Here is a 56,880-nt window from a genome sequence, read left to right on the forward strand (position 1 = left end):
TACCTGCCGCGTGCCACCGGCGACCGTCCGCCACGCAGGCTGGCGAGCGGCGGGCTCGGCCGCGTCCAGGAGATGGTGTCCGATCCCGACGGCGACCGGCTCGCGATCGCCTCCCACGACGGCCGTCTGCTGCTGCTCACGGTGACCGATGAGGCGGGTGCGGCGGAGCCGGTGCGGCAGATCCGCGAGATCGGGGAGGTCCGCGAGGCCGCGGAGGACAGGGAGGGTGATGGGGGTACCGAGGGCGCCGTGGTCGACGGGGGCGGGGAGGTCACCGAGCTGATCCGTTCCCTCAACGGGCCCGTCCGCGATCTGGCCTTCTCCCCCGACGGGGCCTGGCTGACCTGGTCGCACCCGGGCATCGGCCGCTCCCTGCGGCAGATCAAACTGGCCCGCATCGCCGGACCGGGCCCCCGCACGGTCGTCGACGTCACCAACGGCCGCTTCGAGGACGAGAACCCCGTCTTCACCCGCGACGGCCGCTACCTCGCCTTCCTCTCCTGGCGCGGCTTCGACCCCGTCTACGACGTGCACACCGGCGACCTCTCCTTCCCGCTCGGCTGCCGCCCCTACCTCGTACCCCTCTCCTCCGCGACCCCTTCCCCCTTCGCCCTGCTGCCCGACGGGCGCCCCGCGGCGGGCGGCCTCGACCCGGCCGACAGCGGCGGCGACGGGACGACGACGGTGGAGACGGAGGGCCTGGAGGCGCGGGTCACGCCCTTCCCCGTCGCCGCGTCCAAGTACTCAGCCCTGCAACCCGTCAGCGGCGGCGGCCTCGTCTGGCTGCGCTGGCCGATCTCCGGCGCGCTCGGCGAGACCTTCGCCAACCCCGCCGACACCTCGGGCCGCCCCACCCTGGAGCACTTCAACATCGCCAAGGCGAAGAAGTCGCAGCTCGTCGAGCACCTGGACTGGTTCGCGCTGAGCGGCGACGGCTCGCGCCTCGTCGTCGTCGACGAGGGCGACCTGTCCGCCGTGCCCGCCACCGAACAGGGCGACGGCGATACGACGGTCTGGATCGACCTGCGCCGCATCCTGCACGAGGTCGACCCGGCCGCCGAGTGGCGCCAGGCGTACGAGGAGGCGGGCCGGATCATCCGCGCCTACTTCTGGGAGCCGCACATGTGCGGCATCGACTGGAACGGGGTGCTCGCGCAGTACCGGCCGCTGGTCGAACGCGTCGCCTCCCCCGACGAGTTCGCGGACCTGCTGCGGGAGGTCCTCGGCGAACTGGGCACCTCCCACGCGTACGTCTCCCCGGCCCGCCGCAACGAGGGCCCGCCCCACTACCAGCGCGCGATGGGTCTGCTCGGCGCCAATCTCGTGCGCAGGGACGACGGCTGGATGGTCAAGCGGATCCTGCCCGGCGACTCCTCCGACTCCAAGGCGCGCTCCCCGCTGGCCGGTGCGGGCATCCGCGAGGGCGCGGTCCTCACGCACGTCGACGGCCGCCCGGTCGATCCGGTGACGGGGCCCTATCCGCTCCTCGCGGCGGCGGGCGGCACGACCGTCGAGCTGACGTTCCGCCACTCGGAGGGCGACGGGCGGGCGCGGCGGGTCGCGATCGTTCCCCTCATCAACGAACGCCCCCTGCGCTACCAGGACTGGGTGGCCAAACGCCGGGAGGTCGTACGGGAGTTGAGCGGCGGAAAGTGCGGCTACCTCCACATCCCCGACATGGGCGGCTCGGGCTGGGCGCAGTTCAACAGGGACCTGCGTCTTGAGGTGTCGCGGCCCGCCCTGATCGTGGACGTGCGCGGCAACGCGGGCGGGCACATCAGCGAGCTGGTGGTGGAGAAGCTCACCCGCAAGATCCTCGGCTGGGACCTCACGCGCAACGCCCAGCCGGTGTCGTACGCCTCGAACGCGCCCCGGGGTCCCGTGGTGGCCCTCGCGGACGAGGCGACGTCGTCGGACGGCGACATGATCACGGCGGCGTTCAAGCTGCTCGGGCTCGGCCCGGTCGTGGGGCAGCGCACCTGGGGCGGGGTGGTCGGCATGACGGGGCGGCACCGGCTCGGGGACGGGACGGTGATCACGGTGCCGATGAACGCGGGCTGGTTCGACGCGTACGGCTGGTCCGTGGAGAACCACGGCGTGCCTCCGGACCTGGAGGTGCTGCGGACGCCGCTGGACTGGGCGGAGGGGCGGCACGCCCAACTCGACGACGCGGTACGGGTGGCGCTCGACCTCCTGGAGCGGAACCCGGCGGCGGCCCCGCCGGGCTACTCCGACGTCCCGGACCGCCGCCGACCGCCGCTGCCGCCGCGCTCGTGACTCCGGGTCCGCGCCGCCCGTAACTCTCCGCGACTGATCGAAATGCGTGGAGTGTCCGCCCGTGTAAATCTGGTCGAGGCCCCAACCCCCCTCACCCACAACGGGAGTGAATCGCATGGGCATCAAGGACCAGTTCCAGGACAAGGCCGAGAACCTCGCCAACAAGGCGAAGGACGCCGCGCGCGACAAGCAGGACCAGACGCGGGACCGCGCCTCGCAGCGCCAGGACGAGGCCCGCGACCGCACCGCGCGGACGCCGGACGAGGCGCAGCGGGCGGCGCAGGAGCAGCAGGACAAGTTCAACCGGGACTACGACGCCTGACGCCGCGCTGCGCTCGAACGGAAGAGGCCCCCTGGCTTCCAGGGGGCCTCTCCCACACGCCGAGCGCATGCCGCCCCGCCCCCGATCTCCCGGCGTTCCCCACCCGCTGCCCGTCCCCGGCGCCAAGCCCCCTGCCCCAACCCCTCGGCACGGAGTTTCGGGTGGGTGGGTGGGAGAGATCCGCCGCGAAGCGGCGGGACAGGGAAGCCCCAGCGCCAGAGCAGGAAAGCACCCCGCCGACGGGGAGCCAGGGCGCCCCCGAGCCCTACGCACCGCCCCCCGTCACGCCCCCGCGCGAGCCCTCTCGTCGGCGGAACCCCCCGCCCCGACCAGCCCGGTCGGCACATCCCCGAGCCGCGCCCCGAACCTCCGCATCTCCCGCTGGCCGACCGCGCCGATGAGCCCCGGCAGATACCCCCGTACCCCCTGCATCCCCCGCAGCCACCACTGCGCGTACACATGGGCGGAACGCCGTTCGATGCCGGCCACCAGCCGGTCCACCGCCGGGCCCAGCGGATACGTCTTGTTGGACGGCCACGGCAGCCGCTGCCGCAACTCCCGCATCACGTCGTCCTGATCCGCACCCCGCACCATGTCCGTGTCCGTCCAGGACAGATAGCCGACGCCGACCTTGACCCCCTTGTAGCCGACCTCGGCCCGCAACGCGTGCGCGTATGCCTCGACGCCCGACTTCGACGCGCAGTACGCCGTCATCATCGGCGCGGGCGCGATCGCCGCGAACGAGGCGATCTGGAGCAGATAACCCCGGCTCTCCATGAGCACGGGCAGGAAGGCCCGGCCGGTCACCGCGCTGCCGATGAGGTTCACCTCGATGACGCGGCGCCACGCCTCGGGGTCGGACTCCACGAAGGGCCCGCCCCCGGCCACCCCCGCGTTCGCGACGACGATGTCGACCTTCCCGAAGCGCTCCTTGACCTCCTGCGCGACCCGCGCCATCGCGGCATGGTCGGTGACGTCCGCGTACCAGTGCCCGGACTCGGTGTGCAGCCGCTCCCCGACCCGCTTCAGCTCGTCCGGCTCCAGCCCGACGAGCGCCACCTTCGCGCCCCGCGCCGACAGCTTGCGCGCGAGCAGCTCGCCCACTCCGCGCGCCGCGCCCGTGACCACCGCGACCTGACCCTCCAGGCTGACCCTGCTCATGCGCCCTCCTCCACCTGTACGTACGTTCCGACGAGTTCCTTGATGCGCGCGGTGACGGCCTCCGGCGCCTCGATGGGCGTCATATGGCCGACCCCGGCCAGCTCGGTGAGGCCCACGCACTCGGGCAGCGCCGCCGCGATCCGCCGCGCGTGCACGACGGGCGTGAGCCGGTCGTCCAGACCGGCGATGACGGCGGTAGGCACCTTCAACGCCCCCACCTCGACGTCCAGTTCGAGCGTGTCGAGCACATGGGACCATCCGTGCCGCACGAGCGTGGGGCAGGCGTGCACGATCCGCGCGCACGCGTCGACCTTCTCCGGGGCCGAACCGGCGCCCATGGTCCCGTACTTGAGGATCCGCTTGGCCAGCGGAGTGACCGGCCCGAGCGGCGCCCGCGAACCGAGCACCGACCGCGTGATCCGCGTCCGCACCCGCCCGGCCCGCAACGGCACGACCAGCGACTCGGCGACCAGGCTCGAACTGCCCGTACTGCACAGCAGTACGGCCGCCGCGTGCTCCCGCACCCGCTCGCGGCCGCCCGCCGCCATGATCGTCATGCCGCCCATGGAGTGCCCCACGAGCACGGCCTTCTCACCCGGCGCGAGCGTCGCCGCGAGGACCGCTTCGAGGTCGTCGGCGAGCGCTCGCGTGCTGTATCCGTCGGCGTCCGCGGGCGGGGCACTGCGCCCGTGCCCCCGCTGGTCGTACGCGATCACCCGGTGCTCGGCGCTGAGCGCACGTATCTGCGCCGCCCAGAACGCCGTCGAACACGTCCACCCGTGGGCGAGCACCACGGCGGGCACCCCGGTGCCCTCGGCAGGCCCGTGCGTCTCCACATGGATACGCGCCCCGTCGGCGGAGACGGCGGTCAGTTCGCGCGCGGCGGCGGGCGGCGCGTAGGGCCCGCTCACCGCGTGGATCAGCCGGCTCACGCCCCGGCCTCCACCTTCGCGCCGCCGGACTCCTTCTCCGTACGCGATACCGGCGTCGCCCCCTCCCACGGGCTCGCGGGACGCAGCACCTCGTACTCGGAGAGGTCCACCCGCCGCGTCGCCGCCCTGAACTCGGTGGTCGTGCCCGGCCAGACCGTCGTGTTGACGCCGTTCTCGTCGAGGTACCAGCTGTTGCAGCCGCCGGTGTTCCACACGGTCCGCTTCATCCGCTCCTGGACCCGGCTGTTCCAGGCGCTCACGGCGGCGGGCCGGGCGGCGAGCGCGGCGCGGCCGCCGAGGACGTCGAGCTGGCGCAGGTAGTCGGCCATGTAGTTCAACTGGGACTCGATCATCAGGATCATGGAGGAGTTCCCGAGGCCGGTGTTCGGGCCGATGATCGTCATCCAGTTGGGGAAACCGGCCGCGGTCGCGCCGCGCAGCGCGTTCATGCCGCCCTTCCAGCTCTCCATGAGGGTCTGCCCCTCGTCGCCCACGACGCGCTCGGCGATCGGCATGTCCGTGACGTGGAACCCGGTGCCGAAGATGATCGCGTCGACCTCGGTCTCCGTACCGTCCGCGGCGATCACCGTGCTGCCCCGCACCTCGGCGAGGCCGCTCGCGACGAGGTCGACGTTGGGCTCGGCGAGCGCCGGATAGTAGGTGTTGGACAGCAGGATGCGCTTGCAGCCGATGCGGTACGTGGGTGTCAGCTTGGCCCGCATGGCCGGGTCCTTGATCGCCCGGTACATGTTCCGCTTGGCGATCCGCTCGACGAGACCGAGTTCGTTCGGCCGCTTGGTGAACGCCTGGACCTGCAACTCCCGTATGCCCCACAGGAGTCCGCGCCGGGCGTGCGTGGTGAACGGCAGCTGCCTGTGCAGCCAGCGCTCGGCGCCGCTGATGGCGCGGTCGGCGCGCGGCATCACCCACGGGGGTGTGCGCTGGAAGAGGGTGAGCCGGCCGACCTCCTTCTGGATCTCGGGCACGATCTGGATCGCGGAGGCGCCGGTGCCGACCATCGCGACGCGCTTGCCGCGCAGGTCGTAGCCGTGGTCCCAGCGGGCGGAGTGGAAGACCTTGCCGGGGAAGGTGTCGATGCCGGATATGTCCGGGGTCTTGGGGTCGGAGAGCGGCCCGGTGGCGGAGACGACGACGTCGGCGGTGAGGGTGCCGTCGCCGGTCTCCATCTCCCAGCGCAGCCGCGCGGCGTCCCACCGCATCAGCTTCACCTCGGTGTTGAGGCGGATGTGCGAGCGCAGCCGGAAGGTGTCGGCGACGCGCTCCAGATACTCCTGTATGTGCTCCTGCCCGGAGAAGGCGCGCGGCCAGTCGGGGTTGGGCGCGAAGGAGAACGAGTACAGGTGCGAGGGCACGTCACAGGCGCAGCCCGGATAGCTGTTGTCCCGCCAGGTGCCGCCCACCGCGGCGGCCCGCTCCAGGACGACGAAGTCGGTGATGCCCTCGCGGCGCAGCCGCACGGCCGCGCCGAGCCCCGCGAACCCGGAACCGACCACCGCCACTCGTACGTGCTCGTGCTCTGCCATTCCGCCGCCTCCCGGAAGTCCGCGAACCGCGCCAGTGAACACTGGCGCAATTGGAGGGTAGGGCAGTTCCGTACTCATGGGTAGGGGGTAGAGCGAGGTCGGCCGACTCGGGCCCCGTCAGGGGCGCGAGGAACTGCGCGAGCAACCACGACGCACCTGCGGTGGGCATGCGGCGGTGGGGCCCCGAAAGGGGCGCGGGGAACGGCGCGAGCAACCAACGACAAGCCGCACGCGCAGCGAAACCCACCCCGGCAGACGCGACCGCGCCCCGGCGGGGGGCGAGCACACAGACCCCCGCACCCCCTGACAAGGCACGGCATAGGCTGAACCCGTGGCAGACGAACGCGACAACAGCCCCGGAGACGTACGCGAATACCGCATGGCGGAACTGGCGGAGGCAGCCGGCATCACCGTACGCACCGTGCGCTTCTACCGTGAGCGCGGACTGATCCCCCCGCCGCGCCGCGAGGGCCGCATCGCCTGGTACGACGACCACCACCTGGCACGCCTTCGCACCATCGCCGCCCTCCTGGAGCGCGGCCACACCCTGAACGGCATCGCCGAACTCGCCGACGCCTTCGAGAAGGGCCGCGACGTCGGTGAACTCCTCGGCCTCGGCCGGCCCACCGAGGAACAGCCGGTCCGCCTCACCCCGGAGGAGCTGGCCGACCACTTCGCGGGCGAGGTCACCCCGGAGAACCTCGTCGCCGCCCTGGACCTCGGCTACCTGGGCACCGACGGCGACGAGCTGGTCCACATCAGCCGCCGCCTGCTGGACGCCTCATCCACCCTGGTGAGCAAGGGAGTTCCGCTCGCCGCGGTCCTGGAGGCGGGCCGGCAGGTGCGCGAACACGCCGACGCGCTCGCGGAGTTGTTCGTCACGGTCATGCGCACGCACGCCTCCGACACCACCGGGGTGGACATCGAACAACTCCGCCCGGTGGCCAAGAGCGTGGTGGAGGCGGAACTGTCCATGGCCCTGGACCGCCGCCTCAACCAGCCCTGACGGCCACCCGCCCCACCCTGACGGCAGCCTCAACCACCCGTGACGGCGACCCCACTCATCGCGGAAGCCACCAACGCGCTTTGTAAATGCCCCCGTTGACCAGCTTGTAGCTGCTCTCGGGCCGGTGGACGCTCACCCGCGTCGTCCACCACGTCTCCCCGAGCCCGCGCTCCGGCACCGTGGACACGACCTGCCCGGTACGCGGATCGTCACCGACGGCCTTCACGGACTTCCGGGAGATCGCATCGGCTCCGGCGTAGTCCCGCAGGAAGACACCCTCGCGCGGCTCGTACTGGAAGACGGCCGCGTTGGTCGTCACCCACAGCCGCCCCGGCCGCCCCGCCACGGGGAAGAGGTCGTGCCCGCCGGGCGTCCGGCCCGGCGTCCCCACCGGCAGCCCCACCGCGGACACCCGCGTCAGCGTGGGCCGCGCGGCCGTGCCGCCCACCCGGTACGTCACCAGCTCGTCGTCGCCGATCGCCCACAGCACCCGGCGCGCCTTGTCCCAGTGCAGCCCGTGCGCGCCCTTGAGGGTCGCCTGCGCGTACCGCTTGGCGCGCGGGCCCTGCGACGCCGCGTACAGCCGCACGAGCGCGCCCGTGCTGCACGCCACGGCCACGTTGCCGTCGGGCAGGATCTCCGCGCTGTGCGGATTGAACAGATCGTCCCCGCCCCCGAGCGCGGTGCCCCAGTACCGCCTGCCCGTCGGATGCTCGACGACGGCCACGAACCCGAACGACGCCGTCGTCAGGACGTACGTACGCCCCCGGTGCAGCCGCACCTTCGCCTCGCACGGGTAGACCCAGCTCTCGTCCGGGCGGAGGTCCTCGTAGCGCGGGTCGCCGAGCGGCGAGAACTGCCACCGCACCACCGACGGGTCGGCGGCCGGGTCCCAGACCCGGCGCCGGGGGTCGAGGACGAGGAGGCGCCTGCTCGCCTGCTCGGTCAGGAGCACGGGCGGCGTCCGGGCGGGACGGCCGCCCCCGCTCGCCCCGTACGCCTCGGCGGCGGGCAGCACCGCCGCGATCCCGGCACCCGCGGCGCCCAGCACCACGGCACGTCTGGAAGGCATGGCCGACACGGAGTACCCCCGGATCCACGGCAGTTGGTCATGTACGCGACCGCAATCTGCCACGCCCGGGAGGCGGGGGACAGCCTTCCGCCGGACTTTGTGGCCGTGTCCCGCCGGGGACCACCCCTCTGGCGGAAGCCTGCCTGCCGTGGACCGCCTTGAGGCGCCTTACAGGTCGTAGACCACCGTGACGGGCGCGTGGTCGCTCCACCGCTCCGCGTGGCTCGCGGCCCGCTCCACGTACGCCTTGACCGCGCGCCCGGCGAGGCCCGGCGTCGCCACGTGGTAGTCGATGCGCCAGCCCGTGTCGTTGTCGAAGGCGCGCCCGCGGTAGGACCACCACGAGTAGGGCCCCTCCACACCGGGGTGCTGCGCCCGCACGACGTCCTCGTACTCCTCGAAGACCTCGCTCATCCAGGCGCGCTCCTCCGGCAGGAACCCGGAGTTCTTCTTGTTGCCCTTCCAGTTCTTGAGGTCGGCCTCCTGGTGGGCGATGTTCCAGTCGCCGCAGACGACGACGTGGCGCCCCTCGGCGGCGGCCCGCTCCTTGAGTTCCTTGAGGTAGGCGAGGAACTCCCCCATGAACCGCAGCTTCTCGTCCTGCCGCTCGGTGCCGACCTCCCCGGAGGGCAGATACAGGCTGGCGACGGTGACGCCCGGCAGATCGGCCTCCACATACCGCCCGCTGCCGTCGAACTCCGTCGACCCGAAGCCGACCCGCACCCGGTCCGGCTCGCGCCGCGTGTAGAGGGAGACACCGGCGCGCCCCTTGGTCGCGGCGGGCGCGTGCACGACATGCCATCCCTCGGGGCCGCGGACCTCGTCCGGCAGCTGCTGGGGCTCGGCGCGCACCTCTTGCAGGCACAGCACATCGGCCGTGGTCCCGCCGAGCCACTCCACGAAGCCCTTCTTGGCGGCGGCACGCAGCCCGTTCACATTCACAGAGGTCACTGTCAGCACAACACTCGCCTTACTCGTCCTTGGCCACTTCCTCCTCGGGCCAGGGACCAGGCTCCCATACGGCGGTGGCGTGACCGGCGCCCGAGGGCGGGGGCCAGGGGCCGCCACCCTCGGAGCGCCGACGTCACCGCGTGGTGCCGGTGTTAGTCCATCTCCAGGTCACCGAAGGCGACGAACGTGGCCACCGGGGCCTCGACCTCCTGCTCCCAGCCGTCGTTCGCGGACGCCGCGGTGGCTCCGGCCAGGGTGGCCGCGGCGGCCAGGGCGAGGGCGGCGAACACGGTACGAATGCGCATGGATTTCTCCTTCATGAGGTTTGTCCCGACGCCCAGAAGGGTTCTCCGATCGCCTCCCGCATACCGCCGGGAGCCCGCCGATCAACTCGAACGCACGGGAACTTCGCCCGTACGGCCGGATCTTCCGCGACCGAGACCGGTCTCCCGCGACGCCCGCCGCCCCGGCACACTGGAACGCGCGTTCCCCACGCACCTCACCAGCAATCGCATAGAAGTACGATGCCACGCATGACTATCCAGAACCAGCACCCCGCCCCACCCGCCGTCCACCTGCGCACGGTCACTTTCGCGCACCCGCACGCGATCGAACTCAACGACCGCGTCCAACGCGAATACGCGGAGCGCTACGGCGACGAGGGCGACGCCACCTTCCTCGACCCGACCATGTTCGAGCCGCCCAGGGGCCTCTACCTCATCGCGTACGACGACAGCGGCACCCCGCTGGCCACCGGCGGCTGGCGCGCGATGGACGACCCCGACAGGGGCTACGACGCCGGCGACGCGGAGCTGAAGCGGATGTACGTCACACCCCAGGCACGCGGCCTCGGCCTGGCCCGCCGCATACTGGCGGCCCTGGAGGACGACGCGAGGGCGGCGGGCCGCGTCCGGATGGTCCTGGAGACGGGCACGAAACAGCCGGAGGCGATAGCGCTCTACACGTCGAGCGGCTACATCCCCGCCCCCACCAAGTTCGGCCACTACCGCTTCACCGACCTGAGCCGCTGCTACGTGAAGGCCCTGTAGCCACTCCCGGTCTCCGCTCCCGGCCTCCGGTCCGGGCCGGGGCAACGCAAAGATCCCGCCCAGTTCGATGAACTGGGCGGGATCTCATGTGCAGTGGACCTGTGGGGATTTGAACCCCAGACCCCCTCGATGCGAACGAGGTGCGCTACCAGACTGCGCCACAGGCCCTTGCAACGAGTGAAACTCTAGCATCCCGATCCGGGTGCTCGGAAATCCGCTCCCTGGCTGGTCAGCCGGGGCGGACCCACGGCGCCTCACTCGTTGGCGGCACGGGGGCGGCCCCCGTCCTCGTACTGGTCGAACAGCGGCGTGCGCCCGCGCTCGCGGGCCCGGCGCGCGGACGCCGCCCGGCGCTTGTCGCTGCGGCCGCCCACGGGGTCCGCGCCCTCGGCGGCGTCGATGTCACCGGCGCCCTCGGCGCTCCGCCGCGGCTCGTCGGCGGCGGGCTCCACCGTGCTGGAGCGCGCCGAGCTCCATGCGTCCGGGGCGCCCAGGTCGACGCTGCCCGTGGCGCGCGGGGCGACCGGGGCGGTGACGTACGTGGGCAGGGGCACCGGGACCGGGTCCCAGCTGTCGCCGCGGCCGGGCCCGCGCTGGCGCTCGCGCTGCTGGTCGACCCACTCGGCGTGGTCGGTCTGCTCGACGAGGGCGCGGCGGTCGGCGGCGAGCGCGGACAGACCGGTCTCCGTCTCGGGCCCGGCGGCGTCCCGCGTCTCGTCGGCGACGGGCTCCGCGCTCGCGGGCCCGCGCCGGGGCTGACGCTCGCGCAGCCGCTGGGCCGCGACCTCGGCCCGCCGCTGGTCCATCACGTAGGTGAAGCGGCGCCGCTCCTGGCCCCGCAGATAGACGATGTACGCGCTCAGCAGCACCGCGGGGCCCGCGGGCGCCCACAGGAACGCGAGACCGCCGACCCCGGCGACGACCGCGCCGGCCGTGAAGGCGAGGAAGAGCAGCATCGTCGTACGGCGGCGCCGCGCGAGGACCTTCACGCGCCGGGCGCGCGCGGCGGCCTCCGCCGATGCGGCGCGCCGCGCGGGCGAGGCCGTGGCGCGGGCGGGCTGCTCACGTTCGGGTTCGGGCTCGGGGCGCGCCTTCTGACGGACCGGAGGCTCGGCCTGACGTGCCGGAGGCTCGGCCCGCGCGGCGGGCGGCTGAGGCCGGTCCTGCTCGGGCTCCGCCTCGTCGACCGGAGGCGCGACGAAGGCCCGGACGTCCACCGAGCCGGTGAAGTCGTCCGGGTCACCGCGCGTCTCGCCGTCCTCGGGCGAGCGGGCTTGCAGGTCCTTGGCGTATCGGCGCTCCATCCCCGCCCGTCCGGACAGCAGCCGGATGGCGGTGCTGAAGCGTTCCGTCGGACGGGCTTCGTTCAGCTCGTCCTGCCTACGGAGCCACATCGGCACCAAGTAGGCGGCCCAGGCCCCGACGATGACTGCGTAGATGAGGCCGCTGCTGCTCACGCTCACACGGTAGAGGGGTTTCGTTGAGGCCATCTGCCAATTGCGTCGGTGTGTCGCACGATCTGGCTGATATCTCGAACTTTTTTTGTGACTGATGCGATCAACAGGCAGCTGGCAGCGGGAAAATTAATGCCCGAGCCGATCAATTTCGAACATGTATTTCATTAGGCCGTGTTCCGAGGTCGCGCCCGGTGCCAGCGGCGCAGCAACCCCTCCGGCACCTCTTCGGCGGTGAGGGCGAAGACGAGATGATCGCGCCAGGCCCCGTCGATGTGGAGATACCGTGGACGCAGCCCCTCCTCGCGGAATCCGAGTTTCTCCACGACCCGGCGGCTCGGCGTGTTCTCGGGGCGAATACAGACCTCGATACGGTGCAGTCCGACCGCGCGGAAGCAGTGGTCCACGGCGAGCGCGACGGCGGTCGGCATGACCCCGCGGCCCGCGACGGACTCGTCGACCCAGTAGCCGACGTGGCCCGAGCACATCGATCCCCAGGTGATGCCCGCCACCGTCAACTGCCCGACGAGGCGGCCCTGGTACTCGATGACGAACGGCAGCATCCGGCCCGCCGCCGCCTCCGCGCGCAGATGGCGGACCATCTGGCGGTAGGTGGGGCGGTGCACGATCGGGCCGCTGGCCGTGGGCGGCGGGATCGTGGCCTCCCAGGGGCGCAGCCAGTCGCGGTTGCGCCGGTTGACCTCACGCCACGCGCGCTGGTCGCGCATCTTTATCGGGCGGAGGGTGACGTCGCCGTCCGTCAGCTCGACGGGCCAGGAAGGGCTGTTCAGCTCGTACCCCCCGCTGGTCCGGGATGGTCGCCGCCGCGCAGCTGGTCGACGGCGTGCCGCAGCAGGGGCTCCAGGACGGCGAGTCCGTCGCGTACGCCTCCCGTGGAACCCGGCAGGTTCACGATGAGGGTGCGGCCCGCGACCCCGGCGAGGCCCCGGGAGAGCACGGCCGTGGGGACCTTGTCGCGGCCGTACGCGCGGATCGCCTCCGCGATGCCGGGCACCTCGTGGTCGATGACGCGGCGGGTGGCCTCCGGGGTGCGGTCGGTGGGCGAGATGCCGGTGCCGCCGGTGGTGAGGATGACGTCGTGGCCCGCCGCCACGCCCGCGTGCAGGGCCTGTTCCACGGGGTCGCCGTCGGGGACGACCTGGGGTCCGTCGACGGCGAAGCCGAGCGCGGTCAGGCCGTCGACGAGCAGGGGGCCGCCGCGGTCGGCGTAGACCCCGGCGGCGGCGCGGTTCGACGCGGTGACGACCAGCGCCCTGTACGAAGATCGGGGGTCGCTCATGCCCCGGCTCCTTCGCGGCTCCAGTCCCCGGATTTGCCGCCCGTCTTCTCCTCGACGCGTACGTCGGTGATGACGGCGCCCTTGTCGACGGCCTTGACCATGTCGATCACCGTGAGGGCCGCGACGCTCACCGCGGTGAGGGCCTCCATCTCGACGCCCGTACGGTCCGTCGTCTTCACCGTGGCGAGGATCTCCACGGCGTCGTCCGCCACGGAGAGGTCGAGCTTCACTCCGGAGACGGCCAGCGGGTGGCAGAGCGGGATCAGGTCAGGGGTGCGCTTGGCGCCCATGATCCCGGCGATCCGGGCGGTGGCCAGTGCGTCGCCCTTGGGCACGCCTTCGCCCCGCAGGAGCTCGATCACCCGCGGCGAGACCAGGACACGGCCGCTGGCGCGGGCGGTGCGCGCGGTCACGTCCTTCGCGGAGACGTCGACCATGCGGGCCGCGCCCGCCTCGTCGATGTGCGTCAGTCGCTGCTGCTCAGGGGATCCGGGGGTGTCCCCCCGGGAAATCGCGGTCATGTGCTGTGGCGCTCCCGGTCCGGGCCCCGCGCGGTGCGGCGCGCGCGGGCCTGTTGTGCGCGACACGGTACCGCGCGGGTGGCGTTCTCAGCCGAGCAGGACCACTTCGACGGCCGTGCCGGGCTCCACCGATGTGGTGTCCTCGGGGACGACGATCAGCGCGTTCGCCTGGGCCAGCGCGGCGATCAGATGCGAGCCGGAACCGCCGACGGGAGCCACGCTGCCCGCCTCGGCGTCGTACCTCCCCCGGAGGAACTGGCGGCGCCCCGCGGGCGAGCGCAGCGCCTCGTCGGCGGCCAGCTCCACGCGCGTGGTGGCCCGGTGGACCTCGGGGAGGCCCATCAGGGTGCGGATCGCGGGACGTACGAAGAGCTCGAAGGAGACGTACGAGGAGACGGGGTTGCCCGGCAGCGCGAGCAGCGGGGTGTGGTCGGGGCCGATGGAGCCAAAGCCCTGCGGCTTGCCCGGCTGCATGGCGAGCTTGCGGAACTCCACGCCGCTGCCCGCCCCGATGCCGGTCTCCTCGTCCGGGTCGCCGATGGAGGTCAGGGCCTCCTTCACGACGTCGTACGCGCCCACGCTGACGCCGCCCGTGGTGACGATGAGGTCGGCGCGGATCAGCTGGTCCTCGATCGTGGAGCGCAGCGTCTCGGCGTCGTCGGCGACCGCGCCCACGCGGTAGGCGATGGCTCCGGCGTCGCGGGCCGCGGAGGTGAGGGCGAAGCTGTTGGAGTCGTAGATCTGGCCGTCCGCCAAGGTCTCGCCGGGCTGGACCAGTTCGCTGCCGGTGGACATGACGACCACGCGCGGGCGCGGGCGCACCTTCACCGTGCCGCGGCCGATCGCGGCGAGCAGGGCGATCTGCGGCGGCCCGAGGACCGTGCCCGCGCTCAGGGCGCGGTCACCGGCCCGCACGTCGCTGCCCCGCGCGCGGACGTGCGCGCGTGCCTCGGCCGGGCGGTGCACGCGGACTTCGCCACAGGCGCCCTCGGGGGCGGCGCTGTGGGCGCGCATCCCGGAGACGGGGCCCTCGCCGAGGCCCCCGTCGGTCCACTCCACGGGGACGACGGCCTCGGCGCCGGGCGGCAGCGGGGCGCCGGTCATGATGCGGGCGGCCTGGCCCGGGCCGACGGTGGGCTGCTCGCCCGCGCCCGCGGCCACGTCCCCGATGACGCGCAGGACGGCGGGGAACTCCTCGCTCGCGCCCGCGACATCGGCGACCCGTACCGCGTACCCGTCCATGGAGCTGTTGTCGAAGGGCGGCAGCGAGACGGGCACCGTGACGTCCTCGACGAGGACACAGCCCTGGGCGTCGAGGAGTTGGAGTTCGATGGGTTCGAGCGGGCGGACGGTCGTGAGGATGTCGTCCAGATGCTCTTCCACCGACCAGAGCGCGTCCTGGCCGGCGGTCGGTGTCGTCGTGCTGCTGCTCAAAGTGCTACATCTCCTCGGTGACGTAACGGCGAAGCCAGGCCTTGAAGTCCGGCCCCAGATCTTCACGTTCGCACGCGAGTCTGACAATGGCACGCAGATAGTCACCCCGGTCGCCGGTGTCATAGCGGCGGCCCTTGAAGACGACGCCGTGCACCGGGCCGCCCACCTTCTCGTCCGCGGCGAGCTGCTGGAGGGCGTCGGTGAGCTGGATCTCGCCGCCGCGCCCGGGCTCGGTCGTGCGCAGCACGCCGAAGATGTGGGGGTCCAGGACATAGCGGCCGATGATCGCGTAGTTGCTGGGGGCGTCGGCGGTGTCGGGCTTCTCGACCAGGTCGGTGACCTTGACGACGTCGCCGTCCTCGGTGGCCTCGACGGCGGCGCAGCCATAGAGGTGGATCTGCTCCGGGGCCACCTCCATGAGGGCGATGACGCTGCCGCCGTGCCGCTCCTGGACCTCGATCATGCGGGCGAGGAGGGGGTCGCGCGGGTCGATGAGGTCGTCGCCGAGGAGGACGGCGAACGGCTCGTGGCCGACGTGCGGAGCCGCGCACAGGACGGCGTGACCGAGCCCCCTGGGGTCGCCCTGGCGGACGTAGTGCATCGTCGCGAGGTCGCTGGACTCCTGGACCTTGGCGAGGCGCGCCTCGTCGCCCTTCTTCAGGAGGGCCGACTCCAGTTCGTAGTTGCGGTCGAAGTGGTCCTCCAGCGGGCGCTTGTTGCGGCCCGTGATCATGAGGACGTCGTCGAGACCCGCGGACGCGGCCTCCTCGACCACGTACTGGATCGCCGGCTTGTCGACGACCGGCAGCATCTCCTTGGGGGTCGCCTTGGTGGCCGGCAGGAAGCGGGTGCCGAGCCCTGCCGCCGGAATGACCGCCTTGGTGATCCGGGGGTGGGGGGCGTGAGACTCAGTCATGCGGCCACCATATCCGGTACGTATGTGCGGAATCTGCGTATCCGGATAATTCATTGGCATATGCGCCGACCAGGAAGGATTTGTGAATACCCCATGAGCGGAACCGAGGCCGAGGGCCAGCCAACCAAGCGCGAGTTGCGGCGAGGCCTCCTCGCGGTGAGAAGCGGGTTGACTGCGGATGACGCGCGGAAGGCGTCGGCGGCCCTCGCCGAGCACGCGCTGGAGCTCACGGAACTGGCCGGCGCGCGGACGGTCGCGGCGTACGTCTCGGTGGGGAGCGAGCCCGGCACGCGCGTACTGCTCGATGCCCTCCACGCGCGCGGGACGCGCGTTTTGCTGCCCGTACTGCTCCCCGACAACGACCTGGACTGGGCGGCCTACGAAGGCCGGGGCTCCCTCGTCCGCGTGCGGCACCAGGGGAAGATCGAGCTGCTCGAACCCTCCGGAGCGCGGCTCGGCCCGCAGGCCGTCCTGGAGGCGGACGCCGTGCTGCTGCCGGGGCTCGCGGTGGACGAGCGCGGGGCCCGGCTCGGGCGTGGCGGCGGGTCGTACGACCGGGTCCTCGCCCGCCTTGAGCGCTCGGGCGCCGATCCCGCGCTCGTGGTGCTTCTGTACGACCGTGAAGTGGTCGCGCACATCCCCGCGGAGGCGCACGACCACCCCGTGCACGCCGTCGTGACGCCGTCGGGGGTGCGCCGCTTCCGCTGAACCCCGGATGACCCCCCGGAACGCCGAAAGGGCCCTCCACGCGTGCGTGGAGGGCCCTTTCGGGATCTGCCGGTCCCGGTCCCGGTCAGGGACGCAGGACCAGCTTGTCGCTCGTGCCCTTCTCGACCACCTTGTCCGTGTAGGCCCACGGGAGGAGTTCGCCCTTGGCCCACTTGTCCGTCTGGTCGGTGTAGTGCGCGTTGTACGCGTGCCCCGAGGCACCGGTGAGGTTGATCCACTTGGACTTGTCGAAGTCCTTGAGGTTCACCACCATGCGCATCGACGGCACCCAGATCACGCCGTAACCGCCCGCCGCGTTCCAGCCGGTGGCGTTGACCGCCGCCTCGCCGCCGCCGAGGTTCCAGGGGCCGCGGTTGAGCACGTACTGCAGCCAGCCGGGGCCCTCGGTGCCGAGCGTCTGGTTCTTCAGCTGGAGGCGGTGCAGACGGCCCCAGCTCCAGGTGTCGGCGTCCTTGCCGAGCTTGGCCGTCAGGTCCCAGCGCGCGTCCTCAAGAGCCCGCTTGAACAGCTGGTCGCGGTTCTTGGTCGCCTTGTCCGTACGGGTCGCGGGCGCCTTCCACCAGTCGTTGGTCTCGTCGTCGAGGATCTTGCGGACCACTTCGTAGTAGCGGTCGCCGCCGTCGGGCTGCGCCGAGTCCGCGTCGCGCTGACCGCACTCGCGCACCTTCTTGCCCTCGTCGGCGGGGCCGGTGTTGCCGGCCGGCTCGACGTTCAGGCACTGGCCCTTGACGCGCAGCTCCTTGGGGAGCTTGTTGCCGAAGGCGAGCTTGAGGATGTTGCGCCAGACCGAGTTGAAGTACGCGGCGGCCGCCGAGTCGGCGTCCTGGGTGTAGTCCCAGCCCTCCAGGAGCTTCTGCGCCTCGCGTACGTACTTGTCCTTGACGTCGATCTTCAGCAGCTTGGGCACCAGCAGCTTGGCGATCTCACTGCTGTTGTCCATCTGCATGAGGCGCATGTCCTCGGTGGAGACCTTGCCGCCGTTCTTGATCTTCGACTGGATGAGGTCGTCGATCCGCTGGCTGCGCGCGCCGTAGCCCCAGTCCGAGGTGAGCTTGTACGGGTACTTGGCCTTGTCGCTGTCGTCGATCACGGCCTGGTTGGCGGTGACGATGTAGCCGCGCTTGGGGTCGTACTCGTAGGGCAGCGCGTCCTGCGGGATGTAACCCGTCCAGCGGTACGCGGGGTCCCAGCCGGGCGCCGGGAGCGAGCCGTCGCCCTTGCCGCGGGTCGGGATCCTGCCGGGCGCCTGGTAGCCGATGTGGCCCTTGGTGTCGGCGTAGATCAGGTTCTGCGAGGGCACTTCAAAAGAAGCGGCCGCCTTGCGGAACTGCGTGAAGTTCTCCGCCTTGTTCAGCTCGAAGACGGCGTCCATGGACTTGCCGGGGGTCAGCGCGGTCCAGCGCAGCGCCACTCCGTAGCCGTCGCCCCGGTCGGGGGCGGCGGTGTCGACGTGGGCCTTCTTGCCGACCTTGACCAGTTCGTCGTTGCGGTCGGAGATCAGCGGGCCGTTGTTGGTCTCGCGGACCGTGATCTTCTTCTCCTTGCCGCCCGCGACCTTGATGGTCTCCACGCGCGAGGTGAAGGGCAGCACCTTGCCGTCGTACTGGTAGCCGTCCCCGGTGAACTTCTCCAGGTAGAGGTCCGTGACGTCGGCGCCGAGGTTCGTCATGCCCCAGGCGATGTCCTTGTTGTGGCCGATGACCACGCCCGGCATGCCGGAGAAGGTGTAGCCCGAGACGTCGTACCCGCACTTGTCGGAGACCGACCGGCAGTGCAGGCCCATCTGGTACCAGACGGAGGGCAGCCGCGGTGCCAGGTGCGGGTCGTTCGCGAGGAGGGGCTTGCCGGTGATCGTGTGCTCGCCGGAGACGACCCAGGAGTTCGAGCCGATGCCGTTGCCGCTCGGGCCGAGGATCGCGGGGACCTCGTCAAGGGCGTCGGATACCCCTGAGAGCTGCGACTGGAGGCCGCCCGGGGCCTGGGCGCCACCGGCGAGGCCGGAGCCCGCTGCGCCGCCCGTACCGCCGGTGCCTGTCGCGCCGCCGGTGCCTGTCGCGCTCCCCGTGCCGGGCGTGCCGCCCGTGCCGGTCTGCGAGCCGGTGGCGGTGCCCTTGGCGTCGTACTCCTTGGTGACGCTGTCGAAGGCGCCCTCCCGCACGACGGGCTTGTTCCGCTTGAAGGGGTACTCCGGGTACAGGTCCTTGATCTGCGAGGGGCCGAGGCGGCTCGTCATCAAGGACCGGTCGATCTCGTCCTCCATGTTGCCGCGCAGGTCCCAGGCCATCGCCTTGAGCCAGGCCACGGAGTCGACGGGCGTCCACTTCTGCGGCTTGTAGTCATTGGTGAAGCCGAGCGCCGCGTACTCGACGGAGATGTCCTTGCCGTCCTTGCCCGCGAGGTAGGCATTGACTCCCTTGGCGTACGCCTGGAGGTACTTCTTCGTCTCCGGGGAGAGCTTGGAGTCGTACTCCTTCTTCGCGACCCGGTGCCAGCCGAGCGTGCGCAGGAACTCATCGGTCTTGACCTGGCCCTTGCCGAACATCTCGGAGAGCCGCCCGGAGGTCATGTGACGGCGGACGTCCATCTCCCAGAAGCGGTCCTGCGCCTGGACGTAGCCCTGCGCCATGAAGAGGTCGGCGTCGGAATCGGCGTAGATCTGCGGGATTCCGTTTCCGTCGCGCTTCACGTCGACGGGACCCGAGAGACCATCGAGCTTGATGGTTCCCTTGGTCTGCGGGAAGGAGGCGCGCACGGTGCTGATGCTCCAGTACGCGCCGAAGCCGATGCCTCCGACGATGGCCAGGACCAGGACGATCACGACGAGTCGGGCTCGGCGCCCCTTCTTCTTGCCGGACTTATGACCGGAAGAGGCGGTGGTGTTGGAGGGCATCGCTGTCCTTGCTGTCCTTACGCGAGCGGCAGGGCGGGCTGTGCTGTCGAGTGGGCGGCTCTGGGAGCGCTGGAGCAACCATAGGCGCAGGGCGTTGCGGCTCCGGACGCGGAGTCAGGAACCGGACCCCCGAAGATCGTATGCGCGTTCGAAGACATCAAGAAGGCGTTAACAATTAGGTAAGGTAACGAAGTACTTGGCTCGCAAGAAGTACTTGTGTGCGCGCGGCGGAAGGAACGGCCCCTGACTGTCCACCACCTCAACCAGCTCCTGCTCGTCTGCTCGCTCGTTCTGCTCGTCGCGGTGGCGGCGGTCCGCATCTCGTCGCGCAGCGGGCTCCCCAGCCTGCTCCTGTACCTCGGCATCGGTGTCGTCATGGGCCAGGACGGCATCGGCGACGTCCACTTCGACAACGCCGAGCTGACGCAGGTCATCGGCTACGCCGCCCTGGTCGTGATCCTCGCCGAGGGCGGCCTCGGGACGAAGTGGAAAGAGATCAAGCCCGCCCTGCCGACGGCCGCCGTGCTGTCGACCGTGGGCGTCGCGGTGAGCGTGGGCGTCACGGCGGCGGCCGCGCACTATCTGGTGGGCCTCGAATGGCGGCCCGCCCTGATCATCGGCGCGGTGGTCTCCTCCACGGACGCGGCGGCGGTCTTCTCGGTGCTGCGGAAGGTGCCGCTCCCCTCACGCATCACGGGCATCCTGGAAGCGGAGTCGGGGTTCAACGACGCCCCTGTGGTGATCCTCGTCGTGGCGTTCTCCACGGCGGGCCCCGTGGACGACTGGTACGTACTGATCGGCAAGATCGCCCTGGAGCTGGCGATCGGCGCGGCGATCGGCATCACGGTGGGCTGGCTCGGCGCCTTCGGCCTGCGGCACGTGGCCCTGCCCGCCTCCGGCCTCTACCCCATCGCCGTCATGGCCATCGCCGTCGCCGCCTACGCGGCGGGCGCCATGGCGCACGGCAGCGGCTTCCTCGCCGTCTATCTCGCCTCGATGGTCCTCGGCAACGCCAGGCTGCCGCACTGGCCCGCCACCCGCGGTTTCGCCGAAGGGCTCGGCTGGCTCGCCCAGATCGGCATGTTCGTCCTGCTCGGCCTGCTGGTGACCCCGCACGACCTGCTCGCCGACGCCTGGCCCGCGCTCGTCATCGGCCTGGTCCTGACGATGGTGGCGCGCCCGCTGGAGGTCGTGCTGAGCCTGCTGCCGTTCCGCATGCCCTGGCAGGAGAAGGTGCTGCTCTCCTGGGCCGGCCTGCGCGGCGCCGTGCCCATCATCCTGGCCACCATCCCGATGGTGAGCGGCGTCGAGGACAGCCAGCGGATCTTCAACATCGTCTTCGTGCTCGTCGTCGTCTACACCCTCATCCAGGGCCCCACGCTGCCCTGGCTGGCCAGGAAACTGCGGATCGGGGGCTCCCCGGAAGCCGCCGACCTGGGCATCGAGTCGGCGCCGCTGGAGCGGCTCCAGGGGCACCTGCTGTCGGTGGGCATCCCCGAGGGCTCGCGGATGCACGGCGTGGAGGTATCCGAACTGCGGCTGCCCGCCGGGTCGGCGGTCACGCTGATCGTGCGGGGAGGCGAATCGTTCGTGCCGCTGCCGACGACGGTGCTGCGGCGCGGCGACGAGCTGCTGGTGGTGGCGACCGACCCGGTGCGGGACGCGGCCGAGAAGCGGCTGCGCGCGGTCGGGCACGGCGGAAAGCTCGCGAGTTGGCTGGGAACCGACGGAGAAAAACACCAATCGTAGGTGGCGGACGTCTCATCCGCTGCAATCACAGGGGCCAATGGGACCTGTGCCTGTACGATAAAGGGACCAGATCGAACCAACTCTGCCTGAAGCAGAGCTGGCGCGACCGTATGGCGGCCGTGGCGCCCTCGCAGTGGGCCCCGGCATCTACCGCAGTTCCGCGCAAGAGGACAGCTCTCGGCGCCGTCGCCCTACAAGGGCGGCCGCGCTACCAGGCGGCAGAAAGGCACGGGCCGTGGCATCCACGGTCACCGAATCCCGCCCGGGTTACGGACAGCTCCTGCGCACCCCTCGCGCCTGGACGTTCCTGCTCCCCGGCTTCGCGGCGCGACAGCCGTTCGCGATGCTGACCATCTCCATCGTCCTGCTGGTGCAGCACACCACCGGCTCGTACGGTGCCGCGGGCGCCGTCTCGGCCGCCACCGGCGTCTCCATGGCGCTGTTCGCCCCCTTCAGCGGCAAGCTCGCCGACCGGTTCGGGCAGCGTGCCGTGCTGGTGCCCGGCGTGCTCGTCCACTCCGCCTCGGTCATCGCCCTGACCGTCCTCGCGCTCTCCGACGCCCCCCTGTGGGCGCTCTTCGTGGCGGCCGTGCCCGCGGGCGCCTCGACGCCGCAGATCGGCCCCATGGTGCGGGCCCGCTGGGGCGTCAAGCTCCAGGACTCGCCGCTCGCCACCACCGCGGCCGCCTTCGAGTCGGTCACCGACGAGCTGACGTTCGTCCTCGGCCCGCTCCTGGCGACCGCGCTGTGCACCGGCATCGACCCCTCCGCGGGCCTGCTCACCGAGGCCGGGCTCACCCTGGTCGGCGGCCTGCTGTTCGCCGCGCAGAAGAGCACCCAGCCGAAGCCGTCCTCGCAGCACGAGGAGGGCCACGCGCGCGTGGAGCACGTCTCGGCGCTGCGGATCCCCGGAGTGCGCGTCCTGATCGTGACGTTCCTCGGGATCGGCGCCGTCTTCGGCGGCATGCAGGTCTCGCTGGCCGCCTTCACCGAGTCGATCGGCGAGCCCGGCCTGAACGGCGTCCTGTACGGCACGTTCGCCGCGGGCAACATGCTCTCCGGCCTCGTCTGCGGCGCCCTCGCCTGGAAGGTCTCCCCGCAGCGGCGCCTGCTCGTCGCGTACGCGGCGCTCACGCTGATGGCCTCCGGCCTGTGGGCCGCGCACTCCGCGCTGCTGCTCGCCGGGATCGGCCTGCTCGTCGGTGTCTGCATCGCGCCCGCACTGATCACCGGCTACACGCTGGTGGACAAGCTGGTCCCGCCGACCGGCCGCACCGAGGCCTTCACCTGGCTCACCGGCGCCGTCGCGCTCGGCCAGGCGGCGGCCGTCACGGTCGCCGGACAGCTGGAGGACCGCCTCTGGGACGGGGCCGGATTCCTGGTCCCGCTGGGCGGTACGGCACTGGCCCTAGTGGTCCTCGTGACGCTGCGCTCGCGCCTCGTCCCCAAGGCCTCGGGCCGCACGGTGGCACGTGGCGTCGGTCACCGCGTGCCGGTCGCAGTGGACTGATCTCGCGGAATACGTCACTATGGATCGTCGTTAGCACTCATCGAGTGAGAGTGCCAGGAGGAAGCAAGTGCCGACGTACCAGTACCAGTGCACCGAGTGCGGCGAGGGCCTCGAGGCGGTGCAGAAGTTCACGGACGACGCCCTGACCGTGTGCCCGAGCTGCGACGGACGCCTCAAGAAGGTGTTCTCGGCGGTCGGCATCGTCTTCAAGGGCTCCGGCTTCTACCGCAACGACAGCCGCGGCTCGTCGTCGAGCAGCACGCCGTCGACCTCGACGCCGTCCAAGTCGACGTCCACGTCCGCGTCCGACGCGAAGTCCTCTTCGTCGGCGGCTGCCACGTCGTCGTCTTCGTCGGCCGGTTCGACGTCCTCCGGCTCTTCGTCGGCGTCTTCCAGCTCGGCCGCGTAGGCAGCTCGGCTCGCGTAGGGCTGGCTTCCAGCTCGGCCGCGTAGGGCTTTCTGGTTTTTTCTCCGGGACCTCGCCGTTCATCGACGGCGGGGTCCCCGGCGTGTCGGGGGGCGGATACCGTGCGGCCCATGGTGAACACGGCGAACGCGACGCGGGCCGAGATCGGCGTGATCGGCGGCTCCGGCCTCTACTCCTTCCTCGACCGCGTGACCGAGGTCCAGGTCGACACCCCCTATGGAGCCCCGAGTGACTCCCTCTTCCTCGGCGAGGTCGCGGGGCGGCGGGTCGCCTTCCTGCCACGGCACGGCCGAGGCCACCACCTGCCGCCGCACCGCATCAACTACCGCGCCAACCTGTGGGCCTTGCGCTCGGTCGGCGTACGGCAGGTGCTCGGCCCGTGCGCGGTGGGCGGGCTGCGGGCCGAGTACGGGCCCGGGACGCTGCTCGTGCCCGATCAGCTGGTGGACCGCACGAAGGCGCGTACGCAGACGTACTTCGACGGGGTGCCGCTGCCGGACGGCAGCGTTCCCCACGTCGTGCACGTGTCGCTCGCCGACCCGTACTGCCCGGCGGGGCGGGCCACCGTGCTGAAGGCCGCGCGCGACCGTGACTGGGAGCCGGTGGACGGCGGGACGCTCGTCGTGGTCGAGGGGCCGCGCTTCTCGACCCGGGCGGAGTCGCTCTGGCACGCCGCCCAGGGCTGGTCGGTGGTGGGCATGACCGGGCATCCCGAGGCGGCGCTCGCACGGGAACTGGAGCTCTGCTACACGTCGTTGACGCTGGTCACCGACTTGGACGCGGGAGCGGAGACCGGCGAGGGCGTCTCACACGAGGAGGTGCTCCAGGTGTTCGCCGCGAATGTGGACCGGCTGCGGGGCGTGCTGTTCGACGCGATCGCCGGGCTGCCGGTGGCGGCGGACGGGGAGCGGGAGTGTCTGTGCGCGGGGGCGCTGGGTGGGATGGATCCGGGGATTCGGCTGCCGTGACGGAACTTCCCCTTCGGGTGAGGGAGTTGTCCACAACCGGCGGGTAGTCCACGGGCCTCAGCGGGAATCGGCGCGGGCCTGCATCGTGGGAGCGCAAGCCAAGCTCCTCGCATCGCAGGCGGTGGTTGTCGTGACCCAAGTCCCTTCCCAGGCCCGGCCGTCGGACGGCTGCCCTGTCCCCCACTTCTCCCCCGTGCGGGTGCGCGGCGGGCATCCACGGCTGCGCCGGCTGCTGCGGCACCGACGGCGGGCCCTGGCCGTGGGGCTCGCGATGACCGCCGCCACCCTCGCGGCCTCGGCCCCGGGGGACGCGGACCGGCCGCGGGGGCCCGCGGGGGCGGCCGAGCGCTCGCGGGAGCGGGAGGCCTCGGAGACGGTGACCGCGCCGGTGCGGATCGCGGACGCGGCGGCCGTGGGGTTGCTGCGCCCCGGCGACCGGGTCGACGTGGTCGCCGCCGAGGCATCACCCGGCAGTGGTGCAAAGCCGCGTGTGGTGGCGACCGGGGCCCGCGTGTCCGAGGTGCCCGAGCAGGCCGAAGGGCCTGCCGAAAGCGGGGCGTTGGTGGTGCTCTCGGTGCCGCGCGACACGGCGGCGCGGCTCGCCGGGGCCGGGGCGAGCGCCCGGCTGGCGGTGACCTTGCGATGAGCGCGACCGTTCACGATCGCACTGGCACCCGGTCACGTCGCTCGTCCGTGAGAGCGAATTGGACAGGCCGGTCACGGTCTGACGTAGGTTGCGAAGTCGTTTGTTCCGCAACCCGCACATGCAACGAAAGGCCTCGTGGTGAGCGAGAAGAAGGAACCGGGCGTCTGGGAGGGCTTCAAGGCCTTCCTGATGCGCGGCAATGTGGTCGACCTGGCGGTCGCGGTGGTCATCGGCGCCGCGTTCACGAACATCGTGAACTCGGTCGTGAAGGGTGTCATCAACCCGCTGGTCGGCGCCTTCGGCACGAAGGATCTCGACCACTACAGCTCGTGCCTGAAGTCCCCTTGCGAGGTGAAGGCGGGCGAGGTCGTCAAGGGCATCCCGATCATGTGGGGTTCCGTGCTCAGCGCGGTCCTCAGCTTCGTGATCACGGCGGCCGTCGTGTACTTCCTGATGGTGCTGCCGATGGCCAAGTACCTCGCGAAGGTCACCGCCCGGCGGGCCGCGAAGGAGGGGGCGAAGGAGGTCATGGAGGTCTCCGAGCTGGAGGTCCTCAAGGAGATCCGCGACGCCCTGGTGGCGCAGCGCGGCTCCGGGCAGAGCGCGCCGGGACAGGAAGGTCCGGGCCCGGAAGGCCAGGGGCAGGGCGGCCCTGGGCGGAGCGAGCGCTAGCGCGGGTTCAGAGGTGGTGGGGCGGCTTCTCGTCGAGGAACCGCGCGAGGTCGGCGGCGCTGTCGCCGCCGGACTCGGCCCGCTCACCCCACCCTCGGTCCGTATCGTCCGAAGACTGCTGCGACAGCGGATCGTCGAAGATCAGCGCGTGCTTCGGCTTCTTCGGCTCCTCCGGATCGCGCGATTCGGGGGCGGGGGCGGTACTCATGCTTCCAGGGTACGTCGCTGCGGCCCGACGCCCGCCGTCACACGGCCTTGAGGCCCTGAGCAGCGAAGATCTCCTTGGCGTCGGCTATCTGCGCCGGGCTCGGCGAGGGAGTGGCGCGCAGCGTGAAGTCCTTGCCGAGCGCGTCCCACTTCGCCTCGCCCAGCTTGTGGAAGGGCAGCACGTCCACGCGCGGGACGTTGCCGAGCGAGGCGGCGAAGCGGGCGACGCCCTCGATGTTCGCCGGGTCGTCGGTGAGGCCGGGGACGAGGACGAAGCGCACCCAGACCTCCTTACCGAGGGCGGCCAGGCGGCGGGCGAAGTCGAGGGTGGGCTCCAGGGGGCGGCCCGTGACCTTCTCGTAGGTCTCGGGGTGCCAGGACTTGATGTCGAGCAGGACCAGGTCGACGTCCCGGAGCAGGGCGTCGGTGGCGCGGGCGCCGAGGTGGCCGGAGGTGTCGAGGGCGGTGTGCAGGCCCAGCTCGTGCTTGAGCCGGTGCAGCAGTTCGCCGGTGAAGACGGGCTGCAGGAGGGGTTCGCCGCCGCTGACGGTGGCTCCTCCCCCGGCCGCGGAGATGAACGTCGTGTACTTGGCCGCCTCCGCGATCACGTCGTCGGCCGTGGTCCGCTTGCCGTCCCGCATCCGCCAGGTGTCGGGGTTGTGGCAGTACAGACAGGTCAGGGGGCACCCGGAGAGGAACGTGACGAAGCGGCTGCCGGGGCCGTCGAGGCCAGTGGACAGGTCCCAGGAGTGGACCGAGCCGGTCACGGGGCGATGGGTCGCGGCCGCGGCGGGGGTGGCCGCGTCCTCGTCGGCCACCCGGGGGCGTATGGGGATGTCAGTACCGAGCAGGGTTGCCATGGCGTAACTCCCGGACTGCCGGAGGCGGGCTCAGAGGGAGCCGTGGAAGGTGCGGTTGATCACGTCGAGCTGCTGGTCGCGGGTGAGCCGGATGAAGTTGACCGCGTATCCGGAGACCCGGATGGTCAGCTGCGGATAGTTCTCCGGGTGCTCCATGGCGTCTTCCAGGGTCGCCTTGTCCAGCACGTTGACGTTCATGTGGAAGCCGCCACTGGCCGTGTAGCCGTCCAGGACGCCGGCGAGGTTCGCGACCCGCTCCTCGGGGGTGCGGCCGAGCGCGTCCGGGGTGATGGTGTTGGTCAGCGAGATGCCGTCCTCGGCGTCGTCGTAGGGCAGCTTGGCGACGGACATCGCCGAGGCGATGTAGCCGTGTTCGTCGCGGCCGTTCATCGGGTTGGCGCCCGGCGCGAAGGGGGTACCCGCGCGGCGGCCATCGGGGGTGTTGCCGGTCTTCTTGCCGTAGACGACGTTCGAGGTGATGGTCAGCACCGACTGGGTGTGGACCGCGTCCCGGTAGGTGGGGTGCTTGCGGATCTTCTCCATGAAGTCGTGCACGATGCGCCGGGCGATCTCGTCGGCGCGGTCGTCGTTGTTGCCGTAGGCGGGGTAGTCGCCCTCGATCTCGTAGTCGACGGCGAGGCCGCTCTCGTCGCGGATGACCTTGACCTTGGCGTGCTTGATGGCCGACAGGGAGTCGGCGGCGACCGAGAGACCCGCGATCCCGCACGCCATGGTGCGCAGGATCTCCTGGTCGTGCAGCGCCATCTCGAGGCGTTCGTAGGCGTACTTGTCGTGCATGTAGTGGATGACGTTGAGCGCGTGTACGTACGTCTTGGCGAGCCAGTCGAGCATCGCGTCGTAGCTCCGCGCGACGGTCTCGTAGTCCAGGTACTCGTCCTCGATGGGCGTGAAGCCCTGGACGACGGTCTTGCCGGACTTCTCGTCGCGTCCGCCGTTGATGGCGTAGAGGAGTGCCTTGGCGACGTTCACGCGGGCGCCGAAGAACTGCATCTGCTTGCCCATGGCCATCGCCGAGACGCAGCAGGCGATCGCGGTGTCGTCGCCGTACTTGGGCCGCATCAGCTCGTCCGACTCGAACTGGATGGCCGAAGTGTCGATGGCGACCCGGGCGGCGAACTCCTTGAAGCCCTCGGGCAGTTCCCGCGACCAGAAGACCGTGAGGTTCGGCTCGGGGGCGGGGCCGAGGTTGTAGAGGGTCTGGAGGGCGCGGAACGTGGTGCGGGAGACCAGCGGGCGGCCGTCCTCCCCGATCCCGGCCATGGACCAGGTGACCCATGTCGGGTCTCCGGAGAATCCCTCGTTGTACTCGGGGGTGCGCAGGAAGCGGACGATGCGGAGCTTGATGACGAAGTCGTCGATGAACTCCTGGGCGTCGGTCTCGGTGATGCGGCCGGCCTCGATGTCGCGCTGGAGGTAGATGTCGAGGAAGTTGTCGATGCGGCCGATCGACATGGCCGCGCCGTTCTGCTCCTTCACGGCGGCGAGGTAGGCGAAGTACAGCCACTGGATGGCCTCGCGGCCCGTGGTGGCGGGCAGGGAGATGTCGTAGCCGTAGGACATCGCCATGGCCTTCAGTTCCTTGAGGGCCTTGATCTGCTCGGAGATCTCCTCGCGTCCGCGGATGACGTCCTCGGTGGCCCACTCTTCGCCGAGGGCGGCCTTGTCGGCCTCCTTCGCGGCGATCAGGCGGTCGACGCCGTAGAGGGCGACGCGGCGGTAGTCGCCGATGATGCGGCCGCGGCCGTAGGCGTCGGGCAGGCCCGTGATGATGCCGGAGGAGCGGCAGGCGCGGATCTCGGGGGTGTAGGCGTCGAAGACCCCTTCGTTGTGGGTCTTGCGCAGGTGCGTGTAGATGTCCCTGATCTCGGGGTCGGCCTCGTGCCCGTAGGCGTTGAGGGCGCCTTCGACCATCCGCCAGCCGCCGTTGGGCATGATGGCGCGCTTGAGCGGGGCGTCGGTCTGGAGGCCGACGATCAGGTCCCGGTGGTCGGCGGCGGTGCCGTCGATGTAGCCGGGCTTGAAGGCGTCGATGCGGGAGGGGGTCTTCACGTCGACGTCGTGGATGCCGCGCTCGATCTCCGTGGGGAACATGGAGAGGAGCTTCTGCCAGACCTGGGTGGTGCGTTCGGTCGCGCCCGCCAGGAAGGAGGCGTCCCCCTCGTAGGGGGTGTAGTTCTGCTGCACGAAGTCGCGGACGTCGACGGTGTCCCGCCACAGGCCGCCCTTGAAGCCGTCCCAGGCCTTGCCGTCCCAGGCCTTTCCGCCCCAGGCCTCGGCGTTCACGGTTGCTTCCGCAGGAGTGGCAGTCATGACCCGCACCTTCCGTCTCGCTTCTTCGCTCTGTCCCCATTCCACTCCTGTCCGATCGATCAGTGGCCCCGCAATGGTCCTCAGTTCGGGGCCGAACGTCCTGACCCGGCAGAGGGCCGGGCCGGGTGGTCACCCACCCGGCCCGGCCCGACATCACTGCTCACGCCGCCCGGGGCGTCAGCTCGGCGACTCGGCGCCCTTGCGGGCGTAGAACCACCAGGCGACCGCGACGCAGCTGACGTAGAAGGCGACGAAGCCCCACATCGCACTGGTCACCGCGAAGTTGGCGAACATCGCCGGGATGAAGAAGAAGCCGTACGCCGCGATGGCGGAGGTGAAGCCGGTGACCGCGCCCGCCTCCATCTCCGACTGCTTCAGCGCCTTCGCGTACTCGGGCGTGCCCTCCGTGAGGCCCTTCAGGTGCTGGTTGCGGAAGATCACCGGGATCTGGCGGAACGTGGAGCCGTTGCCGATGCCGGAGAAGAAGAACGCGCACAGGAAGCAGGCGAAGAAGCCCCAGAAGTTGCCGTTGCCGCCGCCGGAGGGCAGGAAGTTGATGACGCCGATGATCGACAGCGCCATGCCGACGAAGGAGATGATGGTGACCCTCGCCCCACCGATCTTGTCGGCGATCCAGCCGCCGGCCCAGCGCGCGAGCGCGCCGACGGCCGGGCCCATCCAGGCGTACGTGGCCGCGGAGTAGGCCGCGTCGATCGGGGTGAACGTGGTCTTGATGAGCATCGGCAGGGCCGCGGCGAAGCCGATGAAGGAGCCGAAGGTGCCGACGTAGAGCCAGGTCATCAGCCAGTTGTGCTTGCGCCTGAAGATGATCTTCTGCTGGCTGAAGGGGGTGGAGGCGACCTTGAGGTCGTTCTGGCCGAACCACGCGACGGCGGCCAGGATCACCAGGACGGGCACCCACAGGAACGCGGCGTTCTGCAGCCAGACCGGTGTGCCGTCCGCCTTGTGCTGGGCGGAGCCGACCGCGATGACCGAGCTGGTGATGACGATCGGGGTGACCAGCTGGACGACGGAGACGCCGAGGTTGCCGAGGCCGCCGTTGATGCCGGTCGCGTTGCCCTTGTCCCGCTTGGGGAAGAAGAAGCCGATGTTGGCCAGCGAGGAGGCGAAGTTGGCGCCGCCGACGCCGCACAGGGCCGCGATGGCGATCATCACGCCGTACGAGGTGTCGGGGTTCTGGACCGCGATGCCGAGCCAGATCAGCGGGATGACCAGGACGACCGTGGAGAGCGCGGTGAAGCGGCGCTGGCCGATCATCGGGCCGAGGAAGGTGTAGAGGATCCGGGCCGTGCCGCCGGTGAGGCCGGGGACCGCCGTCAGCCAGAAGAGCTGGGAGGTGGAGAAGGTGAAGCCGACGTCGGCGAGGTTGGTCGCGGTGACCGACCACACCTGCCAGACCACGAAGGCGACCAGGAGGGCGGGGACGGCGATCCACAGGTTGCGGGCGGCGACCTTCTTTCCGGTGGACTTCCAGAAGAGTTCGTTCTCCGGTTCCCAGTCGGTGATGGTCCGGCCGGGGCGGTACTGCGCGGGGGCGTAGGACGTGCCCGCGGGCGTGGTCCGCGTCTCTTGGGCGGCAGGCGATCTCATGTTGGTTCCCGGTTCGCTCAGGGTCCCGACCTTGCCACGGGGCCTGACCCTTCCAAGGTCGTCTTCCGGGCGCTTCGGCGGCAGGGTCGTAGGGCATGCGAGGGCCGGCCCAAAGGCATGAACATCAAGGGGACTTCGGACCCCGTGCGCCGCCCGGGTGGCCCTCCTGCCGCGCCGGGCGGCGCAGCCCGGTTCGGCGTACGCCTTCTGCTGTGGTGGAGGCATGACGTCCACTTCTGGCCCTTCCGACTCGACCGGTGCCGGTTCTTCCGGCGCTCCCGGCCCTTCCAGCGCTCCCGGCCCTTCCGGCTCACCGGCCTTCGCCAAGCCCCTGCGCCCCCTCCTCGCCCGCGGGCGAGACGAAGAGCACCGCGCCGCGACGCCGCTCGAACTCTTCTTCGATCTCTGTTTCGTCGTGGCGGTGGCGCAGGCCGGTGCCGAGCTGGTGCACTCCGTCGCCGAGGCGCACGCGGGCGAGGGCATCCTGTACTACGCGATGGTCTTCCTCGCGCTGTTCTGGGCCTGGGTCAACTTCTCGTGGTTCGCTTCGGCGTACGACAACGACGACGTGCTGTACCGCGTGGTCACGCTGATCCAGATCGCCGGTGTCCTCGTCTTCGCCGCCGGGGTCTCCAAGGCCTTCCAGGACCACGACTTCCTGCTGCTCTGGCTCGGCTACCTGATCATGCGGATCGCGCTCTCCTCGCAGTGGCTACGGGTGGCCAAAGCGGCGAGGGGCGCCGAGCGCACCACCGCCCTGCGGTACGCGGCCGGTGTGGTGATCTGTCAGATCGGCTGGTCGGGACTGCTGTTCCTGCCGGAGGACGCCCGGCCCTGGCTCTTCCTCGTGATGGCGATCGCCGAGATGTGCGTGCCGTTGATCGCGGAGCGGGCGTACACGACGGCCTGGCACCCGCATCACATCTCGGAGCGGTACGGCCTGTTCACGATCATCGTGCTCGGCGAGACGATCGCGGCGGCGACGGTCGCGGTGAAGTCGGGCACCGAGGAGAACGACGCCCTCGACGAACTCCTGCCCATCGCCGCGGGCGGGCTGCTCATCGTCTTCGCCGCCTGGTGGATCTACTTCGTCGTGCCCGCTCATGGTCGGCTGCGCGGCAACCGCCAGGCATTCCTGTGGGGTTACGGCCACTACGTGATCCTCGGCTCGGCCGCGGCGATCGGTGCCGGGATCGAGGTAGCGGTCGAGGAGGCCGTCGGCAAGGCGCACATCTCGACCCTGGCCGCGTCGGCCGCGGTGACGGTGCCGACGGCCCTGTATCTGCTCACCGTCTGGGCGCTGCACTCCCGGTACTTCAAGGTGGGCATCGCGCAGCAGATGGTGCTGCCGGTGAGTGCGTTGGCGACGCTGGCGAGTACGTTCGCGGGGCGCTGGGCGGTGCTCGTGGCGGGCATCGTGGCGGTGGTGACGGTCGCGACGGGGGTGACGCTCACGGCCCGGATGAACCGCGCCGCCCGGTCCGCATAAGGCGCCGCGCACGGTGCGAAGGGCCGCCGCGCGCGGTACACACGGCCGCCGCGCGTGGTACGCATCGTCGTATGACTACTGACTCCCTGACCGATGTGGCGGGACTGCGCGTCGGGCACGCCACCCGGCGCGGCGACGGACAACTGACGGGAACGACGGTCGTGTTGGCACCCGAGGGCGGGGCTGTCGCCGCCGTGGACGTGCGCGGCGGCGGGCCCGGTACCCGGGAGACCGACGCCCTCGACCCGCGCAATCTGGTGCAGCGCGTCGAGGCCGTCGTCCTCACCGGTGGCAGCGCGTACGGCCTGGACGCCGCGTCCGGGGTGGTCGCGTGGCTGGAGGAGCGGGGCCGCGGGGTGCGGGTCGGCGCCGATCCCTCCCACGTCGTGCCCGTGGTCCCGGCCGCCTGCGTCTTCGACCTGGGGCGCGGCGGTGACTTCAAGGCCCGCCCCGACGCGGCGACCGGCAGGGCCGCAGTGGAGGCGGCCGCCCGTACCGAACCGTTCGCGCCGGTGGAGGAGGGCAACGTCGGGGCGGGGACCGGCGCGGTGGTCGGCAGGCTCAAGGGCGGCATCGGCAGCGCGAGCGTCCGGCTCGACTCGGGCATCACGGTCGCGGCGCTGGTCGTGGCGAACGCCTCGGGTTCGGGGTTCGACCCGGCGACGGGCGCGCTGTACGGGGAGTACTTCGCGGGGCGGCGCGTCGGCTACCCCGCGCCGGAGGTCCACGAGGAGGCCACGCGCCGCCTCGCCGACGCCGTGGCCGAGAGTGGGCCGCCGCCCCTGAACACCACCCTCGCCGTCGTCGCCACCGACGCCGACCTGACCAAGGCCCAGGCGCAGAAGCTCGCCGGGACCTCGCACGACGGCATGGCGCGTGCCGTGCGCCCGGTCCATCTTCTCAACGACGGCGACACGGTCTTCGCCCTCGCCACCGGGGAGCGCCCGCTGGACGCCGGGAGCCCGCTCGCGCTCAACGAGATCCTCGCCGCGGGCGCGGACATGGTGACGGCCGCGATCGTGCGGGCGCTGCTGGCCGCGGAGTCCGTCCGGACGCCTGGCGGCACGTTCCCGGCGTACCTCGACCTCTACGGAAAGGGACGCCACCAGAGCCCGTAAATGTGCCCGCGCTCACACCCCGCGGAGGGAACTACTCCGCGTGTGGGGCCGCTCTTTAGTCGTACTGGATCAGAACACGTACTTGGAGCAGCTCGTGACAAGGTCAGTCATAGTCAACCCCCGGCGCCGTGCCCTGCTGGCAGCCACCGCGCTCGCTGCCGTGGGCGCGCTGACCCTCACGGCCTGCGGCGGAGACGCGGACGCCGACAACGACAAGAAGGGTGCGAGCGCCGCCGCCAAGGGCGCCGACATCACCATCTCCTCCAAGGACGGCGCCACCGACGCCTCGATCAACGCCACCGGCGTCAAGGTCAAGCACGGCAAGCTGACCAGCGTGAAGATGACGTCGGTGACGTCCGGCGCCGCCGTCGAGGGCACCATCTCCGCCGACGGCACCACCTGGAAGCCCAAGGCCCAGCTGGAGCGCGGCACCAAGTACAAGGTGACCGCCAACGCCAAGGACGCCAAGGGCAACGCGGCGACGGAGAACGCGACGTTCACCACCGTCTCCTCCGCCAACAGCTTCATCGGCAGCTACACCCCGGACGGCGGCGCCAAGGTCGGCGTCGGCATGCCGGTCTCCTTCAACTTCGACAAGGCGATCACGGAGAAGAAGGACGTCCAGTCGCACATCACGGTGACGTCCAGCAGCGGCCAGAAGGTCGTCGGCCACTGGTTCGGCAACCAGCGCCTGGACTTCAGGCCCGAGGAGTACTGGAAGGCCGGCTCCAAGGTCACCATGAAGATCAACCTGGACGGCGTGAAGGGTGGCAACGGCATCACGGGCGTGCAGCACAAGACGGTCACCTTCACCGTCGGCCGCGCGCAGGTCTCCACCGTCGACGTCAAGACCAAGAAGATGACGGTCGAGCGGGACGGCAAGGTCATCAAGACCATCCCGATCTCCGCGGGCAGCCCGTCGAACCCGACGTACAACGGCAAGATGGTGATCTCGGAGAAGTTCACCCAGACCCGGATGAACGGCGACACGGTCGGCTTCGGCGGGGAGTACGACATCAAGGACGTGCCGCACGCCATGCGCCTGTCCACGTCGGGCACCTTCATCCACGGCAACTACTGGGGCTCGCCGTCCATCTTCGGCAGCGCCAACACCAGCCACGGCTGTGTCGGCCTCCAGGACGCGCGCGGCGCGGGCGACCCGAACACCATGGGCGCCTGGTTCTTCAACAACTCCCTGATCGGTGACGTCGTGACGGTCACCGGCTCCCCCGACAAGACGATCGCCCCGGACAACGGCCTCAACGGCTGGAACATGTCCTGGAGCGAGTGGACGGCGGGCAGCGCGACCTGACGCACCCCTCCGGGGTGCGTCTCCCGCCTCCCGGCGCGCACCTCGCGCGCCCCTCAACTGAGCGAGCCACGTGGGAACTTCCCTCGTGGCTCGCGCGTTTTCCCGTTCCCGGGCACGATGTCCGACCCAGGGGCTACGGTATGCACTCACCAGGTGACATGCAGCAACGCCGGGAGAAGCCTTGAGCGTTCCGTACGAAACGGCGTACGAGCCACCCGAGTCGCCCGAGCCACACTCTCCGGAGGAGCATCTCGAGCGACTCCTCGGCCGTGCCCTGAACTCCTTCGACCTGCCGGACGAGGTCATACGCCGCCTCGAATCGGCCCTCGCGCACGACAGTTCCCTGCACTCCGCGCACCACAGCGCGGGCCTGCACCGCGAGACGTACAGACACACCTGGCTGCTCGCCGACGCCTCCGTGCTCACCCTCTGGGAGCTGGTCCACAACACCGCGCAGGGCAGCACCCCGACGTATGAGATCTACGCCGACGAGGAGGAGGCGGGCGTCGCCACCTCGCGGCTGCCGCTGCCGCCCGATCCGCCGCCGTGCGGCCGGCCCGTCGCGCTCCAGCTGCCCGCCGACCCCGGGCCCCGGCACGTGTACGCGCCGGACAACTCCGCGGACCACGCGCGCCGCCTGCTGCGCCGCGCGGAGAACGTCGAGGACCGGCCCGGGGAGGACATCGCGCGGCTGCTGCGGGCGGCGTTCGCGCACCAGATAACGCAGGCGTTCGGCCGTCCCGGTCTGAGCGGCGAGGCGCGCGTGAGCTTCTCGCTCTACGAGCACGCGTTCCTGCTCTTCGACGGCGGCGAGATCAGCCTGTGGGAGGTCGAGCACACGCTCACCCCCGACCGCCGCCACATGTGCGAGGTGTACGCCACCGAGGCGGCGGCCCGCGCCGCGATGGAGCGCAGGGCCAGGAACGCGGCAGCGGGCTAGGAGCGTGGCAGTCGGCTAGGAGCGCCGGTCTCCGTACTGACGTACGAGACCGGCGAAGGCCGCCCGCTCGTCCGCGGTGAGTTCCACGGTCTCCGCGCGCGGCGGGCCCTGCTGGCCCGGCAGCACGGAGAGCGCCTGGGACGCGCGCCACACCTCCGCGCCCGGGCGCTCCCTGCGCATCACCCGCACCAGGCCGACGGCCCAGACCACGGTCGCCACGGCCAGCGCGGCCACGCCTATCTGCTGAACGATCGAGACATCCCGGAACATGCGGCCCAGTAGACAACAAGTCCCGGGACTTCCGACAGGGGGGTTATGGGGCTTAGGTCCTGAAGTGACGCAAGTCGCATACGCCCTGGTGTGCACCGGCGCTTCAGAGTCAGCTCAGAGCCTTTCCCACCTCGTAGATGGTGGGCCGGTCCTCTGGCGCTTGACTGAGCATCGCGTCGATCAGCTCGCCCAGCTCACCGGGCGCCCTCACAGGCCGACGCCGACCGTTCGCCACGGCCTCTCTCTGTACCGAGCGAGGAGCATCATCCGGGTACTCCATCGCCCGCCAGCCCGTGGCGGAGATGAGCAGCGAGGCACCGAGCGCGTACACATCGGCTTCTTGGGTCGGCTCGGCTTCCCCTGTCGCCAGCACACTGCGTGAAATCTCGGGCGCTTCGTAGTGGACCAAGCAGCCGCGGAAGGGGAAGTCGTACCCCTCGGGCAACTGCCTTCCCCGAGCCAGTGCAAGGTCGATGAGGTGAGTCTGTTCCGGTCCGATGATGAAGTGAGCAGGCTGGACATCACCGTGGGCCCAGCCCTTGGCATGGAGGCCGGCCAGCGCCTCCGCGCAACCGAGTGCCACGCTGCGATGCGGTTGCAAGGAGGAGTCTGATCCACGGCATGGTTCCCACAGCCGGTACAGATCGGGCCCTTCATGCCACGGCTGGAAGTTCCATGTTCCGTGCTCCCACTCGCCGTATGCGAAGTTCTCGTATCCCAGGCGATACATCACGGCCCCTTCCCGCGCGGGCGCGAGCGCGGTCCAGGGCTGGGCGGGCCAGTCGGCCGTGGCCTCGATCGGGCGGCCGACCTTCACGGCGTAACGGCCCCGGTGACTCTCCACCTCCCAGACCATGGAGCCCCGGCGATCCGCCACCAGGCGTTGAGTTGTCGGCATGAGTGCGTCGAGCACCACGATCGGGAGTTCAGGGGATGACCCGGACAACGTCTCTTCTCCTTCCAAGCAGGCGCGGCTGGCCACGAGTTGAGGCCAGCCGCGACCCTGCTGCCGTGAGCTACGCCTGACCGTACGGTCGGCCGCAGTCCGAGTCGCACTGAGCGAGGTTTGTGCCGTCCACGGTCCACAGGTCATCGAAGACCATGAACCCGTCGGCCTTCATGGCACGTGCCGAAGCAGCGACCCTTTCCGCGTCACGGCCTCCGCCTCCCGGCTTGGGGTTGTGGTGCAGGAAGCGGCCCGCGTATCGCTGGCACAGGTCGGCGTACTCCTTCGTGTGCAGGATGAGCGCGTGCAGGCCGAAGTCCACGTCGTCCGACGGAACCATAGGGATCGTGGCGTTGGCCGCAGTGACCAGGAAGGCCACCGCCTGATCCGCGATCTTCCTGGCACGCTCGGGTGACTGCCCGTTGTGAACAGCCACAAAGTGGGCGAGGCTTTCGAACAGCTCCTCGCCAGCCACCGCGCGGCCGGACCTCAGCTCGTTCGCCGTTGCTGTCATGCGAATCTCCTCGTGTGTGGCGTGCTTGGATGGCCGCCCCGAACGGGCGGGGGGGGAGCCCGGGTGCTGCACCCGTTCGGGGCGGCCGGTCTACTGGCTCATGCTGAGAGTCATGCCGATCGCCAGGCCGCACGAGCCACTGATCATGACGATGAACAGGACTCCCGCGTACCGACCGATGGCGCGGATCACGGCTTTACCCGGCCAACGCCGGTTCTGACGGCCAGGCGCGTGCTCAACTCTTCGCGCGCGCTCAGCATTGCCACGTTGTCCGGCATGGCATCCCACTCCGTGCCGCCGCCGATCGGTCGTATCTGCACACGGCCGCCGACCTTCCCCATGACGACGCCGACACGTCCTTTGGCGTTGTCCTTCGCTAGTTCACCGATCCCCGGTCTGGTCTGCTGGTTGCTCGCCATGGAAGGAAGCATCGCGAGGAAGAGGCAGCGGTTATAAGGCCAGGCTGATTACCCAACTTGGGTAGCATCGCGGCTAGTAGAGAACGAGTAACGTTGCGTAGCCCTCGCAGTGTGGGAGCTTGCCCGATGCCCGACGCCGACCGGCCGCAGGAACTGCCCGCACGGTTGCTTACCGATCCCGAGATGATCGATGCGTGTCGGGTGCGTGACTTCGCCCGAGTCTTTCGGCTGATCAAGACCAAAGCGGGCATCTACCCTTCAATGATCGCCAGACGGTGCGACCTCACGCCTAGCCGCGTCGGCGAAGTCATCGCAGGTCGACGGCAGTTGTTGCACATGGACGTCGTCGAGCGCATCGCAGACGGCTTGCGTATCCCTGGGCACATGCTCGGCCTCACCCGCCGGGACTGGGAAACGCCTCAGGCTCTAGCGACCACTGAGAGAACGTTGCCCCAAACACCCGAGCAGGGGATGTCAGATGCCACGTCGCTGCCGGGTGCCGATGTGGACAGCATCTTGGCCTTGGCCACCCGCACGAGCCTCAATGCGGGGACGCTCGCAGCCTTCCGCTCCTCCATCGAGGACTACTGGCGACGGGACGATCAGCACGGCGGAGAGGCACTGCGGCCGGCCATCGTCGGACAACTCCGCTATGTCGTCGGCCTTCTGAAGGAGACCCGCAGCCCGTCGATCCAGAACGGCTTGTACGGCATCGCAGCCGAGCTGGCTCGCCTCACCGGATGGACCCACTTCGACGCGCGCCAGTACGACCAGGCCCGCCTGTACTTCGCGGAAGCCCTCCAACTGGCCAAGAAAATCGATGACCGTCAGTTCATGGCCAACGTCTTGGCGTGCATGAGCTTGCAGGGCACGTACCAGGACAAGCCCGCCGACTCCTTGGCCCTCGTGGCAGCCGCCCAGGACCAAGCCCGCTCAGCGCTCGACACCACCCCGCGCGTCCTCTCCATGCTGTCGATGCGGGAAGCCTTCGCTCACGCGACCCTCGGCAACCGAGACTCCACGCACCGGGCAATCGGGGAGGCGCACCACCGTTTCGAGGAGATCCGCGCGAGCGACCCGGACCCGTCATGGGTGACGTACTTCGATGAGACGAAGCTGATCGTGGACACGGGCATCGCGCACGGACGACTGGGCGAGGCCGCAACCGCTGAACCCCTTATCGAGGACGCCCTGCGGCGTGAGGCCCACACCAATCAACGCGGTCGGGCGTTCCACTCGTTCTGGCTCGCTCGTACACAGCTCGACCAAGGCAAGCTCGACCAGGCGTGTCACACCGCCACGCAAGCGCTGGAGCCCGCCTCTGCGGTTGCCTCAGAGCGAGTGACGAGCCACCTCAGGGAGTTCTACGACCAGTTGGCCCCGCACAGGAAGGAGCCCGTAGCCCTCGCTTTCGAGTCGCGGCTACGGGAACTTCTCCCACCGGTCAGCGGACCCCCTCATCCATGAGCAGGTACAGCAGGCCGACGAGCGAGCCACTGCTTCGGACCTCACGGCGGTCGATCATCCCCCGCACCTCTGAGAGAGGGATCCACTCGATGCGGTCCGACTCGTTCTTCTCGGTGGGCGGCCCGTCGTAGACGGCTCCATCCACACGGAATACGTGGTGCTGTGAGTCGGTGATCCCGTTGGCTGGCTCGGCGTAGATCAGGGGCTTGATGGGGCCCGGGCGCCAGCCCGTTTCTTCCAGGACTTCGCGGGCTGCGGCTTCTTCGGGGGTCTCGCCCTCTTCGACCAGGCCCATGGGCAACTCCCAGGCCCAGGAATCCGTGATGAAGCGGTGCCGCCACATCATGAGAACCTCTTGGCGGTCATTCACCACAGCTGCCACGGCCAGGTGGCGGAGGCGAACGACGTGGTACTCCCACCTGCGCCCGTCAGGCTGCTGGACATCGACCAGACAGAGATTCACCCACTTGTTGGTGTAGACCTGCCGCTCCCCGTGGGTCTTCCACTCCATACCTGCCGCCCCTCTCGATCGGACTCCAGGATCTCAGACCGGTAGAGGCGCGGACGCAAGTTCGGCTCACCTCGCGTCAGTTTGACGAGATGTACCTGCCGGGTAGGGCCCCGGCAAGGAGATGGAGCGGCACCGAGAGACGACGACTTGCTCTGGCTGCACTCAACGGGCGGGCGGAGCGACGTGGGCGCTCAGCGCAAAACGCTCGGCTGGGAAACCCCAGCCGAGGCCAGTGCGTGTGGGCCATCTGCGAGCCGGGATCGGTATGACGCCGAAGATGGGTTCGGAGTGATCCGAGGCTTGGGCCACCAGGTCGGCGAGGTGGCGTTGGTCCCCGACGGAGCCAAGCTCACCACATAGAGCGCTTGACGCTGATGAGCCCGTTCGGCAAGTTCGGACGCCTGTCAGTGTCCTCACCCTTGCCGTACACGGGCCACGACATTTTCGGGGCGTCGCAAGTTCCTTCATTGACCCAGAACATGTGCTCGGACCAGTTCAGGACTGAGCGTGAGACCCGCGTCCCGGCGACGTTGCCGGGGATAGTGACACACTGACCTGGCTTCAAATCCTTGGCTCTGACGTAGGCCATGCGTCCTTGGTAGTCCTTGACGTCGTAGAAGCAGATTGCGTCACCGAGACAGAGTGGTTCTGCAGCGCGGGCACTCGCCGAAGACGGCAGGACGGCGCTCGTGAGCAGTGCCGCCGCGCTCACAGCCAAGACGGCTTTCGCCCGCCGAGCACGCATTCCACGCTTCATGAGACAAGGCATACAACCTCCTTGTTGGGCGTTTTGACCCTTCAAGAAGAGGTTGCCCATTCATCAGCACATTCTGATCATCCATATGGGGGGTACTGGGGTGCCCGGTCGTGCCTGCGGAGGGCAGGCATGATCACACGGACGTCAGTCACAGCTCGCCCAGCCTGCGGCTGGCTCGCGATACCCGAGACCATCCGGTGGTCCCCGTGGCCCCGCTGGCGATGACGATGAAGATCCGCGCGGTTGTCGTGATCCGGACCCCCACCGCCACACCGATCACCGTGCACTGCGCGTGATCACACCGCGCGTCACTGCATCAACAGGATTGCGGCGAAACTCGTGCCAGGTAACTCGCCGACACCCACCCCCTGAGGGAGAGGATGGCGCGGTACCCGTTGGTGGTTTCGAGCGTTGCATACACGGTCTGCCCAGGCCGCAGCGTTCCGACAACCATGGCGGTACTCGAGGGACTTTTCCGGATCTTGACGTGGGCGGTCGCGCGGAAGCAAGCCGACGGCGCGACCTCGTTGGCCTGCCCCGCCGTCGGTGTTGCCGTCTGCACTCCGCTCGGTGACGTGACGCCCGCGGTCGCGGCCGGCGCGGCCACCCCTGCCATCGTGAGCACGCTGAGGAAAACCAGCCCTAGCCGACCAACTGTGTGTGTGCGCTTCACATCACTCCTTCCCATATGACCCCTGGCTGCTATCTGCAGCTTTGCCCCCATCCCCGTACCGTCCTACGACCAAGCCGGTCACCACCCGAATGAGTGCGCATGTCGACCGATCGGCGCTTTCGTGGTCTGCGGAGCGTCCACCGAGGTCGGCCTGCGCCGGGGCCCGACCAGGTTGCTGCACCTCAGGCGCGCGTTCCCGTGGGAAGGAGCCGGGGTACGCGAGTGCAGTAGTTGGTGTACTCCTGGCCGAACACGTCGCGCAGGAGTTGTTCCTCAGCGCGGATCTTGACGCTCAGTGTGACCGCAGCCAGGGCAAACAGGGCCAGTGCCCAGCTCTGCTGGGAGATCAGCGCGGTGCACAGGATCATCGCGAGCGCTCCGGTGTAGATCGGGTGCCGTGTCACGGCGTAGGGCCCTTCGGTGCGCAGGACGTGGTCGTTGCGTGTTGCGGGCATGGCTGTCCACATCGTGCCCAGGCTGATCCGTGACCAGACGGTGAACGCAGTGCAGAGCGGAAGGGAGCCGGCGGCTGCCGTGGCGAGCCATTCGAGGCCGGCAGGCAGTGCGGGCCACCGCTCGAGCGGGTACAGGACGGTGACGGTCATCCAGGTGAGCGCCACCACGACGAGGGGCAGTTTCCCGATGGGCGGCCGTGAACTGGTCTGTCTCCGCGGTGCCCGCCGGGTGGCGTGCACCGCGCCGACGGTCCAGCACAGTGTGAACAGACCCCAGCACGTCGCCGCGATCGACCAACGCCATGCTTCCGTCATGCTCGCTCCTTGCCGTTGAGGTGCTGGCCGCCGACTCAGGACCCCGGGAAGAGGAGTGGGCGCCGCTGAGGGTCCTGGGCCGGTGCGGCTGCGTTCCCAGATGCCGGATGGAGGCCGGCTCCCGGCTCCCGCACCGCTCCACCCGTCAAGGGAGCCGGCCCCCCAACGGGCCCGCACCTCAACGATTACCAATGGCCAGCCCCTGGACTCCGCCGACCCATTTCCGCACAGGTTGCAGCACGTGTGTCGCCCGACCAACGAGCCAGAAAATGCTGGGTCACGGCGCCGCACGAGCGATGAACCGACATGCCAGGGAAGTGCAAGGAACAGGACAAGTCACCACCGGCCCCCGTGAGCATGCCGATGCGTCAGGCGGCTGGCCGTTCCCCCACAAGCGCTCACCTGTCAGTACACGCCACTTTCCCTGCTGAGCATGCCGTGACCTGCCGAAAGGCGCGGTCGTTGGGTCGACGGTGATCCGGAGTCGGGCTGTCAACGCCCAGGCGTTCATCGGCATCACCGCAGATTCAGCGGCGCGACACCTGCCGCACACGTAGCCCCTCACTCACCACTATCGAAAGGCCGATCTATGGTCATCCTCCCCATCCTCAGCGCCTTGGCCCTCGCCATGCTCGGCGGCGTAACGCTCGGCCTGCTCTAACCCCCCATTTCAGAGGGCGTACCCGCCTCGTCCGTAACTGCAAGGCCAGCTGGTCGGCGGGCTGCGTTGTCGGAGGGCGAAGTCACGGCCTCACCGTAAGCAGCCGGGCCCGCCCCTACCGCAGGAGCGGGCCCGGCGCGCCTGCTCCGTCAGCGGCACTTCATGACGATCCCGGACGCGACGTCCTCGGACAGGCACAACGTGGCGAAGTGGAGGGCGCTGCCTGCGGATTTCCCTCCGTGGCAGACCGTCTACGGGTTCTTCGCGCGATGGAACCCGGCCGGGGTGGTGACCTTCATCCGCGACCAGCTGCGGCGCCACATCCGCACCGGCAAGGGCCGCTGGCCGTTCCCGGTGACGCTGATCGTCGACTCGCAGTCCGTGAAGGCGGCTTCCACCGTCGGCCGGGACAGCCGCGGCTACGACGCGGGCAAGAAGATCAATGGACGCAAGAGACACCTCGTGGTCGACACCCTGGGCCTGCCCGTGATGATCACGGTGACGGCGGTGTCCGCGATGAGATCATTGCCCGAGACCTCCTGTGGCGCCTGCGGCTCCCCCAGCCGCAGATCACCCAGGTCTGGGCGGACTCCGCCTACGCCCGCGACCTGCTGCCCTCCTGGACCGCAGGCCACCTCTGGATGACCTTGCGGCCCGTGCTGCGCCCCAAGGGCACTCGTGGTTTCGTCGTCCTGCCCCGGCGCTGGAAAGTCGAGCGCTCCCTCGGCTGGATCATGAACGCCCGCCGCAACGCGCGGGACTATGAGCGACTTCCCCAACACGCCGAAGCCCATCTGAACTGGGCATTCATCCGGCCCTGGATCAGGCCGCCGCCGAAACGCGCTCCCTCTCGGCGGGTGCCGCCTGCGTGTCCGAAGGTGCCGTCCCGCGGGCGCTCTTGAGTGCGACCACCGCGGCCGTGGAGACGCAGACACCCGCGGCGATCGCGACGAGGTAGAGCAGCGGCTGCCCGATCAGCGGGACCACGAAGACGCCGCCGTGCGGGGCGCGCAGGGTGCAGCCGAACGCCATGGAGAGGGCGCCGGTGACCGCGCCGCCCGCCATCGACGCGGGGATCACGCGCAGCGGGTCGGCGGCGGCGAAGGGAATCGCGCCCTCGGTGATGAAGGAGGCGCCCAGGAACCAGGCCGCCTTGCCGTTCTCCCGCTCGGTCTTGGTGAAGAGCGTGCCGCGCACGGTCGTGGCGAGGGCCATGGCGAGCGGCGGGACCATACCGGCCGCCATCACCGCGGCCATGACCTTCAGGCTGCCGTCGGTCGGGTGGGCGAGACCGCCGACCGCGAAGGCGTACGCGACCTTGTTCAGCGGGCCGCCGAGGTCGAAGCACATCATCAGGCCGAGGATGACGCCGAGGATGATGGCGTTGGCGCCGGAGAGGCCCTCCAGCCAGTCGGTCAGCGCGCTCTGCAGGGACGCGATGGGTTTGCCGACGACGAGGAACATCAGGAAGCCGACCACCGCCGAGGAGATCAGCGGGATCACCACCACCGGCATGATGCCGCGCAGCACGGCCGGGATGCGGACCCGCTGGACGCCGAGGACGACGGCGCCCGCGATCAGTCCGGCGGCGAGACCGCCGAGGAAGCCCGCGTTGATGGTGACGGCGACCGAACCGCCGACGAAGCCGGGCACCAGACCCGGCCTGTCGGCCATGCCGTACGCGATGTAGCCGGCGAGGACGGGGACCAGGAAGGCGAAGGCGAGCCCGCCGATCTGGAAGAGCAGCGCGGCCCAGCTGGTGTGGTCCGTCCAGATGAAGTGCTCGGCGACGGACGGCGCCTTGTCGATCTTCCAGCCGCCGATGGCGAAGCCGAGGGCGATGAGGAGGCCGCCCGCGGCGACGAAGGGGACCATGTAACTGACGCCGGACATCAGCCACTTGCGGAGCTTGGTGGCGTAGCCGTCGCCACTGTCCCCCGCGCTGTCGACGGGAGCCGCCTTGTCTGATCTGTCCGCAGTCCCCGCCTCCGGGGTGGTCTCGCCGCGGGCAGCCTTTTCGCGGACCTCCGCGAGGAGTTCCGCGGGGCGGTTGATGGCCGCCTTGACGCCTACGTCGACCGTGGGCTTGCCCGCGAAGCGGGGCTTGTCCCGCACGGGGACGTCGTGGGCGAACAGGACGCCGTCCGCCGCGGCGATGACCGCAGGGTCGAGCCGGGTGAAGCCGGCCGAACCCTGCGTCTCCACGGCGATCTCGACGCCTGCCTCGCGGGCGGCGGCTTCCAGGGACTCCGCTGCCATGTAGGTGTGGGCTATGCCTGTGGGGCAGGAGGTCACCGCCACTATGCGGAACGGCTCCGCCGGGGGTGCGTCGTCTTGTGGCCGCGGGCCGGTGGGCTCTTCTTCCGCGCTTCGCACGGGCGTCTCCCCCGTCCCCGGGCCGTCGCCCCGGATCAAGCCCGTGGCCGATTCCGCGTCCGTCGTCGCCCTCAACGCGGCCGTGAACTCCGCGTCCATCAACTGCCGTGCCAGCGACGACAGGATGCTCAGATGGGCGTCGTCCGCGCCCGCCGGGGCCGCGATCAGGAAGATCAGGTCCGCCGGGCCGTCCGGCGCGCCGAAGTCGATGCCGCGTGCCGAGCGGCCGAAGGCCAGGGTCGGCTCGGTGACGTGCGCGCTGCGGCAGTGCGGGATGCCGATGCCGCCGTCCAGGCCCGTCGGCATCTGCGCCTCGCGGGCCGCGACGTCGGCGAGGAACCCGTCCAGGTCGGTCACGCGCCCCAGGGCCACCATGCGCTGGGCGAGGGAGCGGGCCGCGGCTTCCTTCGTTTCTGCGGACAGGTCGAGATGGAGGTCGACCAGATCCGCGGTGATCATGTCGGTCATCGCGGGCTCCTTGGCTTCGTTCGGGGGGCGTGGGGGCCGGGGGCGTGGGGGGCTTGAGTGCGGAGGGCCCTGGGGCGGTTCATGAGGCGGGTTCGGTCAGTACGCGGTCCAGCGGGACGTCGGCCGTCACGGTGACCGCGTCCGGGCGCAGGTCGGAGGGGGACGGCATCACGCTGCCCGGCAGTTGGACCGCCGCGGCGCCATGTGCCACGGCCGAGGCGAGGGCGCGCGCCCCCGTGCCGCCCGCGATCAGGAAACCGGCCAGGGAGGAGTCGCCGGCGCCGACGTTGCTGCGTACGACGTCGACAGGGGCGCTCGCGAAGTGCTCGCCCGAGGCGTCGACCAGGAGCTGGCCGTCCGCGCCGAGGCTGGCGAGCACGGCGTGCGCGCCCAGCTCCCGCAGCTCCCGCGCCGCCTTGACCGCGTCGCCGACGGTGGCGAGGGGGCGGCCGATGGCACCGGCGAGTTCCTCGGCGTTGGGCTTGACGACGTCGGGGCGTTCGGCGAGGGCGGCGAGCAGGGCGGGGCCCGAGGTGTCCAGGGCGATACGGGCGCCCGCGGCGTGGGCGCGGGCCACCAACTCGGCGTACCAGGAAGGGGCGAGGCCGCGCGGGAGGCTGCCGCAGCAGGCGATCCAGTCGGCGCCGGCGGACCTCTCGCCGACAGCCGAGAGCAGGGATTCCCGCTCGGCACCGGAGAGTTCGGGGCCCGGCGCGTTGATTTTCGTCAGTGTGCCGTCCGGCTCCGCGACCGCGATGTTGGAACGGGTCTGCCCGGCCACCGGCACCCGCGCCACCTCGATGCCCTGCTCATCCAGGAGCTGGGCGACGAGCGCGCCGGGGGCGCCGCCGAGCGGCAGCACGGCGAGCGTCCGTACGCCCGCCGCCGCCACGGCCCGCGAGACGTTGACGCCCTTGCCGCCCGGGTCCATGCGGTCGCCGGTGGCGCGGATGACCTCGCCGCGGTCGAGGGCGGGGACCTCGTACGTACGGTCGAGGGAGGGGTTGGGCGTGACGGTGAGGATCATGCGCGTACTACTTCCGTGCCCGCGCGCTCGATGGCGGCGGCTTCTTCGGGGGCCAGGCCGGTGTCCGTGATCAGCAGGTCCACGTCGGTGAGGTCACCGAAGCGGGCGAAGTGCTCCTGGCCGTGCTTGGCGGAGTCGGCGAGCAGCACGACCCGGCGGGCGGCGGCGACGGCCGCGCGCTTCACGGCGGCCTCGGCGAGGTCGGGGGTGGTGAGCCCGGCCTCGGCCGAGAAGCCGTTGGCGGCGAGGAAGAGGACGTCGGCGCGGATCTCTCCGTACGCGCGCAGTGCCCAGGCGTCGACGGCCGCGCGCGTACGCCGCCGGACGCGGCCGCCGATGAGGTGGAGCTGGATGCCGGGGTGGTCCGCAAGGCGGGCGGCCGTCGGCAGGCTGTGCGTGACGACGGTGAGCGCCGACTCCAGCGGGAGGGCCGCCGCGAGGCGCGCGACGGTCGAACCGGCGTCCAGGACCACGCTGCCCTCGGCGGGCAGCTCGGCGAGCGCGGCGCGGGCGATGCGGTCCTTCTCGTCGGCGGCGGTGCCTTCGCGCTCGGCGAGGTCCGGCTCGAAGTCGAGGCGTCCGGCGGGGATGGCCCCGCCGTGCACGCGGCGTACGAGTCCGGCGCGGTCCAGGGCCTTCAGGTCGCGGCGGATGGTCTCCGCGGTGACCTTGAACTCCTCGGCCAGCGACAGCACGTCTACGCGGCCGCTGGCGCGGGTGAGTCTCAGGACCTCTTGCTGGCGCTCCGGTGCGTACATGTCTGTTTACCTTCGCCTTGTGCCCGAGCTTGTTGTTTCTCTGGGAGAGTACGGGTGCATTTGGCGAAAGTAAACAGGTTCGGGCATGGAGTGGGCATGAACGGGCTTCCCGGCCCGGGGGGGAGGGCTTATCTGCGGGCTCGTTGCGGCTGGGCGCGCAGTTCCCCGCGCCCCTGACGGGGCGCCCCCCGCGCCGGGTCGCTCAGGGGATCAATGCGGGCTCGCGCTCCGGGGCTTCCGCCTTCGGCGCGAGGGCCTCGTCGTCGCCCGCTCCACCCTCCACGTGCTGCCTCGGCCTCTTCGGCAGGGCGAACATGATCAGGAAGATGGCCACGAGTACGCCCGCCACCCACCACAGCGCGTTCTGGAAACCGGCCACGTACTCCGCGGGGAGCCGGCTCGGCGCGACGTGTTCGTCGATCACTCCGAAGAAGACCACCGAGACCAGGCCGAGGCCGAGCGCGGTGCCCATCTGCTGCACGGTGTTGATGAGCCCGGACGCCGAACCGGCGTGTTCCCTCGGGACGTCCGAGAGGATCGCGTCCGTCAGCGGCGCCACGATCAGGCCCATGCCCACGCCCATCACCACCAGCGGAAGCGCCATCTGCCAGGGCTCGATGCCGGCGCCGTACCGGTCCGCCTCCCAGATGTAGACCAGCAGGCCCGCGGCCATGGTCAGGGCGCCCGTCTGAAGCACCTTGCGCCCGAAGCGGGGCACCAGCTTCTGCACCGACATGCCGGCCGCCACCGAGACGGCGATCGAGAACGGCACCCCGGTCAGGCCCGCACGCAGCGGCGACCAGCCGAGGCCGTACTGCATGTACAGGGTCCAGACGAGGAAGAAGACACCCACCACGAGGCCGAAGACGGTCTGCACGGCGATGCCCGCGGCGAAGCTCTTCACCTTGAACAGCGACAGCTCCACGAGCGGCGAGCCGTCCTTCGCGGTCTTCCACTTCTCGTACGCGACGAAGGCGCCGAAGACGACGAGCGAACCGGCCATCATGACGTGGCCCCACACGGGCCAGCCCAGCTCACGGCCGCGGGTGAGGGGGTAGACCAGCATCAGCATCCCGGCCGTGACCAGGGCGACGCCGACGAGGTCGAGCTTGAGGGCCCTCGGGGCCTTGGACTCGGTGATGAACTTCCGGCCGAGGACGATCCCGGCGACGCCGACCGGCAGGTTGATGAGGAAGATCGGCCGCCACTCCAGGCCGAAGAGGTTCCACTCGGTGAGCAGCGCGCCCAGCAGCGGTCCGGAGACCGCGCCGAGGCCGACGACCATGCCGAAGAGCCCGAAGACCTTGCCGCGCTCGTGGGCGGGGAAGGTGGCGTGCACGATCGAGAGCACCTGCGGGACCATCAGCGCGGCGGTGCCGCCCTGGAGGATGCGCGAGGCGACCAGCATCTCCGGGTTGGCGGCGAACCCGCAGAGCGCGGAGGCGACGGTGAAGCCGGTCATCCCTATCAGGAAGAGCCGCTTGCGGCCGTGGATGTCACCGAGCCGCCCGCCCGTGATGAGCCCGGCGGCGAAGGCGAGCGCGTAACCCGCGGTGATCCACTGGATCTGGCTGTACGTGGCGCCGGAGTCCTGCTGGATCGACGGGATCGCGATGTTGACGATCGTGACGTCGACCAAATCCATGAAGGCGGCGGTCATCACGATGGCCAGGGCGAACCATCGTCGCCGGTCCGTTTCCGGCCTGGCTTTGCGGAGGGTGGTGGTGGAAGAACTCATGCCGGAAGGTTAGGAGCCATATAGGTCATAAGAGTTCCTATTTACCGCGCATGCTGAGTCTCATGAAGACGACAGAGACGGCGGCGACGAGAAAGACGACGGAAACGATGGCAAGGGTGGCGCGCGCGTGACGGGGGCCACGGGCGCCCAGACCCCCATCCGGCTGCTGCAACTGCTCTCGCTCCTCCAGACGCCCCGCGAGTGGCCCGGCAGCGAACTCTCCGAGCGGCTCGGGGTGAGCCGGCGGACCGTGCGGCGCGATGTGGACCGGCTGCGGGACCTGGGCTACCCGGTGCAGGCGTCGCAGGGCGCCCTCGGCGGCTACCGCCTGGTCGCCGGGAAGGCCATGCCGCCGCTCGTCCTCGACGACGAGGAGGCCGTGGCGATCGCGGTCGGGCTGCGGGCCGGTGCGGGGCACGCGGTGGAGGGCGTGGAGGAGGCGTCGGTGCGGGCGCTCGCCAAATTGGAGCAGGTCCTGCCGGCCAGGCTGCGCCACCGGGTCTCCGCGTTGCAGACCGCGACGATGCCGCTGACCAGCGGGGACGGGGCGAGCATCGCGCCGGAGACGCTGACCGTGATGGCGTCGGCCGCGGCGGGGCACGAGCGGCTGCGGTTCTCCTACCGCGCGGGGGACGGCACACGGACGCGGCGGCTGACCGAGCCGTACCGCCTGGTGTCGACGGGGCGGCGGTGGTACCTCGTGGCGTACGACATCGACCGCGAGGACTGGCGGACCTTCCGCGTCGACCGGGTGGCCGAGCCGTTCGCCACCGGGGCGCGGTTCGCGCCGCGGGAGCTGCCGAAGGGGGACGCGGCCGAGTTCATCCGGCAGTCGGTGTGGCGGGGGCAGGAGTCGTACGAGATCGACGTGACGTTCGCGGCGCCGGCCGAGTTCGTCGTGGCGCGGCTGCCTTCGGCGCTCGGCACCGTCGAGCCGGTGGACGCCGACCACTGCCGCCTGCGCGGCACGGCGACGGACTCCATCGAATGGCTGGCGGTCCGCCTGGCCCTGACGGACTGCGACTTCACGGCCCACGGCCCGCCGGAGCTGGTGACCTGCCTCAGAGAACTGGCCCAACGCCTGACCCGATCGACGGGAGACGCCGACTAACGAGCACACGGGGCGCCGCCCGCCCCCGGGGCAACGCCAGAAGGGCACCCACCCGGGGCTACGCGGGGCAGCACGCGGTACTGACCCCCGGCGTAACGGGGCAACGCGGCGCACCCACCCCGGGGCAACGCAGGACAGCGCGGGGCACCCATCCCCCCCACCCAACGCGGAACAGCGCGACGCACCGCGCCCACCCCGCCGCAACGCGAGACAGCGCGGGGTAACGGGCGGGTGGGTGGGAAAACACCGCGCGGAGCGCGAAGAAAGCCCCCGAGCCCGGGAAACCCCGCCCAAGGCCGGCCGCCTAGGCCACCGCGTCGAACCCCGTATCCCGAGCCAACTTCTTCAGCTCCAGCAACGCATGCTTCTCGATCTGCCGGATCCGCTCGCGGGTGAGGCCATGCTCCTTGCCGACCTCCGTCAGCGTCCGCTCGCGGCCGTCGTCGATGCCGTACCGCATCTTGATGATGGACGCCGTGCGCTGGTCGAGGCGGCCCAGCAGGCCGTCGAGCTCCTCGCTGCGCAGCAGCGACAGGACGGACTGCTCGGGCGAGACGGCGGAGGTGTCCTCCAGGAGGTCACCGAACTGGGTGTCGCCCTGGTCGTCCACGCCCATGTTCAGCGAGACGGGGTCGCGGGCCCAGTCCAGGACGTCGATGACGCGCTCGGGCGTCGAGGACAGCTCAGCGGCGACCTCCGCGGGCTCCGGATCGCGGCCGTGCTCGCGGTTGAACTCGCGCTGCACGCGGCGGATCCGGCCCAGCTCCTCCACCAGGTGGACGGGGAGGCGGATGGTGCGGGACTGGTCGGCTATCGAGCGCGTGATGGCCTGGCGGATCCACCACGTGGCGTACGTGGAGAACTTGAAACCCTTGGCGTAGTCGAACTTCTCGACCGCGCGCACCAGGCCCGCGTTCCCCTCCTGGATCAGGTCGAGCAGCGGCAGGCCGCTGCGCGGATAGCGGCGGGCGACCGCGACCACGAGCCGGAGGTTCGAGCGGATGAAGACGTCCTTGGCCCGCTCGCCGTCGGCGACGAGGGCTTCCAGCTCCTCGCGGTCGGCGGTGACCTTGCTGTCCTCGACCTCGGCGTCCAGGATCTTGCGGGCGTACACACCCGCTTCGATGATCTGGGACAGCTCCACTTCCTTGGCGGCGTCGAGCAGCGGCGTACGCGCGATCTCGTCGAGGTACATGCCGACCAGGTCGCGGTCGGCGATCTCCCCGCCTACGGCGCGAACACTGCGTGCCGCGTCGGTCCCACCGGAGGCGGACTTACGACGGGCGACGGCACGGGTTGCCATGCGTGCTCCCTTGCGATGTGGATTCCTGGTCGGCCCTTTGTGGGGCCTCTGTGGCGGATGGCACACCCTCGAGTGCCCTGCATCCGATGGAAACAACGACTGGAATCCGGACAGAATTCCCAAGCCGCGCATCTTTTTTCCTGACGGTGCAGTACCCTGTGCCGCCACGTGGGGAGGCCAGCCAGTGACAGGCGGTACTGAGGTGCAGGTCAGGCCGGGGGTCGAGACGGATCTCGAAGCCCTCACCGACCTCTACAACCACTACGTCCGTGAGACAGCCATCACCTTCGACACCCTCACCTTCCTGCCGGAAGAGCGACGCCCTTGGCTGCTCTCCCACCCCAAAGACGGCCCCTACCGCCTCTTGGTTGCCCAGGAACGGGATTCCGACACCTGCCCGGGCCGGCTGCTCGGGTACGCCACCAGTAGCCCTTTCCGCGCGCGGCCCGCCTACTCCACCTCGGTGGAGGTCAGTGTGTACTGCGCGCCGGACGCCGCCGGGCGCGGCATCGGCACGCTGCTCTACAAGGCGCTCCTCGACGCCCTGGAGGGCGAGGACCTGCACCGCGCCTACGCCGGGATCGCCCAGCCGAACGAGGCCTCGGTCCGGCTCCACGAGCGCTTCGGCTTCCGGCACGTGGGGACGTACGAGGAAGTGGGCAGGAAGTTCGGGCGGTACTGGGACGTCGCCTGGTACGAGCGCGCCCTCGGCCCGCGGACCTAGGGCGCGGGGCCCCCGGCCTAGGGCGCGCGACCGTTACGGACGAGTCGATCAGGGGCCTACGGTCCCGGCATGACCGACACCACAGGCATTCTGGACGAGGCACTGACGCGGCTGCACGGCTACGGGCCCGAGCGCCAGGGACGCCTCACCAATCACGCGCCCATGGCCGTCGAGGCGCTCGCCGCGCGCGGGCAGTCGGGGGCGGTGCACCGATGGCTCGATCTCTACGCCCCGAAGCTGGAGGAGTTTCCCGCCTCCGCCGCCCCGCTCACCGGTGCGGGCACCGAGGCCGATGCCGAGCGGCGGGCCGCGCTCGGCGATCCGCGCCGGGCCGGGGACTGGATCGCGTACTTTCTCCGGGAAATCGAGGCACGCCCCTGGCGGGAGGTGCTCGCCGCGTGGTGGCCGGTGCTGCTGCCCGGGATGTACGGGGGTTCGACGCACCCGGTGATCCGGGTGGGCCACGCCGTGCGCGCCCTGGAGCAGGACGAGGCCAGCGCGCCCCGCCTCGCCGAACTCGCGCACGGCCTCGGCTACTGGGCCGCCCGGCACCGCCCCCTCACCGGCCTCGCCACGCTGCCGGGCGCCGAGAGCGCGGCAGGCGCCGAGAGCGCGGCGAGCGCGCTGGAGGCGGTGGTGCCCATCGAGGACCGGGCGGAGGGCGGCTTTCCCGCGCGGCTCGCGCGCGTGCGGGCGCTGCCGGCGTGGGCGGCGTCCGTGGACGGCCCCGAGGAGGCGCGGCGCAGGCTGACCGAGCTGGTGCGGGCGGCCACGCATCGGTATGCCACGCATGGCCATGGCGACGAGATCATGCTCGTGCACGCGGCGACGGCGCCGAACGCGGTGCTGCGGGCTCTGGCCGTGCTGCCCTCGCGAGTTGTGGGTGCCTAGCCTTCGCGCCGCGTGGACCGCGTCGGCGGCGGTGACGGCCATGTACGCGGCTTCCTCGCCGGTGGCGTATGAGGTGCGGGGGGCCTTCTCGGCGGGGGAGGTTGTTGAGCTGGCGCTCGCTCACGGGGATGAGCATGTGATCAAGCTGGCCGATACGGCCTTGGATGTGGGCGATGAGGGGGCTCTGGCTGCGGCCGTGCGTGCGGTTGAACTCAACGAGCCGCTCCGCTGAATCCGCAGGTTAGTTGTGGCTGGTCGCGCAGTTCCCCGCGCCCCTTCGGGGCGCCTCCTCGGGGCGCCTCCACTGGCCGTGCGCTTCGTTAAAGGTTCAAGGAAGCGGCTCGTACAGTAGGTACATGGATACGGCACCCACCCCCTCCCGGAACGGCGAACCTCGCTGGCTGGACAGCGACGAGCAGCGCGTCTGGCGGGCCTACCTCCAGGCGACCACGCTCCTCGACGACTACCTCGACCGCCAGCTCCAGCGCGACGCGGGCATGCCGCACATGTACTACGGGCTCCTGGTCCAGCTCTCCGACGCCCCACGGCGGCGCCTTCGGATGACCGAGCTGGCCAAGACCGTGAAGATCACCCGCTCCCGGCTCTCGCACGCGATCGCGCGCCTGGAGAAGAGCGGCTGGGTGCGCCGCGAGGAGTGCCCCTCGGACAAGCGCGGCCAGCTCGCGATCCTCACCGACGAGGGGTTCGAGGTGCTTCGCAGGACCGCGCCCGGCCACGTCACCGCCGTACGCCAGGCGCTCTTCGACCGGCTCACCCCCGAACAGCAGAAGTCCCTCGGCGAGATCATGACGATCGTCGCCGAGGGACTTCAGCCGCAGGAGGCCGGTGCCGACCTCCCCTGGCTCCGCTAGGAAACCGTGCCGGACGGGAAGGAAACTGTGCCGGACGGGGTCAGTGGGCCATCACCGGGATCTTGACCTCGCCCTCGGTGCCCTCCGAGTCCGCGTCGCCGGAGGCCCCGGGGCCGCCCTGGTGGCCGGTGTTGATGAACGTCGCCGCGATCAGCGCGGCGAGCGCCAGGATGCCGACCGCCCACCAGATGGCGCTGGTGTAGCCCTCGACCATGGCCTGCGCCTGGACGAGCTTCAGGTTGCCGCCCTCGGCCACGTGGTCCACGAGGTACGCGGAGGTCGCGGAGGCGGCGATGGTGTTCAGGAGGGCCGTGCCGATGGCGCCGCCGACCTGCTGCGAGGTGTTGACCATCGCGGAGGCGACACCGGCGTCACGGGCCTCGACGCCGTGCGTGGACAGCGACATGGCGGGCATGAACGCCGTACCCATGCCGAGGCCCAGCATCAGCTGCGCGGGCAGGATCAGACCGGCGTACGAGGTGCCGATCTCCAGCTGGGTCAGGAGCAGCATGCCGAGCGCGGCGAGCAGGAAGCCCGGGGCCATCAGCAGCCGCGGCGGGACGCGGGTCATCAGGCGGGCGCCGAGCTGCGTGGAGCCCACGATCATGCCGACGATCATCGGCAGGAAGGCGAAGCCGGTCTTGACCGGCGAGTAGCCCTTGACGATCTGCAGGTAGTACGTGAGGAACAGGAACAGGCCGAACATCGCGATGATGGCGAGGCCCAGCGAGAGGTAGACGCCACCGCGGTTGCGCTCGGTCAGGACGCGCAGCGGGAGCAGCGGCGACTTGACCTTGGCCTCGGTGAGGACGAACGCGGCGAGCAGCACGACCGAGGCGACGAAGGCGCCGATGGTCACGGAGTCCGACCAGCCCTCGGACTCGGCGCGGGTGAAGCCGTAGACGAGCGTGACCAGGCCGAGAGTGGAGAGGACCACGCCGGGGATGTCGAGCGGCGAGCGGTTGCGGGTGCCGGCCGGCTCACGGATGACGAAGTAGGCGCCCAGGGCGGCGATCACCGCGAAGGGGATGTTGACGAAGAACGTCCAGCGCCAGTTCAGGTACTCGGTGAGGAAGCCGCCGAGGATCAGGCCGACGGCGCCGCCGCCACCGGCGATCGCGCCGTAGATGCCGAAGGCCTTGGCGCGCTCCTTGGCGTCGGTGAACATCACCGCGAGCAGGGAGAGCGCGGCGGGCGCGAGCAGTGCGCCGAAGACGCCCTGGAGTGCGCGGGCGCCGAGCATCATGGCCTCGCCGGTCGCGGCGCCGCCGAGGGCGGAGGCCACGGCGAAGCCGATGAGGCCGGTCACGAAGGTGCGCTTGCGGCCCCACAGGTCGGCGATGCGGCCGCCGAAGAGCAGCAGGCCGCCGAAGGCGAGCGCGTAGGCCGTGATGACCCACTGGCGGTTGCCGTCGGATATGCCGAGGTCCTCCTGGGCGGAGGGCAGCGCGATGTTCACGATGGTCGCGTCGAGGACGACCATCAGCTGGGCGAGGGCGATGAAGACGAGGGCTTTCCAGCGCCTCGGATCTGCTTCTGACATGGAAGTGGCCACCTAGCGGTACGGAAGATGCGAAACGTGAACAAGTGAATGCGTACGTGTGTAAGGGGTGGGGTCAGCGCTGCCGGAGGTCTTCCAGAGTCGCCGCCTCCCCCGGAAGTTCGGAGCGTGCGGGCGCCATCAGGCCGTCGAGGAACAGCTGCAGATGGCGGTGGACGAAGCGGTCCATGTTCGGGCAGGGCGTGCCCGGCAGGGGCCGCCCGAGCTGGGAGAGGGCGATCATCAGGTCACCGAGGGCGATGTCGGTGCGCAGCTGCCCGGCCGCGCGGGCCCGCTCCACGAGGCCTTCGATGGAGCGCTCCATGCGCTCCCGGGCGTCGATCAGGTCGGGGTGGTCGGGGTCGAAGCCGGACTGCAGCATCGGGCACAGGGCGCCGATCCGCTCGTCGGCCGCGGCGTGCACGAAGGTGCGCAGCGCCGTGAAGGCGGCGTCCTTGTCGGCGTCCGCCGTGGCGATGCCCTGCTCGGCGAGGTCCGCGACGCGGCCGGTGACGTAGCGGACGACCTGGCGCACCAGCTCGTCGCGGTCGGCGAAGTGGCGGTAGACCGTGGCGTTGCCGACGCCCGCGCGGCGCGCGACCTCGTCGAGGGGTACGTCGGGTCCGTACTCCACGAACATCTCGCGTGCGGCGGCGACGATCCGCTCCCGGTTGCGCAGGGCGTCGGCCCGCGGGCGGGCGGCCCGGCGCTGCGGGGCGGTGGCGGTGTCCACGGCTTCTCCTCTGATCGACGACGGTTGTCCGGCGATGCGGGGAGTCAGTCCCCGTTTCGCGCGAACACAGGTCTAAACGGGGAAGGACTCCCCGGATATTTCCCGCCCCCGCCCTCATTCCATGTGACCTGAGTCACACCTGTTTCGGCGGGAAGCACACGATCGGTCGCACCCAGCGAGCGCCCGCGTACCCCCCGGCACAGGGTGATCGGACAGGGTGCAGCCAGGTCAGGCGGCTGCCGCGGAGCGGAAGGGCCACGTATGCAGCAGCCGATCCGGCGGCGGATACGCCCCGCCCGCCGCGGTGTCGCCCTCGCCTCGGTCACGGTCCTCGCCCTCGCGGTCACCACCTCGGCGAGCACCGGACGCCTGATGGAGGACTCCCCCAGCGCGGCGGGCCCCGTGTCGATGGCCCGCGGCAGCACACTCGGGCCGTGCATGATCAGCGGCACGATGGGCGTACAGATGTCGGAAGGCATGCCCACCCCGCCCGGCTACTCCCGCTCCACCGGCACCGTCCGCGCCCTGAACCTCATGGTCGACTTCTCGGACGCGCCCGGCGAGGGCAGCGCGATGGACCGGCTCGCGGAGTTCTTCCCGCAGACCTCGAAGTGGTTCAGGACCAGCTCGTACGGGCGCCTGGACTACCGCCCCGAATCCCCCGTCCCGGACTGGCTGCGGATGCCCAAGTCCTTCGCGGAGTACGGGATAGAGCGCGGCGCCCCCTTCGATCCGGGCTACCGGGAGCTGGTCGAGGACATCGTGGAGGCCGCCGACCCGGACGTGGACTTCCGCGCTTACGACCTCGTGAACGTCCTGGTCACCCCGAACGCGGGGCCCTCCGCGCTCGACACGGTCCTCTCGGTGACCTTCGCGGGCAACCACGAGGCGCCGGTCGCGGACGGCGTGCCCGTCGCCAACGCGTCCTTCGTCTACAGCCGTCAGGACGACGG

At 70.5% G+C, this 56,880-nt stretch carries 50 protein-coding genes, 1 tRNA gene and 2 pseudogenes (2 of these 53 running past the window's edge); 22 read left to right on the plus strand and 31 right to left on the minus strand.

All coding sequences use genetic code 11. The annotated features are described in order from the left end of the window. A protein-coding gene (locus tag DMA15_RS15145) for a S41 family peptidase (protein WP_125513276.1) crosses the window boundary here: on the plus strand, nt 1–2,277 show its 3' portion. 1,140 nt of this gene lie to the left of the window's left edge; 2,277 of the gene's 3,417 nt are visible here — the last part of the coding sequence; its start codon lies off the left edge, out of view; its stop codon occupies nt 2,275–2,277. Between the two features lie 115 nt (nt 2,278–2,392). Next, nucleotides 2,393–2,599, plus strand: a complete 207-nt coding sequence (locus DMA15_RS15150) for a hypothetical protein (protein ID WP_240659804.1) — start codon at nt 2,393–2,395, stop codon at nt 2,597–2,599. A gap of 282 nt (nt 2,600–2,881) precedes the next feature. Here DMA15_RS15150 and DMA15_RS15155 read toward each other — a convergent pair whose 3' ends face one another. Genes DMA15_RS15155 through DMA15_RS15165 form a run of 3 tightly spaced genes read right to left on the minus strand, consistent with a single transcriptional unit; the run spans nt 2,882 to nt 6,236 of the window. Further along, nucleotides 2,882–3,760: an SDR family oxidoreductase gene (locus tag DMA15_RS15155; protein WP_125513278.1), complete on the minus strand. Its 879-nt coding sequence runs from the start codon at nt 3,758–3,760 to the stop codon at nt 2,882–2,884. Then, on the minus strand, nt 3,757–4,692 hold the full coding sequence (locus tag DMA15_RS15160) for an alpha/beta hydrolase (protein ID WP_125513279.1): 936 nt from the start codon (nt 4,690–4,692) through the stop codon (nt 3,757–3,759). Before DMA15_RS15160 ends, DMA15_RS15155 begins: the two co-directional genes overlap by 4 nt. Beyond that, nucleotides 4,689–6,236 carry an NAD(P)/FAD-dependent oxidoreductase gene (locus DMA15_RS15165; protein ID WP_125513280.1) on the minus strand — a complete coding sequence of 516 codons (1,548 nt, stop codon included), beginning with the start codon at nt 6,234–6,236 and terminating at the stop codon, nt 4,689–4,691. The genes DMA15_RS15160 and DMA15_RS15165 overlap by 4 nt, the downstream gene beginning before the upstream one ends. Before the next feature lie 379 nt (nt 6,237–6,615). Between DMA15_RS15165 and DMA15_RS15170 the strand changes: the two genes are divergently transcribed. After that, nucleotides 6,616–7,242, plus strand: a complete 627-nt coding sequence (locus tag DMA15_RS15170) for a MerR family transcriptional regulator (protein WP_125517799.1) — start codon at nt 6,616–6,618, stop codon at nt 7,240–7,242. A 55-nt stretch (nt 7,243–7,297) separates the two neighbouring features. On the opposite strand, the gene DMA15_RS15175 is transcribed toward DMA15_RS15170, so the two are convergent. The 3 genes from DMA15_RS15175 to DMA15_RS36650 form a co-directional block, all read right to left on the minus strand. Beyond that, the gene (locus DMA15_RS15175) at nt 7,298–8,314 is read right to left on the minus strand and encodes a DUF6528 family protein (RefSeq protein ID WP_240659805.1); all 1,017 of its coding nucleotides are present in this window, start codon (nt 8,312–8,314) and stop codon (nt 7,298–7,300) included. A gap of 168 nt (nt 8,315–8,482) precedes the next feature. After that, nucleotides 8,483–9,274 carry an exodeoxyribonuclease III gene (locus DMA15_RS15180; protein WP_125513282.1) on the minus strand — a complete coding sequence of 264 codons (792 nt, stop codon included), beginning with the start codon at nt 9,272–9,274 and terminating at the stop codon, nt 8,483–8,485. 143 nt (nt 9,275–9,417) lie between these two features. Further along, the gene (locus tag DMA15_RS36650) at nt 9,418–9,570 is read right to left on the minus strand and encodes a hypothetical protein (protein ID WP_164551645.1); all 153 of its coding nucleotides are present in this window, start codon (nt 9,568–9,570) and stop codon (nt 9,418–9,420) included. A gap of 228 nt (nt 9,571–9,798) precedes the next feature. Here DMA15_RS36650 and DMA15_RS15185 point away from each other — a divergent pair, with 228 nt between their 5' ends. After that, nucleotides 9,799–10,314, plus strand: coding sequence for a GNAT family N-acetyltransferase (locus tag DMA15_RS15185; RefSeq protein WP_125513283.1), 516 nt, complete (start codon nt 9,799–9,801; stop codon nt 10,312–10,314). 94 nt (nt 10,315–10,408) lie between these two features. On the opposite strand, the gene DMA15_RS15190 is transcribed toward DMA15_RS15185, so the two are convergent. The 7 genes from DMA15_RS15190 to galU all read right to left on the minus strand — a co-directional run bounded on the left by DMA15_RS15190 (nt 10,409) and on the right by galU (nt 15,939). Then, nucleotides 10,409–10,482, minus strand: a tRNA-Ala gene (locus DMA15_RS15190). Between the two features lie 86 nt (nt 10,483–10,568). Continuing rightward, on the minus strand, nt 10,569–11,771 hold the full coding sequence (glpR, locus tag DMA15_RS15195) for a gephyrin-like molybdotransferase receptor GlpR (RefSeq protein WP_125513284.1): 1,203 nt from the start codon (nt 11,769–11,771) through the stop codon (nt 10,569–10,571). Nucleotides 11,772–11,935: 164 nt separating this feature from the next. After that, complete coding sequence (locus DMA15_RS15200; RefSeq protein WP_125513285.1) at nt 11,936–12,559, minus strand: GNAT family protein; 624 nt, start codon at nt 12,557–12,559, stop codon at nt 11,936–11,938. Continuing rightward, a complete protein-coding gene (locus tag DMA15_RS15205) occupies nt 12,556–13,068 on the minus strand; it encodes a MogA/MoaB family molybdenum cofactor biosynthesis protein (RefSeq protein WP_125513286.1) in 513 nt (170 codons plus the stop codon). Before DMA15_RS15205 ends, DMA15_RS15200 begins: the two co-directional genes overlap by 4 nt. Continuing rightward, the gene (moaC, locus tag DMA15_RS15210; protein WP_125513287.1) at nt 13,065–13,589 is read right to left on the minus strand and encodes a cyclic pyranopterin monophosphate synthase MoaC; all 525 of its coding nucleotides are present in this window, start codon (nt 13,587–13,589) and stop codon (nt 13,065–13,067) included. The genes DMA15_RS15205 and moaC overlap by 4 nt, the downstream gene beginning before the upstream one ends. Before the next feature lie 87 nt (nt 13,590–13,676). Beyond that, nucleotides 13,677–15,023: a gephyrin-like molybdotransferase Glp gene (glp, locus tag DMA15_RS15215; RefSeq protein ID WP_240659807.1), complete on the minus strand. Its 1,347-nt coding sequence runs from the start codon at nt 15,021–15,023 to the stop codon at nt 13,677–13,679. Nucleotides 15,024–15,027: 4 nt separating this feature from the next. Further along, a complete protein-coding gene (gene galU / locus DMA15_RS15220; protein WP_125513289.1) occupies nt 15,028–15,939 on the minus strand; it encodes a UTP--glucose-1-phosphate uridylyltransferase GalU in 912 nt (303 codons plus the stop codon). 93 nt (nt 15,940–16,032) lie between these two features. Here galU and DMA15_RS15225 point away from each other — a divergent pair, with 93 nt between their 5' ends. After that, nucleotides 16,033–16,647, plus strand: a complete 615-nt coding sequence (locus DMA15_RS15225; protein ID WP_125513290.1) for a 5-formyltetrahydrofolate cyclo-ligase — start codon at nt 16,033–16,035, stop codon at nt 16,645–16,647. Between the two features lie 85 nt (nt 16,648–16,732). On the opposite strand, the gene DMA15_RS15230 is transcribed toward DMA15_RS15225, so the two are convergent. Then, nucleotides 16,733–19,558, minus strand: a complete 2,826-nt coding sequence (locus tag DMA15_RS15230) for a penicillin acylase family protein (RefSeq protein WP_125513291.1) — start codon at nt 19,556–19,558, stop codon at nt 16,733–16,735. A gap of 216 nt (nt 19,559–19,774) precedes the next feature. Here DMA15_RS15230 and DMA15_RS15235 point away from each other — a divergent pair, with 216 nt between their 5' ends. From DMA15_RS15235 to mscL, 6 genes are all read left to right on the plus strand, one after another. Next, nucleotides 19,775–21,307 (plus strand): potassium/proton antiporter, encoded by a 1,533-nt coding sequence (locus DMA15_RS15235; protein ID WP_125513292.1) that lies wholly within the window; start codon nt 19,775–19,777, stop codon nt 21,305–21,307. Between the two features lie 235 nt (nt 21,308–21,542). After that, complete coding sequence (locus tag DMA15_RS15240) at nt 21,543–22,817, plus strand: MFS transporter (protein ID WP_125513293.1); 1,275 nt, start codon at nt 21,543–21,545, stop codon at nt 22,815–22,817. A 67-nt stretch (nt 22,818–22,884) separates the two neighbouring features. Then, entirely contained in the window at nt 22,885–23,226 is a 342-nt protein-coding gene (locus DMA15_RS15245; RefSeq protein ID WP_125513294.1) for an FmdB family zinc ribbon protein, read from the plus strand. 128 nt (nt 23,227–23,354) lie between these two features. After that, on the plus strand, nt 23,355–24,212 hold the full coding sequence (locus tag DMA15_RS15250) for an S-methyl-5'-thioadenosine phosphorylase (RefSeq protein ID WP_125513295.1): 858 nt from the start codon (nt 23,355–23,357) through the stop codon (nt 24,210–24,212). 130 nt (nt 24,213–24,342) lie between these two features. After that, on the plus strand, nt 24,343–24,858 hold the full coding sequence (locus DMA15_RS15255) for an RcpC/CpaB family pilus assembly protein (protein WP_240659808.1): 516 nt from the start codon (nt 24,343–24,345) through the stop codon (nt 24,856–24,858). 138 nt (nt 24,859–24,996) lie between these two features. Next, a complete protein-coding gene (gene mscL, locus DMA15_RS15260; RefSeq protein WP_125513297.1) occupies nt 24,997–25,530 on the plus strand; it encodes a large conductance mechanosensitive channel protein MscL in 534 nt (177 codons plus the stop codon). A gap of 7 nt (nt 25,531–25,537) precedes the next feature. Here the strand turns inward: mscL and DMA15_RS15265 are convergent, their stop codons facing one another. The 4 genes from DMA15_RS15265 to DMA15_RS15280 all read right to left on the minus strand — a co-directional run bounded on the left by DMA15_RS15265 (nt 25,538) and on the right by DMA15_RS15280 (nt 30,539). Further along, a complete protein-coding gene (locus tag DMA15_RS15265; protein WP_125513298.1) occupies nt 25,538–25,738 on the minus strand; it encodes a hypothetical protein in 201 nt (66 codons plus the stop codon). 37 nt (nt 25,739–25,775) lie between these two features. Further along, complete coding sequence (gene pflA, locus DMA15_RS15270; protein WP_125513299.1) at nt 25,776–26,597, minus strand: pyruvate formate-lyase-activating protein; 822 nt, start codon at nt 26,595–26,597, stop codon at nt 25,776–25,778. Nucleotides 26,598–26,627: 30 nt separating this feature from the next. Further along, nucleotides 26,628–28,928, minus strand: coding sequence for a formate C-acetyltransferase (pflB, locus tag DMA15_RS15275; RefSeq protein ID WP_240659809.1), 2,301 nt, complete (start codon nt 28,926–28,928; stop codon nt 26,628–26,630). A gap of 177 nt (nt 28,929–29,105) precedes the next feature. Then, nucleotides 29,106–30,539: a NarK family nitrate/nitrite MFS transporter gene (locus tag DMA15_RS15280; protein ID WP_125513300.1), complete on the minus strand. Its 1,434-nt coding sequence runs from the start codon at nt 30,537–30,539 to the stop codon at nt 29,106–29,108. A 223-nt stretch (nt 30,540–30,762) separates the two neighbouring features. On the opposite strand from DMA15_RS15280, the gene DMA15_RS15285 reads away from it, so the two are divergent. From DMA15_RS15285 to DMA15_RS15300, 4 genes are all read left to right on the plus strand, one after another. Continuing rightward, nucleotides 30,763–32,028, plus strand: coding sequence for a low temperature requirement protein A (locus DMA15_RS15285; RefSeq protein ID WP_125513301.1), 1,266 nt, complete (start codon nt 30,763–30,765; stop codon nt 32,026–32,028). Nucleotides 32,029–32,099: 71 nt separating this feature from the next. Next, nucleotides 32,100–33,146, plus strand: coding sequence for a P1 family peptidase (locus DMA15_RS15290; RefSeq protein ID WP_125513302.1), 1,047 nt, complete (start codon nt 32,100–32,102; stop codon nt 33,144–33,146). A gap of 94 nt (nt 33,147–33,240) precedes the next feature. Continuing rightward, nucleotides 33,241–34,458: an Ig-like domain-containing protein gene (locus DMA15_RS15295; RefSeq protein WP_240659810.1), complete on the plus strand. Its 1,218-nt coding sequence runs from the start codon at nt 33,241–33,243 to the stop codon at nt 34,456–34,458. Nucleotides 34,459–34,639: 181 nt separating this feature from the next. Next, complete coding sequence (locus tag DMA15_RS15300; RefSeq protein ID WP_125513304.1) at nt 34,640–35,398, plus strand: DUF6227 family protein; 759 nt, start codon at nt 34,640–34,642, stop codon at nt 35,396–35,398. Between the two features lie 15 nt (nt 35,399–35,413). Here the strand turns inward: DMA15_RS15300 and DMA15_RS15305 are convergent, their stop codons facing one another. From DMA15_RS15305 to DMA15_RS15320, 4 genes are all read right to left on the minus strand, one after another. Further along, a complete protein-coding gene (locus DMA15_RS15305) occupies nt 35,414–35,668 on the minus strand; it encodes a hypothetical protein (protein ID WP_125513305.1) in 255 nt (84 codons plus the stop codon). Nucleotides 35,669–35,777: 109 nt separating this feature from the next. Next, the gene (locus tag DMA15_RS15310; RefSeq protein WP_125517801.1) at nt 35,778–36,614 is read right to left on the minus strand and encodes a protein kinase; all 837 of its coding nucleotides are present in this window, start codon (nt 36,612–36,614) and stop codon (nt 35,778–35,780) included. A gap of 70 nt (nt 36,615–36,684) precedes the next feature. Then, a complete protein-coding gene (locus DMA15_RS15315) occupies nt 36,685–37,128 on the minus strand; it encodes a hypothetical protein (RefSeq protein WP_125513306.1) in 444 nt (147 codons plus the stop codon). A gap of 188 nt (nt 37,129–37,316) precedes the next feature. Continuing rightward, nucleotides 37,317–37,547: a hypothetical protein gene (locus DMA15_RS15320; RefSeq protein WP_240659811.1), complete on the minus strand. Its 231-nt coding sequence runs from the start codon at nt 37,545–37,547 to the stop codon at nt 37,317–37,319. 126 nt (nt 37,548–37,673) lie between these two features. On the opposite strand from DMA15_RS15320, the gene DMA15_RS15325 reads away from it, so the two are divergent. Further along, on the plus strand, nt 37,674–39,014 hold the full coding sequence (locus DMA15_RS15325) for a helix-turn-helix transcriptional regulator (protein ID WP_125513308.1): 1,341 nt from the start codon (nt 37,674–37,676) through the stop codon (nt 39,012–39,014). Here the strand turns inward: DMA15_RS15325 and DMA15_RS15330 are convergent. Beyond that, entirely contained in the window at nt 38,992–39,525 is a 534-nt protein-coding gene (locus DMA15_RS15330; RefSeq protein ID WP_125513309.1) for an NUDIX hydrolase, read from the minus strand. The two genes, DMA15_RS15325 and DMA15_RS15330, sit on opposite strands and share 23 nt — an antisense overlap. A gap of 1,612 nt (nt 39,526–41,137) precedes the next feature. Continuing rightward, nucleotides 41,138–41,725 (minus strand): isoprenylcysteine carboxylmethyltransferase family protein, encoded by a 588-nt coding sequence (locus DMA15_RS15335; protein WP_125513310.1) that lies wholly within the window; start codon nt 41,723–41,725, stop codon nt 41,138–41,140. Nucleotides 41,726–42,593: 868 nt separating this feature from the next. Here DMA15_RS15335 and DMA15_RS15340 point away from each other — a divergent pair. Next, nucleotides 42,594–43,198 (plus strand): annotated as a pseudogene (locus DMA15_RS15340) (IS5 family transposase); the annotation flags it as partial. Nucleotides 43,199–43,208: 10 nt separating this feature from the next. Here the strand turns inward: DMA15_RS15340 and DMA15_RS15350 are convergent. From DMA15_RS15350 to DMA15_RS15370, 4 genes are all read right to left on the minus strand, one after another. Then, entirely contained in the window at nt 43,209–45,230 is a 2,022-nt protein-coding gene (locus tag DMA15_RS15350; RefSeq protein WP_125513312.1) for a fructose-specific PTS transporter subunit EIIC, read from the minus strand. Nucleotides 45,231–45,309: 79 nt separating this feature from the next. Then, on the minus strand, nt 45,310–46,257 hold the full coding sequence (gene pfkB / locus DMA15_RS15355; protein WP_125513313.1) for a 1-phosphofructokinase: 948 nt from the start codon (nt 46,255–46,257) through the stop codon (nt 45,310–45,312). Then, nucleotides 46,254–47,015, minus strand: a complete 762-nt coding sequence (locus tag DMA15_RS15360; protein WP_125513314.1) for a DeoR/GlpR family DNA-binding transcription regulator — start codon at nt 47,013–47,015, stop codon at nt 46,254–46,256. Before DMA15_RS15360 ends, pfkB begins: the two co-directional genes overlap by 4 nt. Nucleotides 47,016–47,217: 202 nt before the next feature. Beyond that, nucleotides 47,218–48,753, minus strand: a complete 1,536-nt coding sequence (locus DMA15_RS15370; RefSeq protein WP_125513315.1) for an MFS transporter — start codon at nt 48,751–48,753, stop codon at nt 47,218–47,220. A 127-nt stretch (nt 48,754–48,880) separates the two neighbouring features. On the opposite strand from DMA15_RS15370, the gene DMA15_RS15375 reads away from it, so the two are divergent. Continuing rightward, on the plus strand, nt 48,881–49,864 hold the full coding sequence (locus DMA15_RS15375; RefSeq protein ID WP_125513316.1) for a WYL domain-containing protein: 984 nt from the start codon (nt 48,881–48,883) through the stop codon (nt 49,862–49,864). Nucleotides 49,865–50,168: 304 nt separating this feature from the next. On the opposite strand, the gene DMA15_RS15380 is transcribed toward DMA15_RS15375, so the two are convergent. After that, nucleotides 50,169–51,167 (minus strand): sigma-70 family RNA polymerase sigma factor, encoded by a 999-nt coding sequence (locus DMA15_RS15380; protein ID WP_125513317.1) that lies wholly within the window; start codon nt 51,165–51,167, stop codon nt 50,169–50,171. A gap of 202 nt (nt 51,168–51,369) precedes the next feature. Between DMA15_RS15380 and DMA15_RS15385 the strand changes: the two genes are divergently transcribed. From DMA15_RS15385 to DMA15_RS15395, 3 genes and pseudogenes are all read left to right on the plus strand, one after another. Then, a complete protein-coding gene (locus tag DMA15_RS15385; RefSeq protein WP_125517803.1) occupies nt 51,370–51,891 on the plus strand; it encodes a GNAT family N-acetyltransferase in 522 nt (173 codons plus the stop codon). Between the two features lie 69 nt (nt 51,892–51,960). Continuing rightward, a pseudogene (locus tag DMA15_RS15390) lies at nt 51,961–53,014 on the plus strand (questin oxidase family protein). Nucleotides 53,015–53,138: 124 nt separating this feature from the next. Next, nucleotides 53,139–53,654: a MarR family transcriptional regulator gene (locus DMA15_RS15395; protein ID WP_125513318.1), complete on the plus strand. Its 516-nt coding sequence runs from the start codon at nt 53,139–53,141 to the stop codon at nt 53,652–53,654. Nucleotides 53,655–53,694: 40 nt separating this feature from the next. Here the strand turns inward: DMA15_RS15395 and DMA15_RS15400 are convergent, their stop codons facing one another. Both DMA15_RS15400 and DMA15_RS15405 read right to left on the minus strand, forming a co-directional pair. Continuing rightward, nucleotides 53,695–55,197 carry an MFS transporter gene (locus DMA15_RS15400; protein WP_125513319.1) on the minus strand — a complete coding sequence of 501 codons (1,503 nt, stop codon included), beginning with the start codon at nt 55,195–55,197 and terminating at the stop codon, nt 53,695–53,697. A gap of 73 nt (nt 55,198–55,270) precedes the next feature. Next, on the minus strand, nt 55,271–55,927 hold the full coding sequence (locus DMA15_RS15405; RefSeq protein ID WP_125513320.1) for a TetR/AcrR family transcriptional regulator: 657 nt from the start codon (nt 55,925–55,927) through the stop codon (nt 55,271–55,273). A 261-nt stretch (nt 55,928–56,188) separates the two neighbouring features. On the opposite strand from DMA15_RS15405, the gene DMA15_RS15410 reads away from it, so the two are divergent. Next, on the plus strand, nt 56,189–56,880 hold the 5' portion of the coding sequence (locus DMA15_RS15410; protein WP_125513321.1) for a M6 family metalloprotease domain-containing protein. 592 nt of this gene lie beyond the right edge of the window; the window shows 692 of its 1,284 coding nt (coding positions 1–692); its start codon is at nt 56,189–56,191; its stop codon lies off the right edge, out of view.

Origin of the sequence: Streptomyces sp. WAC 01529 (assembly GCF_003945545.1) — a bacterium.
Lineage (GTDB): Bacteria > Actinomycetota > Actinomycetes > Streptomycetales > Streptomycetaceae > Streptomyces > Streptomyces anatolicus.

Bases quoted from the DNA above. Each gene is read 5' to 3' on its own strand.
- DMA15_RS15150 (WP_240659804.1), top strand. From the start codon at position 2,393: ATGGGCATCAAGGACCAGTTCCAGGACAAGGCCGAGAACCTCGCCAAC.
- DMA15_RS15155 (WP_125513278.1), bottom strand. From the start codon at position 3,760: ATGAGCAGGGTCAGCCTGGAGGGTCAGGTCGCGGTGGTCACGGGCGCG.
- DMA15_RS15165 (WP_125513280.1), bottom strand. From the start codon at position 6,236: ATGGCAGAGCACGAGCACGTACGAGTGGCGGTGGTCGGTTCCGGGTTC.
- DMA15_RS15170 (WP_125517799.1), top strand. From the start codon at position 6,616: ATGGCGGAACTGGCGGAGGCAGCCGGCATCACCGTACGCACCGTGCGC.
- DMA15_RS15175 (WP_240659805.1), bottom strand. From the start codon at position 8,314: ATGCCTTCCAGACGTGCCGTGGTGCTGGGCGCCGCGGGTGCCGGGATC.
- DMA15_RS36650 (WP_164551645.1), bottom strand. From the start codon at position 9,570: ATGCGCATTCGTACCGTGTTCGCCGCCCTCGCCCTGGCCGCCGCGGCC.
- DMA15_RS15185 (WP_125513283.1), top strand. From the start codon at position 9,799: ATGACTATCCAGAACCAGCACCCCGCCCCACCCGCCGTCCACCTGCGC.
- DMA15_RS15205 (WP_125513286.1), bottom strand. From the start codon at position 13,068: ATGAGCGACCCCCGATCTTCGTACAGGGCGCTGGTCGTCACCGCGTCG.
- moaC (WP_125513287.1), bottom strand. From the start codon at position 13,589: ATGACCGCGATTTCCCGGGGGGACACCCCCGGATCCCCTGAGCAGCAG.
- galU (WP_125513289.1), bottom strand. From the start codon at position 15,939: ATGACTGAGTCTCACGCCCCCCACCCCCGGATCACCAAGGCGGTCATT.
- DMA15_RS15225 (WP_125513290.1), top strand. From the start codon at position 16,033: ATGAGCGGAACCGAGGCCGAGGGCCAGCCAACCAAGCGCGAGTTGCGG.
- DMA15_RS15230 (WP_125513291.1), bottom strand. From the start codon at position 19,558: ATGCCCTCCAACACCACCGCCTCTTCCGGTCATAAGTCCGGCAAGAAG.
- DMA15_RS15250 (WP_125513295.1), top strand. From the start codon at position 23,355: ATGGTGAACACGGCGAACGCGACGCGGGCCGAGATCGGCGTGATCGGC.
- DMA15_RS15265 (WP_125513298.1), bottom strand. From the start codon at position 25,738: ATGAGTACCGCCCCCGCCCCCGAATCGCGCGATCCGGAGGAGCCGAAG.
- pflA (WP_125513299.1), bottom strand. From the start codon at position 26,597: ATGGCAACCCTGCTCGGTACTGACATCCCCATACGCCCCCGGGTGGCC.
- pflB (WP_240659809.1), bottom strand. From the start codon at position 28,928: ATGACTGCCACTCCTGCGGAAGCAACCGTGAACGCCGAGGCCTGGGGC.
- DMA15_RS15280 (WP_125513300.1), bottom strand. From the start codon at position 30,539: ATGAGATCGCCTGCCGCCCAAGAGACGCGGACCACGCCCGCGGGCACG.
- DMA15_RS15285 (WP_125513301.1), top strand. From the start codon at position 30,763: ATGACGTCCACTTCTGGCCCTTCCGACTCGACCGGTGCCGGTTCTTCC.
- DMA15_RS15290 (WP_125513302.1), top strand. From the start codon at position 32,100: ATGACTACTGACTCCCTGACCGATGTGGCGGGACTGCGCGTCGGGCAC.
- DMA15_RS15305 (WP_125513305.1), bottom strand. From the start codon at position 35,668: ATGTTCCGGGATGTCTCGATCGTTCAGCAGATAGGCGTGGCCGCGCTG.
- DMA15_RS15315 (WP_125513306.1), bottom strand. From the start codon at position 37,128: ATGACAGCAACGGCGAACGAGCTGAGGTCCGGCCGCGCGGTGGCTGGC.
- DMA15_RS15320 (WP_240659811.1), bottom strand. From the start codon at position 37,547: ATGGCGAGCAACCAGCAGACCAGACCGGGGATCGGTGAACTAGCGAAG.
- DMA15_RS15325 (WP_125513308.1), top strand. From the start codon at position 37,674: ATGCCCGACGCCGACCGGCCGCAGGAACTGCCCGCACGGTTGCTTACC.
- DMA15_RS15330 (WP_125513309.1), bottom strand. From the start codon at position 39,525: ATGGAGTGGAAGACCCACGGGGAGCGGCAGGTCTACACCAACAAGTGG.
- DMA15_RS15335 (WP_125513310.1), bottom strand. From the start codon at position 41,725: ATGACGGAAGCATGGCGTTGGTCGATCGCGGCGACGTGCTGGGGTCTG.
- DMA15_RS15350 (WP_125513312.1), bottom strand. From the start codon at position 45,230: ATGACCGACATGATCACCGCGGATCTGGTCGACCTCCATCTCGACCTG.
- pfkB (WP_125513313.1), bottom strand. From the start codon at position 46,257: ATGATCCTCACCGTCACGCCCAACCCCTCCCTCGACCGTACGTACGAG.
- DMA15_RS15360 (WP_125513314.1), bottom strand. From the start codon at position 47,015: ATGTACGCACCGGAGCGCCAGCAAGAGGTCCTGAGACTCACCCGCGCC.
- DMA15_RS15370 (WP_125513315.1), bottom strand. From the start codon at position 48,753: ATGAGTTCTTCCACCACCACCCTCCGCAAAGCCAGGCCGGAAACGGAC.
- DMA15_RS15380 (WP_125513317.1), bottom strand. From the start codon at position 51,167: ATGGCAACCCGTGCCGTCGCCCGTCGTAAGTCCGCCTCCGGTGGGACC.
- DMA15_RS15395 (WP_125513318.1), top strand. From the start codon at position 53,139: ATGGATACGGCACCCACCCCCTCCCGGAACGGCGAACCTCGCTGGCTG.
- DMA15_RS15400 (WP_125513319.1), bottom strand. From the start codon at position 55,197: ATGTCAGAAGCAGATCCGAGGCGCTGGAAAGCCCTCGTCTTCATCGCC.